Annotated in this window: 51 protein-coding genes and 4 pseudogenes (2 of these 55 cut by a window edge); 20 read left to right on the top strand and 35 right to left on the bottom strand. The window is 58.2% G+C overall.

What is annotated here, in order from left to right:
• The 6 genes from IB266_RS04940 to IB266_RS04915 all read right to left on the bottom strand — a co-directional run.
• Positions 1-467, bottom strand: the 5' portion of a protein-coding gene (locus tag IB266_RS04940) for a Gfo/Idh/MocA family protein (RefSeq protein ID WP_192260392.1). The gene continues 541 nt to the left of window position 1, outside the view; 467 of the gene's 1,008 nt are visible here — the first part of the coding sequence; the start codon lies at positions 465-467; the stop codon falls past the left edge of the window.
• A gap of 296 nt (positions 468-763) precedes the next feature.
• Positions 764-1,588 carry a shikimate dehydrogenase family protein gene (locus IB266_RS04935; RefSeq protein ID WP_192260391.1) on the bottom strand — a complete coding sequence of 275 codons (825 nt, stop codon included), beginning with the start codon at positions 1,586-1,588 and terminating at the stop codon, positions 764-766.
• A gap of 152 nt (positions 1,589-1,740) precedes the next feature.
• On the bottom strand, positions 1,741-3,183 hold the full coding sequence (locus IB266_RS04930; RefSeq protein WP_060742491.1) for an MFS transporter: 1,443 nt from the start codon (positions 3,181-3,183) through the stop codon (positions 1,741-1,743).
• 306 nt (positions 3,184-3,489) lie between these two features.
• Positions 3,490-5,070 carry an aldehyde dehydrogenase (NADP(+)) gene (locus tag IB266_RS04925; protein ID WP_192260390.1) on the bottom strand — a complete coding sequence of 527 codons (1,581 nt, stop codon included), beginning with the start codon at positions 5,068-5,070 and terminating at the stop codon, positions 3,490-3,492.
• A gap of 60 nt (positions 5,071-5,130) precedes the next feature.
• Positions 5,131-6,678, bottom strand: coding sequence for a UxaA family hydrolase (locus IB266_RS04920; RefSeq protein WP_192260389.1), 1,548 nt, complete (start codon positions 6,676-6,678; stop codon positions 5,131-5,133).
• A gap of 123 nt (positions 6,679-6,801) precedes the next feature.
• Positions 6,802-7,788: a LysR family transcriptional regulator gene (locus IB266_RS04915; RefSeq protein ID WP_192260388.1), complete on the bottom strand. Its 987-nt coding sequence runs from the start codon at positions 7,786-7,788 to the stop codon at positions 6,802-6,804.
• 120 nt (positions 7,789-7,908) lie between these two features.
• On the opposite strand from IB266_RS04915, the gene IB266_RS04910 reads away from it, so the two are divergent.
• From IB266_RS04910 to IB266_RS04885, 6 genes are all read left to right on the top strand, one after another.
• Complete coding sequence (locus tag IB266_RS04910) at positions 7,909-9,087, top strand: fumarylacetoacetate hydrolase family protein (protein WP_192260387.1); 1,179 nt, start codon at positions 7,909-7,911, stop codon at positions 9,085-9,087.
• A 288-nt stretch (positions 9,088-9,375) separates the two neighbouring features.
• Positions 9,376-10,182 carry an IclR family transcriptional regulator gene (locus IB266_RS04905; protein WP_192260386.1) on the top strand — a complete coding sequence of 269 codons (807 nt, stop codon included), beginning with the start codon at positions 9,376-9,378 and terminating at the stop codon, positions 10,180-10,182.
• Positions 10,179-10,979 (top strand): 2-keto-4-pentenoate hydratase, encoded by an 801-nt coding sequence (locus IB266_RS04900; protein WP_192260385.1) that lies wholly within the window; start codon positions 10,179-10,181, stop codon positions 10,977-10,979. The genes IB266_RS04905 and IB266_RS04900 overlap by 4 nt, the downstream gene beginning before the upstream one ends.
• 3 nt (positions 10,980-10,982) lie before the next feature.
• Positions 10,983-11,876 carry a fumarylacetoacetate hydrolase family protein gene (locus tag IB266_RS04895; RefSeq protein ID WP_192260384.1) on the top strand — a complete coding sequence of 298 codons (894 nt, stop codon included), beginning with the start codon at positions 10,983-10,985 and terminating at the stop codon, positions 11,874-11,876.
• 22 nt (positions 11,877-11,898) lie between these two features.
• On the top strand, positions 11,899-12,594 hold the full coding sequence (locus tag IB266_RS04890; protein ID WP_192260383.1) for a DUF4286 family protein: 696 nt from the start codon (positions 11,899-11,901) through the stop codon (positions 12,592-12,594).
• A 274-nt stretch (positions 12,595-12,868) separates the two neighbouring features.
• Positions 12,869-14,149 (top strand): OprD family porin, encoded by a 1,281-nt coding sequence (locus IB266_RS04885; protein ID WP_192260382.1) that lies wholly within the window; start codon positions 12,869-12,871, stop codon positions 14,147-14,149.
• 49 nt (positions 14,150-14,198) lie between these two features.
• Here IB266_RS04885 and IB266_RS04880 read toward each other — a convergent pair whose 3' ends face one another.
• Positions 14,199-14,591 (bottom strand): hypothetical protein, encoded by a 393-nt coding sequence (locus IB266_RS04880; protein WP_192260381.1) that lies wholly within the window; start codon positions 14,589-14,591, stop codon positions 14,199-14,201.
• Positions 14,592-14,748: 157 nt separating this feature from the next.
• Between IB266_RS04880 and IB266_RS04875 the strand changes: the two genes are divergently transcribed.
• Entirely contained in the window at positions 14,749-15,603 is an 855-nt protein-coding gene (locus tag IB266_RS04875) for an AraC family transcriptional regulator (RefSeq protein ID WP_192260380.1), read from the top strand.
• Between the two features lie 133 nt (positions 15,604-15,736).
• The gene (locus tag IB266_RS04870) at positions 15,737-18,133 is read left to right on the top strand and encodes a TonB-dependent siderophore receptor (RefSeq protein ID WP_225613411.1); all 2,397 of its coding nucleotides are present in this window, start codon (positions 15,737-15,739) and stop codon (positions 18,131-18,133) included.
• Positions 18,134-18,151: 18 nt separating this feature from the next.
• Here the strand turns inward: IB266_RS04870 and IB266_RS04865 are convergent, their stop codons facing one another.
• Entirely contained in the window at positions 18,152-18,535 is a 384-nt protein-coding gene (locus IB266_RS04865; RefSeq protein ID WP_060742479.1) for a winged helix-turn-helix transcriptional regulator, read from the bottom strand.
• 102 nt (positions 18,536-18,637) lie between these two features.
• On the opposite strand from IB266_RS04865, the gene IB266_RS04860 reads away from it, so the two are divergent.
• From IB266_RS04860 to IB266_RS04850, 3 genes are all read left to right on the top strand, one after another.
• Positions 18,638-19,756, top strand: coding sequence for an NADH:flavin oxidoreductase (locus tag IB266_RS04860; protein ID WP_192260379.1), 1,119 nt, complete (start codon positions 18,638-18,640; stop codon positions 19,754-19,756).
• 150 nt (positions 19,757-19,906) lie between these two features.
• On the top strand, positions 19,907-20,671 hold the full coding sequence (locus IB266_RS04855) for a response regulator transcription factor (RefSeq protein ID WP_192260378.1): 765 nt from the start codon (positions 19,907-19,909) through the stop codon (positions 20,669-20,671).
• A gap of 29 nt (positions 20,672-20,700) precedes the next feature.
• Complete coding sequence (locus IB266_RS04850; RefSeq protein WP_192260521.1) at positions 20,701-22,050, top strand: ATP-binding protein; 1,350 nt, start codon at positions 20,701-20,703, stop codon at positions 22,048-22,050.
• On the opposite strand, the gene IB266_RS04845 is transcribed toward IB266_RS04850, so the two are convergent.
• From IB266_RS04845 to IB266_RS04800, 11 genes and pseudogenes are all read right to left on the bottom strand, one after another.
• Positions 22,034-24,001 (bottom strand): TonB-dependent receptor domain-containing protein, encoded by a 1,968-nt coding sequence (locus IB266_RS04845; protein ID WP_192260377.1) that lies wholly within the window; start codon positions 23,999-24,001, stop codon positions 22,034-22,036. The genes IB266_RS04850 and IB266_RS04845 overlap by 17 nt on opposite strands.
• Positions 24,002-24,206: 205 nt before the next feature.
• Positions 24,207-24,416 (bottom strand): annotated as a pseudogene (locus IB266_RS31050) (methyl-accepting chemotaxis protein); the annotation flags it as partial.
• An 81-nt stretch (positions 24,417-24,497) separates the two neighbouring features.
• A pseudogene (locus tag IB266_RS04840) lies at positions 24,498-25,490 on the bottom strand (PAS domain-containing protein); the annotation flags it as partial.
• Positions 25,491-25,605: 115 nt separating this feature from the next.
• On the bottom strand, positions 25,606-26,283 hold the full coding sequence (locus tag IB266_RS04835; protein ID WP_060742474.1) for an energy-coupling factor ABC transporter permease: 678 nt from the start codon (positions 26,281-26,283) through the stop codon (positions 25,606-25,608).
• A gap of 60 nt (positions 26,284-26,343) precedes the next feature.
• On the bottom strand, positions 26,344-26,772 hold the full coding sequence (locus tag IB266_RS04830; protein ID WP_225613410.1) for a nitrile hydratase accessory protein: 429 nt from the start codon (positions 26,770-26,772) through the stop codon (positions 26,344-26,346).
• 8 nt (positions 26,773-26,780) lie between these two features.
• Positions 26,781-27,434 carry a nitrile hydratase subunit beta gene (gene nthB, locus IB266_RS04825; protein WP_192260374.1) on the bottom strand — a complete coding sequence of 218 codons (654 nt, stop codon included), beginning with the start codon at positions 27,432-27,434 and terminating at the stop codon, positions 26,781-26,783.
• Between the two features lie 19 nt (positions 27,435-27,453).
• Positions 27,454-28,098 (bottom strand): nitrile hydratase subunit alpha, encoded by a 645-nt coding sequence (nthA, locus tag IB266_RS04820; RefSeq protein WP_192260373.1) that lies wholly within the window; start codon positions 28,096-28,098, stop codon positions 27,454-27,456.
• Positions 28,099-28,174: 76 nt separating this feature from the next.
• Positions 28,175-29,689, bottom strand: coding sequence for an amidase (locus IB266_RS04815; RefSeq protein ID WP_192260372.1), 1,515 nt, complete (start codon positions 29,687-29,689; stop codon positions 28,175-28,177).
• 237 nt (positions 29,690-29,926) lie between these two features.
• Positions 29,927-30,451 (bottom strand): group I truncated hemoglobin, encoded by a 525-nt coding sequence (locus tag IB266_RS04810; RefSeq protein ID WP_192260371.1) that lies wholly within the window; start codon positions 30,449-30,451, stop codon positions 29,927-29,929.
• Between the two features lie 106 nt (positions 30,452-30,557).
• The gene (locus IB266_RS04805; RefSeq protein ID WP_192260370.1) at positions 30,558-31,424 is read right to left on the bottom strand and encodes a transporter; all 867 of its coding nucleotides are present in this window, start codon (positions 31,422-31,424) and stop codon (positions 30,558-30,560) included.
• A gap of 87 nt (positions 31,425-31,511) precedes the next feature.
• Entirely contained in the window at positions 31,512-32,567 is a 1,056-nt protein-coding gene (locus IB266_RS04800; protein ID WP_192260369.1) for a phenylacetaldoxime dehydratase family protein, read from the bottom strand.
• Between the two features lie 562 nt (positions 32,568-33,129).
• On the opposite strand from IB266_RS04800, the gene IB266_RS04795 reads away from it, so the two are divergent.
• Entirely contained in the window at positions 33,130-34,065 is a 936-nt protein-coding gene (locus IB266_RS04795) for a helix-turn-helix domain-containing protein (RefSeq protein ID WP_192260368.1), read from the top strand.
• 57 nt (positions 34,066-34,122) lie between these two features.
• On the opposite strand, the gene IB266_RS04790 is transcribed toward IB266_RS04795, so the two are convergent.
• From IB266_RS04790 to IB266_RS04775, 4 genes are all read right to left on the bottom strand, one after another.
• Positions 34,123-35,145, bottom strand: a complete 1,023-nt coding sequence (locus IB266_RS04790; protein WP_192260367.1) for a transketolase family protein — start codon at positions 35,143-35,145, stop codon at positions 34,123-34,125.
• On the bottom strand, positions 35,142-35,990 hold the full coding sequence (locus IB266_RS04785; protein WP_103308257.1) for a transketolase: 849 nt from the start codon (positions 35,988-35,990) through the stop codon (positions 35,142-35,144). The genes IB266_RS04790 and IB266_RS04785 overlap by 4 nt, the downstream gene beginning before the upstream one ends.
• 17 nt (positions 35,991-36,007) lie before the next feature.
• Complete coding sequence (locus tag IB266_RS04780) at positions 36,008-37,309, bottom strand: MFS transporter (protein WP_192260366.1); 1,302 nt, start codon at positions 37,307-37,309, stop codon at positions 36,008-36,010.
• A gap of 96 nt (positions 37,310-37,405) precedes the next feature.
• Entirely contained in the window at positions 37,406-38,155 is a 750-nt protein-coding gene (locus IB266_RS04775; protein WP_192260365.1) for an SDR family NAD(P)-dependent oxidoreductase, read from the bottom strand.
• 187 nt (positions 38,156-38,342) lie between these two features.
• Between IB266_RS04775 and IB266_RS04770 the strand changes: the two genes are divergently transcribed.
• Entirely contained in the window at positions 38,343-39,260 is a 918-nt protein-coding gene (locus IB266_RS04770; RefSeq protein ID WP_192260364.1) for a LysR substrate-binding domain-containing protein, read from the top strand.
• Between the two features lie 73 nt (positions 39,261-39,333).
• Here the strand turns inward: IB266_RS04770 and IB266_RS04765 are convergent, their stop codons facing one another.
• From IB266_RS04765 to IB266_RS04745, 5 genes are read right to left on the bottom strand one after another with little or no spacing between them, the layout of a single operon-like run.
• Entirely contained in the window at positions 39,334-41,352 is a 2,019-nt protein-coding gene (locus tag IB266_RS04765; RefSeq protein ID WP_192260363.1) for an LTA synthase family protein, read from the bottom strand.
• Positions 41,352-41,951: a hypothetical protein gene (locus IB266_RS04760; RefSeq protein ID WP_192260362.1), complete on the bottom strand. Its 600-nt coding sequence runs from the start codon at positions 41,949-41,951 to the stop codon at positions 41,352-41,354. The genes IB266_RS04765 and IB266_RS04760 overlap by 1 nt, the downstream gene beginning before the upstream one ends.
• Positions 41,951-43,219 (bottom strand): sialidase family protein, encoded by a 1,269-nt coding sequence (locus IB266_RS04755; RefSeq protein ID WP_192260361.1) that lies wholly within the window; start codon positions 43,217-43,219, stop codon positions 41,951-41,953. The genes IB266_RS04760 and IB266_RS04755 overlap by 1 nt, the downstream gene beginning before the upstream one ends.
• A 23-nt stretch (positions 43,220-43,242) precedes the next feature.
• Complete coding sequence (locus IB266_RS04750) at positions 43,243-43,788, bottom strand: cytochrome b/b6 domain-containing protein (protein WP_192260360.1); 546 nt, start codon at positions 43,786-43,788, stop codon at positions 43,243-43,245.
• Positions 43,788-44,054, bottom strand: a complete 267-nt coding sequence (locus IB266_RS04745) for a PepSY domain-containing protein (protein WP_060742456.1) — start codon at positions 44,052-44,054, stop codon at positions 43,788-43,790. The genes IB266_RS04750 and IB266_RS04745 overlap by 1 nt, the downstream gene beginning before the upstream one ends.
• 147 nt (positions 44,055-44,201) lie before the next feature.
• On the opposite strand from IB266_RS04745, the gene IB266_RS04740 reads away from it, so the two are divergent.
• Positions 44,202-44,864 (top strand): response regulator, encoded by a 663-nt coding sequence (locus IB266_RS04740; RefSeq protein ID WP_060742455.1) that lies wholly within the window; start codon positions 44,202-44,204, stop codon positions 44,862-44,864.
• Positions 44,861-46,285, top strand: coding sequence for a sensor histidine kinase (locus IB266_RS04735; protein WP_192260359.1), 1,425 nt, complete (start codon positions 44,861-44,863; stop codon positions 46,283-46,285). The genes IB266_RS04740 and IB266_RS04735 overlap by 4 nt, the downstream gene beginning before the upstream one ends.
• 145 nt (positions 46,286-46,430) lie before the next feature.
• Here the strand turns inward: IB266_RS04735 and IB266_RS04730 are convergent, their stop codons facing one another.
• The 3 genes from IB266_RS04730 to IB266_RS04720 form a co-directional block, all read right to left on the bottom strand.
• The gene (locus IB266_RS04730; RefSeq protein WP_192260358.1) at positions 46,431-47,849 is read right to left on the bottom strand and encodes a sugar porter family MFS transporter; all 1,419 of its coding nucleotides are present in this window, start codon (positions 47,847-47,849) and stop codon (positions 46,431-46,433) included.
• A 96-nt stretch (positions 47,850-47,945) separates the two neighbouring features.
• A complete protein-coding gene (locus tag IB266_RS04725; protein ID WP_192260357.1) occupies positions 47,946-48,905 on the bottom strand; it encodes a sugar phosphate isomerase/epimerase family protein in 960 nt (319 codons plus the stop codon).
• Positions 48,902-49,930 (bottom strand): Gfo/Idh/MocA family oxidoreductase, encoded by a 1,029-nt coding sequence (locus IB266_RS04720; RefSeq protein WP_192260356.1) that lies wholly within the window; start codon positions 49,928-49,930, stop codon positions 48,902-48,904. Before IB266_RS04720 ends, IB266_RS04725 begins: the two co-directional genes overlap by 4 nt.
• 340 nt (positions 49,931-50,270) lie before the next feature.
• Here IB266_RS04720 and IB266_RS04715 point away from each other — a divergent pair, with 340 nt between their 5' ends.
• The gene (locus tag IB266_RS04715) at positions 50,271-51,296 is read left to right on the top strand and encodes a LacI family DNA-binding transcriptional regulator (RefSeq protein ID WP_103308250.1); all 1,026 of its coding nucleotides are present in this window, start codon (positions 50,271-50,273) and stop codon (positions 51,294-51,296) included.
• A 45-nt stretch (positions 51,297-51,341) separates the two neighbouring features.
• On the opposite strand, the pseudogene IB266_RS30645 reads toward IB266_RS04715, so the two are convergent.
• Positions 51,342-51,446: pseudogene (locus IB266_RS30645) on the bottom strand (type II toxin-antitoxin system RelE/ParE family toxin); the annotation flags it as partial.
• Between the two features lie 127 nt (positions 51,447-51,573).
• Here IB266_RS30645 and IB266_RS04710 point away from each other — a divergent pair.
• A complete protein-coding gene (locus tag IB266_RS04710) occupies positions 51,574-52,128 on the top strand; it encodes a hypothetical protein (RefSeq protein ID WP_192260355.1) in 555 nt (184 codons plus the stop codon).
• Between the two features lie 15 nt (positions 52,129-52,143).
• Here the strand turns inward: IB266_RS04710 and IB266_RS04705 are convergent.
• Together IB266_RS04705 and IB266_RS04700 are read right to left on the bottom strand one after the other, a co-directional pair.
• Positions 52,144-52,310 (bottom strand): annotated as a pseudogene (locus IB266_RS04705) (Arm DNA-binding domain-containing protein); the annotation flags it as partial.
• Between the two features lie 106 nt (positions 52,311-52,416).
• The gene (locus IB266_RS04700; protein WP_007896162.1) at positions 52,417-53,019 is read right to left on the bottom strand and encodes a helix-turn-helix domain-containing protein; all 603 of its coding nucleotides are present in this window, start codon (positions 53,017-53,019) and stop codon (positions 52,417-52,419) included.
• 161 nt (positions 53,020-53,180) lie between these two features.
• Between IB266_RS04700 and IB266_RS04695 the strand changes: the two genes are divergently transcribed.
• Positions 53,181-53,900 carry a B3/4 domain-containing protein gene (locus IB266_RS04695; RefSeq protein ID WP_192260354.1) on the top strand — a complete coding sequence of 240 codons (720 nt, stop codon included), beginning with the start codon at positions 53,181-53,183 and terminating at the stop codon, positions 53,898-53,900.
• Positions 53,901-53,905: 5 nt separating this feature from the next.
• Positions 53,906-54,799, top strand: a complete 894-nt coding sequence (locus IB266_RS04690; RefSeq protein WP_192260353.1) for a dihydrodipicolinate synthase family protein — start codon at positions 53,906-53,908, stop codon at positions 54,797-54,799.
• Positions 54,800-54,885: 86 nt separating this feature from the next.
• Here the strand turns inward: IB266_RS04690 and IB266_RS04685 are convergent, their stop codons facing one another.
• Positions 54,886-55,338: a DinB family protein gene (locus tag IB266_RS04685; RefSeq protein WP_192260352.1), complete on the bottom strand. Its 453-nt coding sequence runs from the start codon at positions 55,336-55,338 to the stop codon at positions 54,886-54,888.
• Between the two features lie 239 nt (positions 55,339-55,577).
• On the opposite strand from IB266_RS04685, the gene thrC reads away from it, so the two are divergent.
• On the top strand, positions 55,578-56,975 hold the 5' portion of the coding sequence (thrC, locus tag IB266_RS04680; RefSeq protein ID WP_192260351.1) for a threonine synthase. It continues 6 nt past the right edge of the window; only the first 1,398 of its 1,404 coding nucleotides appear in the window; it begins with the start codon at positions 55,578-55,580; its stop codon lies beyond the right edge, outside the window.

Below are 56,975 nucleotides of genomic sequence, written 5' to 3'. Positions count from 1 at the left end.
CGTCCGGGCGGGCCGGCGTTGAATCGAAACGACTGGGTTCTCCATTTGGCACCACTCTGCAACGCCGCATGCTTGACGCGGTTCAGTAATTCACTGTGCCTCCAAACCAACGGCACCGCCGCGAACACGCCGGCGGCTTCGGCGCGTTGGTGCAGGTCCAGTACTTCATGCTGGGTAAGCCCGCAGGGCTTCTCCATCGCAAACGGAATGTTGCGCGCGACCAATGCCTTGCCCATGGCATGCAACTCGTCGTGCGGGCCAAAGGCGAAGGCAAAATCAGCCTCTTCGTTATCGAGCAGGGTTTTCCAGTGATCGTAGCGTCGCGCTCCGAAGCGCTGGGCGAGGGCGGGCCCCCGCGACCCCGTGGCGTCGGATACCGCCGTGACGGCCACATCGGGCAGACGCTCAAGGGCATCAAGGTAGAGCGGGGTGTGCCAGTGGCTTACTTCCAGAAGAACGACTTTCAAACATTCATTCCTTATAAACAAATATGTTTGACGAACTTGCCGGTGCCCTCGGGGTGCGGATCAAGCCCGAATGTAACAGCGCACGAGCCACGTTTCCGAGGGTGCGTAGTAGGCTAGCACGACGTGATTACGAACGGAAGTTGGTTTCGTTTTACTGAATGGCGACGTGTGGCGTCTGAGGTGAGGTGCAATTTCAACAGGCGCACGAAAATGTGCACATGCCGGGGCAGTGCACATCGTTAACCGTTTTGGTTCGGGTTATGAAGAGGGGAGGCAGGGTAGGTTGTACCGGACCCTTACAATTCAGTCGAGTAGCGACGCTCGATATCTTCGAAACCTAGAAAACTCAATGCCAGCAGGGCTTGGCCTACGTGCATAGGCTGGCCATCAAGGGTTTGACAGCCGCGCGATTGCGCCTCAAGCAGCAAGGCAGTCGGCTCGGACCTGGTGATGATATCGACCACCACCGTCGCTGGGTCCAGCCGCGTTGCGTCTATAGGCATTGGATCATCAGGGTTCATGCCGAGTGGAGTGGCATTGATCACGATGTCATGACCTGCTGGGTCAGCTGGGCCTGCATACACAGCACACGGACCCTCTTTGGCAACTCGGTGTACAAGGTCCGAGGCGCGGTGCGGATCCAGGTCTGAAATGACCAGTGATCGTGCGCCAGCAGCGGCAACGGCAAACGCGATTGCCCGTCCCGAGCCGCCAGCGCCTATAAGCAGAACAGATTTTCCCACCAGGGAAACTCCGTGGCGCTGCATGCCCGCTACGCAGCCCAGTCCGTCGAACACGGCGCCCACCCAGCGCCCGTCATTGTCACAACGAACGACGTTGATTGCGCCGATCTGGCGCGCAGTAGGGTGGAGCTCATCCACGATGTCCAGCATGCTCTGCTTGTGCGGCATGGTCACCAGAAGTCCAGCGAGGTTGCGCACGGCTCGCACGCCTTTGACAAACTCAACCAGGTCCCCCGTACCTATCTCCAATGGAATGCAGACGGCGTCAGCCTGTGCTTCGGCAAACAACTTATTCAACAGCATTGGAGACTTGGCGCTCCTGAGTGGATCACCGATCAATCCATATATACGCGTGGTGCCTGTGATGCGTGGATGCATGTCAACCTACTTGTCATTGGCTATTGCACGCCAGTTGCCGGTATGCAGATATCGGAATCCCCCCTGACAGAGCGTGCGTATCCACTGCCGTGCTGCTCGAAGCGCTGTGCAGAAAAACTGAGCAGCGTGGCGGTGGTGAAGGGGGGCGGTCGTCAGGAGCGCATCACCGGTGCTGATTTTTTGAATGCTTGATCGGAGGCATTGGCGTTTGACTTGGGATTGGATTTTTCCCGCACCTGTTCGTACTCCTCCTCTGACATCGGGACAGCATTGGGGTCACCGAGGTCTTTCAGACGAATCCGGAAGGTTTCCCGGGTGGTAATAGCGGCGATAGCGGAGATTAAACAGATGCCAAAAGTCAGTGCCCCGATTTTTAGAGGGATATTATCGCTACCGGGAGGCGCAACAGATACGAAAAGGGCCGGCAGAAACGCTGTGCATGCCACGCCGATGTTCTGTCCAATGGCCATGCCGGTAACACGTACCCGTGTACGGAACAGTTCCGGAAACAAACTCGGGAACACACCATTAAAGCCCTGGTAAGCCACACCCCACATGAGCAGCGATAGAACCAGCGAAAGCCACATATTGTGAATGCTGATCGCATAGAGGTAGCCAAATGACAATATGCCGCCGCACAGAACGCCAACAATCACCGGAGGCTTGCGGCCAATTCTATCGGAGAGCTTACCAACGAAGGGGATAAGGATAACTGCGCATATATTGCCTAGCACTGGTATCCACATGAATAAGCCAGAAGGAAATCCAATGCCGTAGGCGGGCTGCACTGCGTAGGTCGCACCGAATACAGAGGCGACGATTGCAAGTACCGCGGAGAGCGCCATGCAGATGACGCGTAGCAGATCGCCCCAACTCTGCGTGAGCACTTCGATCACAGGTAGTTTACGGGGCTCGGTCTGTGTCTGCGCCTCAGTGAAGATCGGAGCCTCATGAACCTGACGCCGAATGATCCATCCCATGACGAGCACCACTGCGCTGAGCAGGAATGGAATCCGCCAGCCCCACGAAGCAAACTGATCGGCTGGCATGAACTGGGCAAGAGGCAGGAAAACCGCAGCGGCTAGCAGTTGCCCGGCTTGGACGCCTTGAAGGGTAAAACTTGCGAAGTAACCGCGACGCCCATCAGGCGCATGTTCCAGGGTCATGGAACTGGCGCAAGACACTTCACCCGCGACCGCAAAACCTTGAATCAGACGCAGCAGTATCAATAGGGCAGGAGCCCAGATACCAATCTGTGCATAGGTAGGAAGCAGACCGATGCACATCGTCGACGCGCCCATCAGGAACATGCAGTAGACGAGCACCGTCTTGCGTCCGTGTCGGTCGCCCATGTGCCCTAAGACCACAGCGCCTATCGGTCGGGCAATATAACCAACGCCGAAGCTGGCCAGCGAAATGATGATCCCAACCGTGGGGTTGTCTGACGGAAAGAACAGCTGTGGGAAAAGTAGCGCTGCCGCGGTGGCATAGATAAAAAAGTCGTAGTACTCCAGCGCCGAGCCTATCCAGCCGCTCGCTGCGGCCTTTTTAGACTGACGCTTGGAGTGTGGATCGCCTTGAATGCTTTGGCTCATGACATGTCTCCGGATTCTCGATTGTTGTTATTGTAACGTCGTTCCATCAGTAATTCTGTTACCAGATTCGCCACCTTGTCAAGGGAGTTCCTTTGGCCGATCAAGGCATGGCGCTGGTTATCTGCGGGGTGCGTCGGCTCGCCGAGCGAGCACGCTGGAACCCGCTCATGCAATAGAGCGAATAGTTGTAAAGAGGATGAACAGGCTGCGAAGCGTCAAGCTCTCGGCACTATGGCTTCCTAGGGAGAGCGATGATGCCAACGACAGGTTTTACCGTCGTCGTACGCCGCCTTTCACATTTGCCAACTACAAGCGATCTCTCGAGAGACAGCCGTCGACGAGCCTCGAAATGTTCAACGGATTCGCGTTCTTGAGCGCATCGGGAAGCAACTCGTCCGGGTAGTTCTGGAAGCAGACTGGTCTCAGGAAGCGGTCGATGGCCAAGGTGCCGACTGAGGTGCCACGGCTATCGGAGGTGGCAGGGTAAGGGCCGCCGTGCACCATTGAATCGCAGACCTCGACACCCGTTGGATAGCCATTGATGAGGATGCGACCAACCTTCGTCTCCAACAAAGCAGTCAGCTCTGCGAATTGCGTAAGGTCCTCTGGCTCGCCAATCAAGGTGGCGGTCAATTGTCCGTGAAGGGCATTGATGGCAGCATTGAGTTGGGCCTGGTCAGCGACCTCGATGAAGATGGACGTGGGGCCGAAGATTTCTTCTTGAAGAACCTTGTCGCCGTCAAGCAGCAACGCTACGTCGGCCTTGAACAACTGTGGCTGGGCCTGGTGACCCTGTTGGTTGCTGCCAGCCAGGTGCGCGATGCCGGGGTGCGCATGCAGGTTCTGCAAGCCAGCCGCGTAGCTGCGCAGGGTGCCCGCATTGAGCATTGTCTGTGCCGGTTGGTCGTTCATCAACGCTGCCACTCTGTCCTGAAAAGCAGTGAAAGCATCCGAGCGAATACCCACTACCAGCCCGGGATTGGTGCAAAACTGCCCGCAACCTTGAACCACCGACGCGGCAAGATCGTGAGCGATACTGTCGGCTCGACGCGAGAGTGCCTCAGGCAGGATCACGACCGGGTTGATGCTCGACATCTCGGCGAAGACTGGAATGGGCTCGGGGCGAGCGGCGGCCATATCGCACAACGCTCGACCGCCTTTGAGCGAGCCGGTAAAACCAACGCCCTTGATGAGCGGGTGTTTTACCAAGGCTTCGCCTACGCCACTGCCATAAATCATGTTGAAAACGCCGGCGGGCATGCCGCTGCGCTCGGCCGCCCGGATGATCGCGTTGGCGACCTGTTCTGCGGTGGCCATATGGCCGCTGTGGGCTTTGAATACCACTGGACAACCCGCCGCAAGCGCGGAGGCGGTGTCGCCGCCCGCCGTGGAGAAAGCCAACGGGAAATTACTGGCACCAAACACAGCGACCGGACCGATTGCGGTGCGGTACTGGCGCAGGTCAGGACGTGGTAACGGCTTGCGAAGGGGTAGTGCCTGGTCGATGCGAGCCCCATAGAAGTCACCACGCCGCAGCACGTTTGCAAACAGACGCATTTGACCGCTGGTACGTGCGCGTTCGCCCTGGATGCGAGCGACAGGCAGTGCTGTTTCCCGGCAAACCAGCGCAATGAACTCATCGTCCAAAGCGTCTAGCTCTTGCGCAATGGCATCGAGAAATTCAGCCCGTTTGTTCGCGCTCAGGGTGCGGTAGCTGGAAAAAGCGTTGTAGGCTGCATGAGCCGCGTCCTCGACTTCTTGCGCAGTCGCCTGGTGGAAGGCATAGGGTAAGGTTTCCCCCGTGCTGGCATCCACGCTCTTGACGATGATGGTGCCGACGGCGCTGCGCTGACCGCCGATAAAGTTCTGGCCGGTGATGAGGGACATGGTTGTCTCCAGGTTGAAAGTGCATGTGATAGAGGGGCAAGGCGTCCCGAGGACTGAAAGTCAGGTGACGGCGCCGATCTGCCAAGGCACGAACTCGTTTTGTCCGTATCCGTGTTGTTCGCTCATGCTGCGTTCGCCCGAGGCAATGCGCAGCATGGTTTCAAAGATCGCTGCACCGCACGCCTCGATGGTCAACGTGTCTTCGGCTATTTCGCCGCAGTTGATGTCCATGTCTTCACGTTGACGCGCCCATAAGGCGCTATTGGTCGCCAGCTTGATTGACGGGGCAGGGGCACAGCCATAGGCCGATCCGCGCCCGGTGGTAAACGCAATCAGGTTCGCGCCACCGGCGACCTGACCGGTTGCCGAGACCGGGTCATAGCCTGGGGTGTCCATGAAAACCAGCCCGTTGGCCGTGACGGCCTGGGCGTATTCGTAGACATCCATCAGGTTGCTCGAGCCAGCCTTTGCCACCGCGCCCAGTGATTTTTCCAGGATGGTGGTCAAGCCACCGGCCTTGTTGCCGGCAGAGGGGTTATTGTTTAGTTCGGCCCCCATACGCTCGCAGTACTGTTCCCACCAATGAATTCGAGCGATGAGTTTTTCGCCGACTTCACGGCTGACAGCCCGCCGTGTCAGCAAGTGTTCGGCACCGTATATTTCCGGGGTTTCGGAAAGAATCGCGGTACCGCCACAGGCGACCAGGCGATCCACCGCGTTGCCCAGCGCTGGGTTGGCAGTAATGCCGGAGTAGCCATCCGAGCCACCGCACTGAAGCCCGACGGTCAGATGGCGAGCGCTGACCGGTTCACGCTGAATTTGGTTGGCCTCGCCAAGCAATTGTTTCACGTGGCCAATGCCACTGGCGATGGCCTTGGATGTACCGCCACTGTCCTGGATGTTGAATGTGCGTAGGGTATTGCTGCGGGTGAGTCCTTGGGTTGTGAGTAATGAGTCGATTTGGTTCGTCTCGCAGCCCAACCCGATCACCAGCACGGCCGCAAAGTTGGCGTGGGTCGCATAGCCGGCCAATGTCCGGCGCAACATGCTCAAACCGTCGCCCGCTGGATCAACGGCGCAGCCGGCGGAATGTGTCAGGGCGACAACACCGTCGACGTTTGGATACGCTTGCAGTGCAGCAGGATTGATGTCCCGACGAAAATGGTCGGCGATGGCCCGGGCGACTGTGGCAGAGCAATTCACTGATGTAAGAATGCCGATGTAGTTGCGCGTCGCGACGCGTCCATCCGGGCGTACGATACCCATGAACGACGGGGCTTCACTGGGCGTGACGTTGGGCTTCGCATCGACGCTGAAAGCATAATCTCGAGCGAATTCCCCCATGGCCAGATTGTGCACATGGACATGCTCGCCTGCTTCTATGTCGACAACAGCAAAACCAATGATTTGCCCATAGCGCCTTACCGGTTGACCGGCTTCGATACGTCGGGAAGCCACTTTATGGCCTGGCACGATCGCTTGCCGGATGGTCACGCCTTCCTGCTCAAGGATTTCGCCAACGAGTAGCGGTCGGCGTGCGATCAGCACATCGTCCAGCGGATTCAAACGCAGCACAGCTGCTGCGCCGGTTTTCATGATCAGTTCCATCGCATCCTCACGGGCTGCTGGGTGGTGGGCGGTCGCTAATAGCGCCGCACTTTTGTGCCGGCACTATAGGATTCATGGAAATGGCTGCCTAATGAGAGCTTTCGATTGCTCGATAACTTTGCCTCATCGACTTTTTCTGAACTGGCTGCGGTCTCTCTTCTCTGTAGCCGTTTGCCGCTGTTTGGCGAACGCCAGCAAGGTCGCAATAAACGTCCGTGTCGGCTCTGACAGGGGCTCATCCTTGCGAGTGATAACCCCGTAATCCTGGGATTCAACTTTGAAGGGCGTGTTGAGGATTTGAAGCTGCCCATTTTGCAGTTGTGACTGGACCATGGACTCGGGGAGCATGGCGAGCATTGGCCCGGACTGAAGCAACTGCAGGAAGGTCTGCATCGAAATGGTCTCCACCGTGTTGGTCGGCGGGGCGATCTTGAACGTCCTGAAAGCGCGCTCCATACGTTGTCGGATCGGCGTATTGAAGGGATACATGACCCATGGCCATTCACTGAGCGCTTCAGTGGGGACCTCCTCAAGCCCGCACAGAGGGTGTGTGCTGTTCACGACAAGACAAAAGGGTTCGGGTCCCAGCGACGTAAATTCGAACGGCTGACAATCTTCATCGGTGAAGCGCGCGATGATCAGATCGAGTTTCTTTTGTTCGAGCATTTCCAGCAGATGGTTGCTGGTTTGTTCGATCACCTCGATAGAAAGGAGGGGGCGCTCGCGTTTTATGCTGGCAATGGCTTCAGGCAGCACCACTGACGTCGCGGCGAAAATGGTGCCGACTTTTAAATGACCATGCCCGCCTTTTCGCAGTTTGTTGACTTGGTCGACGAACGACTCCGTGTCTTCCAAGGTAATACGCGCAAAACGGGCTACGAATTCCCCTAGTTCGGTAAGAACCAGGCTGCGCGTTTGACGCTCAAACAGCGGAAAACCGAGGAGAACTTCCAGATCGCGCAGCAATTTACTGATGGCCGGCTGCGTGACATTCATGTGTTCGGCGGTTGTGTGCATGTTGCGGGTCTTGGCCAAGCTATTGACCAGTACCAAATGTTTGATCTTCAGCCATCGGGAGACACTGGCAAAAGTAATTTGATCATTTTCCATCGGATAAGGCCTTGTCTGTCGATAACGAAACAGCATTGATGAGTGAGATTCTTTCATTGGGATTTACGGGGGCAGTCCATTAGTTTTACGGCTCTGATGGCCAACTGATCTGGAAGCTCCATGGCGAATTTGAAACTGACGCGCGAAAACACCCTGCCAGTGGATGGCCTGGCCGGAACGCTGATCGGCCGTGCCTGGATCCCGGGGGCGATTGCCGGCCCCTCGCCGGTGGTGCTGCGCGATGAAGGTGTGTTCGATCTTTCTGAAACCTTTTCGACAATCAGCGAACTGCTGGAACACACCTCGCCGTTGTTGGTTGTTCGTCAGGCGACAGGCAGGTACATCGGGACCGTCGAGCAATTGCTTGGGAACACCGGCAGCCATGCCGATCCCGGCAAGGCATCGCTGCTGCCTCCAGCAGATCTGCAAGTTATCAAGGCGGCCGGGGTGACGTTCGCGTCCAGCATGATCGAGCGGGTCATCGAGGAGCAGGCCCGAGGCGATGCCGCCAAAGCCGAAAGTGTCCGCCGTCTGGTGCAAGAAGCCATCGGCGATAACCTGCGGGCAATCAAGCCGGGTTCGCCAGAAGCGATGCGTCTTAAAGCTGTGCTGATCAAGCAGGGTATGTGGTCGCAATACCTGGAGGTCGGTATCGGCCCGGATGCGGAGATTTTCACGAAGGCACCGGTTCTGGCCGCGGTGGGCAGTGGCAGCGAAATCGGCATTCATCGCAAGTCTGAATGGAACAACCCGGAACCGGAAATTGTGCTGGCGGTGAACAGTCGAGGCCAAGTGCATGGCGTCACCTTGGGCAATGACGTCAATTTGCGTGATTTCGAAGGCCGCAGCGCACTGCTGTTGAGCAAGGCCAAGGACAACAATGCCTCCTGTGCGATCGGCCCGTTCATTCGTCTGTTCGATGAAGCGTTTACGCTCGATGACGTGCGCAACTGTGTCGTGGATTTGCAAGTCCGGGGCGACGACGGCTTTACGCTGGAAGGCAGCAGTTCCATGGCCCTGATCAGCCGTGACCCGTTGGATCTCGTGGCCCAGACGGTCGGCGGTGATCACCAGTACCCGGATGGCTTCATGCTTTTTCTCGGGACATTGTTTGCGCCTACCCAGGATCGCGAGGAGCCGGGAAGCGGCTTTACTCATAAGCAGGGTGACGAGGTCAGCATCGGGAGTCCGTTGCTGGGCACGCTGCGCAACACCGTCACCTACAGCCATGAGGCTGCGCCCTGGACTTTCGGCTTGCGGGCAATGATGCACAATCTTGCTGCCCGCGGACTTCTGTAGGTAAGGCAGGGTGGTGAGAGGCATTGGGCGTTCTTCCGCAAAGATTGAACATGCGCAGGCGCTTGTCTATGGATAAAGAGCCGGACGCCGAAGCGTTCGGTTTTTATCTCTGTCAGGCGTCCCACGTCCCGGAGACCCGGCTGCGTGGCCCGCTCTGTCTCGATCAGGCCAATCCGGTGCAAGCGGGTTTGACTTATCCGGGGACGCCTGCATATTATTGGAACACGGTTCCAGTACGAACAATGTTGCTCGAATCCACCTCATTGTCAAAGATAAGTCGAGAAAAATATGAGAGTCGTTAAAGGTGCTGTTGACCGTTGCCTGGAGGCGATTGAACTGCTGGCCCGCGAGGCTCGCTGGATGCGGATGTCCGATATCGCAGCCGAGCTGGGCTTGGAGAAGGGGCCCGCCCATCGAGTGCTTGCTCAATTAGTCGAGCAAGGGTGGGCGGAGCAGGATGAAGCCACCTCGCAGTACCGCTTGACACTGAAGCTGGCACTGTTGGGGCAGCGTTATTTACATGGCATTGGCTTGCCTGAATTGGTCCAGCCGATCATCGAGCAAGTGGCTGTTCAATGTCATGAGTTGGTGCGGCTGACGGTGGTCAACGAGGGCACCTTGTCCTGGTTGTCTTCGGCCCAAGGCGCCGCGCCAGGGCTTATGTATTCGCCGGCCATGGATAAACCGATCAATCTCTATGCAACCGCCAATGGCAAAGCCTGGCTGGCAACAATGTCCGATGAGCTGGCCATTGAGCATGCGTTGCGTAGCGGGCTGGGGAAAGCTGACGCGGGGATGGGGCACGGGCCGAAGGCGATCAACAGCATCGAAGGCTTGTTGGCCGAGTTGGCAGTGACCCGAAAGCGCGGGTATGGCTTGGTCATTGAAGAAGCCGAGGCGGGTGTCTGGGCGATTGCCGTACCGGTCAAGCTGGTTCCATCCGGCACTGTGGTCGGCACGATGAGTATCGCGGGTCCGGTGTTGCGTATGCAGCCCGAGCGTTATGACGAATTGCATGCCCTGCTGGAAGAGGCCGCCAACAAGCTGGGTACGGTTTGGCCGCGCCAGAACAACGTGCATTCGGAGAGCGTATGAGCCAACTCGCACCTGCAGGGGGCAAGGCGGGGGCAGGGCTGGAAGTCGCCGCTGCCGCTCTGGTCCGTGCACGGCTGGAGGGGGGACGGCTGGCATCCTTGCCTGACCAGAACCTGCCAGGCAGCCTCGCAGAAGGTTTTGCCATCCAGCAACGCGTGGGCCCATTGGCGGGAAAAACCGTCGGGGGCTGGAAGTGTGCGTTACCGCCGGCTGGCAAGTGGATCGTAGCCCCGATCTACAGCGACAGCATTGTAGAAGGCGAACGTTACCGGCTGGCCGCTGACGCCGATAAGGCGCGCATCGAGCCCGAACTGGCCTGCGTCCTGGCCCATGATTTGCCGGCACGTGTCGAGCCTTATACCGCTGAACAGATCGCTGCTGCGATCAGCGACGTGCGCTTGGCATTGGAAGTGATCGACTGCCGTTACACCGATCCCCACACACTGCCGTTCGAGCAATTGCTCGCGGATGGTCTATTCAATCATGGTCTGGTACTTGGGGCGCCAATCACGCTGCAGAACCCTGCCAGCATGCCCTCTGAACTGGCTATCACCCTGAGCGATACAACGTCGGAGCCCCTGAAAATCAAGGGCCGCCATCCGGACGGGGATCCGTTGTTGCCGATCGTCTGGCTGGCCAATTTTCTGTCTACACAAGGGATAGGGCTGCAAGCAGGGCAGGTGATTATCACCGGGTCCTATGCAGGTGTTCTCGATGTGCCCGTTAACCAGCCACTGCATGTTCAGTTCGGCGAAGCAGGCTCATTGTCTGTCCATTTCTCAACGCTGGAGGAGTAACAAATGCGCTTAGTTCGTTTTGGTTTACCGGGGCAGGAACAACCGGGAATCTTGGATTCGCAAGGGATCGTTCGGGACCTATCGGGCATTGTCGATGACATCGATGCGGCGGCCCTGAGCCCGTCAGTGCTTGAAAAGCTGCGCGCGGTTGACGTTGAAAAGCTGCCCGTGGTGGCGCCAGGCACACGTCTTGGTCCATGCGTAGGCAGCGTACCGAACCTGATTTGCATCGGTCTGAACTACTCCGATCACGCGGCTGAAACGAATACACCAATCCCGAGCCAACCGGTGGTCTTCAACAAACACACCGCGTCCATCAGCGGCCCCAATGACCCGGTCATCTTGCCGACGGGCGCTCAGAAGCTGGATTGGGAAGTCGAACTGGCCATCGTCATCGGTACGCCTGCCTGGCAGATCGATGAGTCGCGGGCATTGGATCACGTTGCCGGTTATTGCCTGGCCAATGATGTTTCCGAGCGGGCTTATCAGCTTGAGTACGAAGGTCAGTGGACCAAGGGCAAAAGCGGTTTTTCTTTCGCACCTCTGGGACCTTGGCTGGTCACCCGTGACGAGATTGCCGATCCGCAGGCACTTGACCTCTGGCTCGACGTGAATGGCAAACGTCTCCAGACCGGCAATACCCGTACGATGATCTTCAGCGTTGCCCATATCGTCGCGTACCTCAGTCGCTTCATGCCACTACTGCCGGGTGACGTCATTATTACCGGTACGCCGCCAGGTGTGGGGCTCGGGCAGAAACCACCGGTATTCCTCAAGGCGGGTGACACCATGCGTGTCGGTGGCCAAGGGCTGGGTGAACAATTTCAGACCGTGGTTCCTTACGTTGCTGAAATGGGGGCTGCATGGGTCGCCGGGCGCCATCCCAATGTTGACTGACTATCGCTAAAGGAAAAACGCTATGAGCTTTGCAGGAACAGGTGTAGTCGCGATCTGGCATGATCTTTTGCCCGAAGCGCGGGACGAGTTCTATGAGTGGCATAACCGTGAGCACATGCCTGAGCGGGCTGGAATTCCGGGCTTTTTGCGGGGACGCCGATACATCGCCTTGGATGCGGGACCGACTTATTTCAACCTTTATGAGGCTGATTCTGTGCAGGTGTTGGGTGGACAGGATTACTTATCGCGCCTCAACAGTCCGACGGCATGGACCCAGCAGTCGGTGAAGTCTTATCGCAATGTCGCGCGATCCATTTGCGCAGTCACTTACTCCAGCGGTGTGGGGCAGGGCGCGTATCTGTTAACGGTCCGTTTCGATGTTGTCGAAGGGCTGCATAAATCGGTGTCAGACGCATTACGCCAACGCGTGCTGCCCCCCCTGGCGGATAAACAGGGTATTACGGGCGTGCATTTGTGTGTGGCTGATGAGGCCGTTAGCAAAGTTGAAACCGCAGAGAAAAAGGCCCGTGCCGAAGGCACCCAGATACCGGCCTGGATCGTCATGATCGAAGGTTGCGCACCTGACTACGTTCGCGTCGCCGGCGAGTCTTTTGTGGCCGAGCTGCAACGGCTGCTGGAGGGGCAATCGACGGGACCGGAAACCACGCTCTATCAATTGGAATACACACGTTGCAAAACGCCGGGGAGTGCGGGTTGATCGCCGAGCGTTCGAGTACGTTTTAACTTTCACTTGTTGTTCTCACGCAATTCCCCACGAGCGTGCCCATACAGGCATTGAGTTTAGCTCGCGTCTGCGCACGCTCGGGTTTTGCTTAAGGCGATATTAAACAATTATCAAGTTGCTCAATAACGAGCTAGGTAAGGAATTCCTTCGGTCGCTTGGAAGTTAGCTCTTCGGGCTACCTGTGCATGCGTTGTCATAAGTTAAAAATCCCAACAAAAACAATAATAACTCATTGTGAGGAAACATCATGCGCTACCCGGTTACTGTCCGCAGCGTGCCTGCACATCAATCCCTTATCAGCCTGACTCTTGCGTTCTGCGCAGGTTCGTCAGCTGTTGTTCAAGCCGATCAAAATAGCGGTTTTGTCGATGGCGCTACGGCCACTCTCAATTTGCGCAACGCTTACATCAATCGTAACTTCACCAACCCGAACAACGCCCAGGGCAAGGCCGAGGAATGGACCCAGAACTTCATCCTCGACGCCAAGTCCGGCTTCACCCAGGGCACGGTCGGTTTCGGCGTGGACGTGCTGGGCCTGTACTCGGTCAAGCTCGACGGCGGCCGTGGCACCGCGGGTACGCAACTGCTGCCGGTGCATGACGACGGTCGCCCGGCCGACGATTTCGGCCGTTTGGGCGTGGCCCTGAAGGCCAAGGTGTCGAAGACCGAGCTGAAGGTCGGCGAGTGGATGCCAGTGCTGCCGATCCTGCGCTCCGACGACGGCCGGTCCCTGCCGCAAACCTTCCGTGGCGGCCAAGTGACCTCTACCGAAATCAACGGCCTGAGCCTCTACGGCGGCCAGTTCCGTGGCAACAGCCCGCGCAACGACGCGAGCATGGAAGACATGTCCATGAACGGCCGCGGCGCGTTCACGTCCGACCGTTTCAACTTCGGTGGCGGTGAATACGCCTTCAACGAAAAACGCACCCAGGTCGGCGTGTGGTACGCGGAACTGTCCGATATCTACCAGCAGCAATATTTCAACCTGACCCACAGCCAGCCCATCGGCGACTGGACCCTGGGCGCCAACCTTGGCTACTTCATCGGCAAGGAAGACGGCAGCGCCCTGGCCGGCGACCTGGACAACAAAACTGCGTTCGCCATGCTCTCGGCCAAATACGGCGGCAACACCTTCTACGTCGGCCTGCAGAAAGTCGGCGGCGATGATGCCTGGATGCGCGTCAACGGCACCAGCGGCGGCACCCTGGCCAACGACAGCTACAACTCCAGCTATGACAACGCCAAGGAAAAATCCTGGCAACTGCGCCACGACTTCAACTTCGCCGCGGTCGGCGTGCCGGGCCTGACCCTGATGAACCGCTACATCAGCGGTGACAACGTGCACACCGCCACGGTCGATGACGGCAAGGAATGGGGCCGCGAAACCGAACTGGCCTATACCGTGCAGAGCGGCGCGCTGAAAAACCTCAACGTGAAATGGCGCAATGCGTCGATTCGTCGGGACTTCAGCACTAATGAGTTTGATGAAAACCGGATTTTCATCAATTACCCCATCTCGCTGCTATAAAACATCACGGGTTCTCCCCCTTGATGAATAGCGGCGTTCAGGGACGCCGCTATTTTTCCTTTGCTTGCAATAAGTTCCGCGCCAGCGCCAAGGCTTCATCTTCAGTGGTTGCGATGAGCATGGGATAACCCCAAAATTTTTCATACACGAGTGCGAACGCTTTGCCTGCCAGTCGTTTGGCGAGACTTGATTCGATATGAATCGAGGCTTTGACATAACGCTTGAGTTCGCTTTTGTGGCGCTTCATCCATAGGGTTATTTGTTTCAGTTGCTCTGGCGAGTGTTCCGGTTGCTCCTTGTCCAGACCTTCATTGCTGATCAATACGAAGGGTTCATTGCGAGCAAGCACGGCTTCGAACTCGGCAAGTGACTCTTCCTGGCTATGGCCCGGTATGGTTTTTTGCAGCCAAACGAACGGAAATTGTGTGGCGTCTATACGCATTTCTATAGTCCTTCGACACGTTGCCAAACCTCTGTGATGTCCTGCGGTTTCAGGATACTCTGCAAGCGATCCGGCTTAATTGCACAGGCTGGCCACAATATTGTTCAAAACAGCCATTTTCATTTTTTGAGGGTTTAGCGTGGGGCGCACATCTGCTATGGCGAACACTGCTAAAAAAGACAGGGTTGCCGTATGGGACGTCGATAGCATTTCGCGGCCCGTCGTTGCCCTCAGCGCTTCGATGGTGAGCAAGGATTGGGAGCAAGCCAGCCATCAACATCGTAAGGCGCAACTGCTTTATTCCGTGCGCGGCATCCTCAATTGTGAAATAGAAGAGGGCGTCTGGATCGTTCCACCACAATGTGCCGTATGGATACCCGGTGGTTTGTCACATGCGACACGTGGTTCAGGAGAGACAGAATGTTATTGCCTGTTTGTTGAACCTGATGCCGCCCCGGATCTTCCGCAAAGCTGCTGCACGATTGGCGTATCACCGCTGTTGCGTGAGTTGCTGCTGAAGGCGGCGGGGTTCTCGGGAGACACTGTCAATGTCGCGCGCGAAGACCGCCTGATCGCAACGTTATTGGACGAATTGTCGGCAGCCCCCGTGGAGGACCTGCATTTGCCGATGCCTCGCGACACGCGTCTGCGCAGGCTCGCTGAAATGCTCTTGGCCGACCCCGCGCTTAAGGTTTCGGTGCGCGAGTGGGCTACTCGCATTGGCATGAGTGAGCGCAGCATGAGTCGGCTTTTGCTGCAGGAAATAGGGATGAGTTTTGGACGTTGGCGAAGGCAATTGCATGTAATTGTGTCGCTGCAACGCATGACCAAGGGCGAAAGCGTCCAATCGGTTGCATTGGAGCTGGGTTATGAGGGCCCCAGTGGCTTCATCACGATGTTCCGCAAAACCGTAGGCAAACCGCCGGTGCAATATCTCTCCGCCCGCTCAGCCAGCGCTCTTATCGCAGGTGCATTGCCCGTGCCGTCGATCCTGTTTCCTGACGACCTGTAAGGGCTCGAAGGCGATCTATCCGAAACTGACCAATCCTCATGGCGGATGGAAAACGGCCAATCGCTGACATTGGCTGAACTGGAAAATAATCTGGCCATCCTTCGATATCTGGCAACGACGGCTTGTTGCTAGATTGCGCGACAACGAATGCAAATCAGTTTCACTTGAGATTGATTTGTCACTTCTGTTCTCCGGCCTGGTGCCGGTTGAGTTGTCGGCCCTTTCTCAAACCCGTCTCTCGACGGTCGGCCGCTGTCTGTTTTTTCTTGATAAGGAATGGCTGATGTGGAGTTCGTTGACTTACTGCGGTGAGCGGCGCCCTTGCGTGCCTGAGCGTTTGCTGACAAACCCGGTGACTGCAGCGCTGTTGGTGTTTTTAGGTAGTTCGAGTTGTGTAATGGCGCAGGACCCTGTCGAAGCCGATGAGAGCACTCAGTCTCAAGGCGTGATGATTCTCCCATCGGTAACAATAAGCGGGACGAGGACAGCCGATACCACCACGACGGAAGGGACGGGGCTTTACACCACCGGCCAGACCACGGCCGCGACTCGCTTGCCGCTGACGTTGCGGGAGACGCCGCAATCAGTTTCCGTGGTAACGCGTCAGCGCATGGACGACCAAAAGCTGGATTCAGTTCAGGGGGTACTGGAGAGCACGACTGGCGTCTCGTCTTACCAATCAGATAGCCAACGCACGAGTTTCTATTCCCGAGGCTTTCTGATCGACAACATTCAGTATGACGGCATACCCGCCGTCATCGGTGATGTCATAAACGGCAGCGGCATCAGCGACCTGGAAACGGCATTTTACGACCGTGTCGAAATTGTGCGCGGGGCGAACGGGCTGCTTACCGGCACGGGCAATCCGTCGGCTGCGGTCAACCTGGTGCGCAAAAGACCAACGCCAGAGTTCTCGGTTTCCACCTCTATCAGTGCGGGGTCCTGGGACAGTTTCCGAGAGATGGGGGATGTTTCCGTACCGTTGACAACCGACGGGCGTATCCGTGCACGTATGGTAGGGGTCAATAACGATGGTCACTCCTACATCGATGGTTACCAAACACAAAAGCAAGCGTTCTATGGGGTCATTGAGGCAGATCTCACCGAAGACACCACTTTGGATATTGGGTATGACTATCAGAACAGTTCCCCTGAGCGACCGACATGGGGCGGTGTTCCTCTCTGGTTCAGCAACGGCTCAGAGGCAGAATGGTCGCGCTCCAAATCCCTGGCCGCGGACTGGAATCGCTGGGACAGTACCCGGCAGACTGCTTTTGCCGAACTTGAACACCGGTTCGATAACGGTTGGAAAGTCCGCGGTGTGGTGAACCAGTACCGCACTAAGTACGACTCCCAGTTATTGGGCGGGTTTGGTACGCCCGACCAAGAGACTGGATTAGGCATTTTCCCTAATGGTGCTTATCCGGTTGCGCTGGCCGGCAAAGGGAAAAGCCGTCAAAACACCTTTGATGTGATGGCGAGCGGTCCCTTCGATTTAATGGGGCGCCAACATGACCTGGTAGTGGGCGCTATGAGTTCTCGGTATACCTCGAATAGAGACGATATCAGTCCCTTTTTTGTAGGGTTCACACCCGGCAATATCTACAATTGGAATAACCATTTCCCCAAGCCAGACTTTGATGCAATGGCGTCTATGCCGACCGATACCGAGGTTAAACAGCGCGGCTTCTATAGTACAGCGAGATTCTCATTGGCCGACCCATTGAAATTGATTGTCGGAGGGCGGTTCAGTCGCTACGAGATCGACGAGACTGCAGGTGGGACGCCGTTCAATTATAAAAAGAGTAATGAGTTCACGCCCTATGCAGGTCTGATATACGACATTGATAGTACGTACTCCGTCTATATCAGTTATACCGGTGTATTTAATCCGCAAACATCGTTCCGAGACAGCAATGGCAATGTCCTCACGCCGACTGAAGGCAAGACGAAAGAGATTGGCCTCAAGGCTGAATACCTGGAGGGGCGATTGAATGCGTCTGTCGCATTGTTTGACACTGAACTGGACAACGCTGCACAACCGGATGGCAGTCTTCTTACGCCAGGCGGTGCGCAAGCTTACAAAGGTGTTGATGGTACTAAATCCCGCGGGGTCGAGTTTGACCTGCAGGGCGAAGTGGCTCCCAATTGGAACATCTACGCTGGCATCGCCGCTTTCACAGCCAAGGATGGCAATGACGCCAGGCTGAACGCACAGGTACCGCGCACAACCGCTCAGATGTTCACTACGTACAAATTACCCGGCATGTTGGAAAAATTGACTTTGGGCGCAGGCGTCAGATGGCAAAGCCGCTTCTTGAGCAGCAGTACGAGCACGAGGGTAGCGGAACAAGACCCCTATGCGCTGACGTCACTGATGGCGCGTTATGAGTTGTCAAGGAACATGGACCTATCAATCAATGTCAACAATGTGTTTGATAAAAAATATGCAACCCAGAAAGGCGATTTCGATACTGTCAGTTATGGAGCGCCGCGTAATGCACTGATGACATTGAACTATAAACTGTAGTTTGCGCGGCTAACCGAATCACTCCGCCAGCTTAACCTCCGCGGCCTCGTCAAACTTCGACCGGGCCGCTTCAACTTCGGGCAGTTTGTCGAGCGTCCATTTATGCAATTCGCGAAATGGCTGCTGCAATGTTCGACCCAGCGGGGTGATCTCATACTGCACTGCCACGGGCGAGAACGAAATGATCTGGCGCGAGACGAGACCATTGCGTTCCAACCGCCGCAGGCACTGGGTAAGTGCCTTCTGGGTGACGCCCTCCAGGCGACGTCTGATGGCGTTAAAACGATGCGGCCCGTCATCGAGTACCGCCAGAACCATCATCGACCACTTATCAGCGATTTGGTCGAACAGCGCCCGGCTTGGGCACTCCGACGAAAAACATTGCGGCTTTAATTCCAGCATTGAAGTTTCCTCACGTATACCTAGGCGACTCTAGGTGCCTAATTGACATTTGGTTTACAAAATATACTTATATGGCTTCCGAAAGCAAATGGAGTCCATCCGATGGCAAACCCCGATACCAGCATTTTATTTCGTCCTTTTTCCATCCGGTCGCTTGAACTGAAAAACCGGATTGTCATGGCGCCGATGACGCGTCTGTTCTCACCCGAAGGTATCCCGGGTGAAGCGAGCACTGCCTATTACCGGCGCCGGGCGGAGGGAGGTGTTGGCCTGATTCTGTCGGAAGGCACCGTGATTGATCGCCCAGCATCGCGCAATGATGCCGGCATTCCTTTTTTTCATGGCGAAGCGGCGCTGGCTGGATGGAAGAACGTGATCGATGCTGTCCACACGGCTGGCGGGCGCATGGCACCGCAGATCTGGCACACCGGCTCCACGCGCTACATCAACGACTGGGAGCCGGATGCTCCCGTTGAAAGCCCGTCGGGCCTTGTTTCGCCAGGTGACCTGCGTGGTGTGGCGATGAGTGAAGAGGACATTGCCGACACGGTGGCAGCGTTCGCCAAGGCCGCAGCGGATGCCAAGCGACTGGGCTTCGATACCGTCGAGATCCATGGAGCCCATGGTTATTTGATCGATCAGTTTTTCTGGTCTGGTAGCAATCTGCGCACCGACCGCTACGGCGGCCCGACAATCAAGGAACGCTCGCGTTTTGCCAGTGAGGTCGTCTCTGCCGTTCGCCAGGCTGTTGGCCCGCAATTCCCGATCATCATGCGCGTCAGCCAGTGGAAGCAACAGGACTACGGGGTGCGCGTTGCTGAAACGCCAGCGGTGATGGAGGACTGGTTGTTGCCACTGGTCGAGGCCGGTGTCGACGTCCTGCACTGCTCGCAGCGCCGCTTCTGGGAACCTGAGTTCCCCGAAATTGACGGTGAGAACGGGTTGAACTGCGCGGGCTGGGCGAAGAAAGTCACTGGAGCCACAACCATTAGCGTCGGTTCGGTTGGGCTGGATAATGATGTCACTAACGCCTTCGCCGGCAAGGGATCAGCCCCTGCGGGTCTGGATCGGCTCATCGAGCGCATGGAGCGCGAGGAGTTTGATCTGATCGCTGTAGGGCGTGTTCTGCTGAGTGACACGGATTGGGCCACCAAAGTGGAAAAAGGCGAATACGCAAGCCTGAAGGGCTTCAATCCGGCATCTTTAGCTGAATTGGTTTGAATTGCAGTGTGGCCCGGGCATTTACGCGCAGGCCACACTTTCAATGTAATGCCATTCGCTACCCCCCATAAGCGCTGGCCCAAACAATACAACTGAGAAGCGTTCGTAGTATCATCGCTGCCTGTTTCCCCTTGGTAGTCTTGAGCCGCGATGCCCCCAATTCCTTCCAGCAAAGCCCCTAGCGTGCTCATCGTCGATGACAGCCGCAAGATCCGCGATCCGCTGGCGACGTTTCTGCGTCGCCACACGTTCGAGGTGCGCACGGCGGCGGATGCGGCGGGCATGTGGCAGTTGCTCAAGCAGCACAGCTTTGAGGTGATCATCCTCGACGTGTCGCTGCCCGATGGCGATGGTTTCGAGTTGTGCAGTCGTCTTTATCGGCGAAGCGATACGCCGGTGATTCTGTTGACGGCGCGCGACACCTGCGCCGATCGGGTTCGCGGTCTTGATCTGGGCGCGGACGACTACGTCACCAAACCGTTCGAGCCCCGGGAATTGGTGGCGCGGATCAACAGCGTACTGCGTCGACGCCGCCCGACCGGCGCGAAACAGGCCATATCGGCGTCCGACCCTGTCGCCGTGAAAATGAGCCCCTGCTACCTGTTTGCCGACTGGCGTTACGATGCCCGTCACGCCACGCTGGCACGTGATCAAGAGCCGCCGATTCTGCTCAGCACCGTCGAAAGCAAGCTGCTGCAAGTGTTTCTCAACCATCCCAACACGCTGCTGCCCCGCGAGCGCTTGATTGATTTGACCACCGCAACCGACAGAGACGTGACAGACCGCGCCATCGACCGTCAGGTCAGTCGTCTGCGGCGCAAGTTGGCCCATAAACCGGGGGAACCGGAATTGCTGCGTACCATCTGGGGTGGCGGCTATCTGCTGGCGTCCGATGTCGTGCTGCAGGCGCCATGAGTCGCCTGCGTGCCTTGTGGCCGCGCAAGATGGTTCATCAACTCAGTGTGCTGCTGTTGCTTGCGTTGCTCGCTTCCAATGCAATTGCCATGCTGGTTCTGCAGCGCACTGGGGCGTTGATCCATCCGCTGTCGCGGACCATGAGCCTGGAACGTCTGGTCACCGCGCACCATGCGGCTCTCGAAGCACCCAACCAGGTCGGCGCCCGGCTACTGGCGTCGATGATCACCCCGGATGCACATTTCTGGATTGATCGGCGCGCCGACGTCGAGCCCTTCGACATGCGCGCCGAAGAACAACGCCTGGCCAATGTGCTGCGCGAGCGCCTGCAACTGGCGCCAGACCTTGCCGTGGTCATGCAACTGGAGCGGGTCACCGGCGGTCATGCCCGGGACCAGGTGTTCAGCCCAGCTGGCTGGGCTCCGTTGCGTTTGCGCAGCAGCATCGAACTGCCCGACGGCCGCTACCTCAACGCGTTGCAGCACCCGGTCGGGGCTTACGAGTGGCGCAAAGTCCTGACGTACAGCCTGCCGGTGACGATCATTCCGGTGCTGTTGATCGTCATGTTCTGCATCAGTCGCGTGGTGCAGCCTGTGAAAACCCTCGTGCAGGCGTCCGAGCGCGTCAGTCGCGGCGAGTGGATTGCCCCGCTGCCGCTGACGGGGCCGCAGGAGGCACGGGACCTGACGGCAGCGTTCAACCACATGCAGGCCAGCATCGCCCGCCATGTCGAGGGCCGCACACGCATGCTCGCCGCGATCAGCCATGACCTCAATACGCCAATCACCGAACTGCGCCTGCAAGTGGAACTGCTGGAGGAGGGCGATGCTCGCGAGGACATGCTGGAAAGTCTCGAAGAGTTGAGTCTGATGGTGCGCGAAACCCTCAACTTCGTCCGCGAAGACGCTGTGCAGGAGCCGACGCTGACCATTTCGTTGAACGGGTTGCTGGATGACCTGGCCAAACGTTACCAACTGCTGAACCAGCCTGTGACCTGGCACGGAGCGCCGCCGATCATGCTGACGTGCCGGCCCCTGGCGCTGAAACGGGCGCTGACCAACCTGATCGACAACGCCCTGCGTCATGCCGGGGACGCCACGCTGAGCCTGTCTCGCGAAGACGCCGGCACCGTCCGCCTGGACATCCTCGACCACGGTGCAGGGCTTCCCGATGCCTGGTTGAGCAGGGTATTCGAGCCGTTCGTGCAGTTCGCCGGTGGAGCGGCCGATGGGCACAAGGGCGGTGTCGGCCTGGGCCTGGCCATCGCCCGCGCCTGCGTGCAGGCACACGGTGGCGAACTGCTGCTGGAAAACCGCCCGTCCGCCGGATTGTGCGCCGTGGTCAGGCTGCCGGCCGCGCTGCTCAGAAGTTCAACGTAGCGCCCATCCACAACGTGCGACCGTAGTTCACCGTGCCGTAGGTTTCATCGTCCAGGCGCTTGTCGGTGATGTTGTTCAGCGAACTGTTCAACGTGATCGAATCGGTGAGCTCATAAGAGCCGCCCAGATCGGCCGTGGTGTAGCCTGGTGCACTTTCATCGGTAATGGTGTTGCCGGTTTCTTCTCCGTAGTAGCTGACCGACGCCCACGCTTGCGCGCGATCATTGATCACCCATTCGCCGCGCAGGTTGGCTTTTTGCTTGGGCGTCAGCGCCAGTGGTGCGCCGGCATTGGCGCCGCTTTTCTGTTCCGAGTCGGTGTAGGTGTAATTGGCCTTGAGCAACACACTGGCGTTGATATCCCATTGCCCGGTCAGCTCCACACCCTGGATCACGGCCTTATCGATGTTGACCCGATCCATGACGATGTAACCGTTCCAGCGCTCGTCGGTGGTGACCGTCGATAACTTGTCCTGGAAGTCGTTGTAGAACACCGTCGCGCCCGCCGACAGATCATCGCGGTTGGACCACAGCGCCGAGAACTCGTAGTTGGTGCTGGTTTCCGGTTTCAGGTCGGGGTTGCCGAGCATCACGAAACGGTTGCGTCGCAGGTAGGCGTAATCCTTGACCACCGCGCGCAATTCGGGCGCCTTGAAACCGCGGGCGATACCGCCCTTGAGCGTCCAGTTATCGGTGGCGCGCCACACCCCGTAGATCCGCGGACTGGCGTGGGTGCCATATTGTTCGTGGTCGTCCAGGCGCAGGCCGGTGGTCAGCGCGAAGCTGTCGGTCACCGACCATTCGTTTTCGGCGAACACGGCTTTTTGCAGCACCGAAAACTCGTAATCGACGCGATCGCCCAGGCCCTGGTTCCAGTCGGTCAATTCGCTTTCATTCCATTGCATGCCCACGGTACTGACATTGTGCGTGGTGGGCACCACCAGTTTGGCGTCGAACACGGTGTTCTTGACCTCCGGTTTGCGCCCGTAAATATCGGTTTGCGCCGGCGTGGCCTTGCCTTCGCGGCTGGAGGTTTCCTGGGACAAGGCGATATCCGACGTGGCCCAACCCCAACGGCCCTGGTGCGACAGCGACCAGTGATCGCGATTGTTCTCCTGCTCGCGGGTGGCCCAATTGGCACTGATGCCGTCGCCGTTCTTCAAGCGCGTGGCGCCAGCCTCCAGCAGGATGTCGTGGTCGACGGTCGGGGTGAAGGCCAGGCGTGCGGTCAGGTCGCGGTGATCGGCCTGGCTGAAACCGTTGGTTTGCTCGATGTCGTCATCGGCCTGACGATCCAGGTAACGGCCCCAGACCTGCAAGCCGAGAAAATCTTCGTGCAACGGACCATTGAGGTAGAACTGCGTCTGGCGGGCGTTGCCTTGGTCACTGTGCTGGCGCGCCGAATAATCGTAGGACACCGAGCCGCCCCACTGCGGCGAAACCTTGCGGGTAATCACGTTGATCACCCCGCCAATGGCGTCCGAACCGTACAGCGACGACATCGGCCCACGCACCACTTCGATACGCTCGATGGCCGCCGCCGGCGGCACGAAACTCTGCTCGTAACCGCTGTTACCGTTGACCCGCGATTCCCGGGCACTCTGGCGCTTGCCATCGACCAGAATCAGCGTGTAATCGGCTGGCATGCCGCGAATGGAAATGTCCGTCTCATTGGCCCCGCCGTTGACCGTTACCCCCTCGACATCCCGCACCGCGTCACCCAGATCGCGATACGACTTGCGGCGCAGCGTCTCCCCATCAATCACCGTGACAGAGGCCGGGGCATCCTCGACGCGTTGCTCGTAGCCGGAAGCGGTCACGACCACATCATCAAGGGTCAAGGCCTGCGGTTCAGCAGCCTGGGCGGACGTGCACAGCGCGCCGGCTGCACCGGCGGCCAGGGCGAAACGCGTCCACGGGGACAATGTTGGAAAACGGAGAGGGGAGTGCATGGGGTGTCCTTTACAATTCAACTTAAAAGAGAATCGTAATCATCTGCACTGGTGAAGATTGGACAAAGTGTGACAGGGCGAATCCCACGGCGCCCCAAACCCACTGTAGGTGCGAGTTCACTCGAGAAAACCCAGGAGCGTCACTGCCTGGGTTTTGTACGAGAAGTCGGGGCGAATAGCATGGAGGCCCAGCTTGAACTCAGTACCTCTCGATCATGTCGGCCGCCTGTTGGGTGGCCTGGCTGGTCCGGGTGGCCAGCTTGCGGACCTCGTCGGCGACCACTGCGAAACCCCTTCCGGCCTCACCGGCTCTGGCCGCCTCTATGGCCGCATTCAGGGCCAGTAGATTGGTCTGTTTGGCGATGCTTTGGATGGCGGCGACTATCTGCGTCAGCTTGGCGAGGTTTTCCTGCATGGCTTGATGCTGACGTTCCTGAGTCTGGCGCAACTGGCTTTCCTCGCGATGGGAGTGCACGTCGGTGATCGCCCCCACTGTACGTAAGGGCGTGCCGTCGTTGCTTCGCTGGGTCTGACCTCTGCCTCTGAACCAACGGTACTCGTCGTTGCGGTGCTTGAGGCGGTAAGTCACATCGAAGGGTGTTTGGCCGGAGCGGTCGGCGACATGTTCGACAAAGGCTTGCACCGCACGCTGGCTGTCTTCGGGATGCAGGCGGGACAGCCAGCTTTCGAACACATTGGGAAACTCTTCGATGGTTTCGTAGCCAAGCATGCGACGCATCTGTGACGAGAACCAGATGACGTTATGGGGATTGGCTGGATCGCCTGCGATGATATTGATATCCCAGAGTGCGTCCTGGATGCATTCGCGGGAAATATCGAAGCGGGCCGAGAGCATCGCGAATTCTTCGTCTCGCAAGCGCTGTTTGTGGATGTCGCGCAGCATACCGACGCTGATCTGTGGCAGCCCCCGTTCGTCACGGAGCGTTTCACCGCAGATCTGGACCCAGCGGTATTCTCCCGAGTGGCTCGCGAGGCGCACCTCCACCTGGTAGGGCGCATGCCCGCTGCGATCGGCAAGGTGATGAGCCAGGGCATCCAGGTTGGCCTGGCGGTCGTCAGGGTGAAGGCAATCGTTCCAGGAGCCTAGATAGACCGGGAGATCCGTTTGGGTGGGCAGGTTGCCGAACCATTGCAGTACTGCATCACGCGCGGGCTGTTGGCTGCCATCGAGCTGCAATTTCCAGAGCAGATCTTCCGACCCGCTTGCCGCCAATTGCCAAAGTTGTTCTTGATCATGCAACCGCGTTTCGTATTCACCCAACTGAAGCCTGAGGCGTTGCAGTTCAGCATTAAGGTCGACCACGCTGGCCCGGAGCGCCGTGCGATCGGCGAGCAGGCGTTCGATGCCCGCCAGTACCCGTCGCAGTGACGAATCCTTCACCGCTATCGATACTCCCTCGCCGTCGGGCTGTTCCAGCCGGTCGCCGAGCAGCTTCAATTCCTTGCGGGTGCTATTTCTGAAAAACATCAAACACCTCTGGTTCGCTCACGAGGTTTCGGGACGGTTCTCGCTCTTGATGCCCCCGAGCATTACGGTCTTCGAATGCCCGGGGACAGTCTGGCCTGGACTGGAGTCTGTCGACTCAGGCGGCCTGGTACAGACGGCGCTCGAGCAGCGTGCTACCACGCAGGCGATGTGTTGCCTTGGCACCGGCCAGCACGGCCAGGTCCAACAGCGGTTCGAGGATGACGACGCTCATGTAGGCGCTGCCGAAGGTCAGAATTGACAGGGCATTTTCTGCTGTGAAGCCTTGTCCGTAGAAGGCCCAGAAGGCAACCCAGGCGACAATGCCCCCCTGGAAGGCTGTCGACAGCCCCAGCGCTTGTCTGTAGCTCAGCTCCACATACGGCGTGTTTGGCGCGATGATGCGTTTCGCCAGGGCGGTAACTGCGAACAGCGGTACCAGAAGGGTGGTGACGTTCATGCCGTATTGCGGCAGGTCGAATGGCGCGAAGAACAGACCCTGGATCAGCAGCCCCAGGGCCAGACCCACTGCCGCAGGTGCGGCGCCGAGCAGCAGAAACAGCGTTGACCCGAGGATGAGATGGACCTCGGAGACGCCGACTGGATGGTGCGGTAGTAGCTCGAAGAAGCTGAATACCAGGGCCGTGGCAGTGACAGTGCGAGCCAGCAGCGAGAAGACACCACGCTCGCCCATGGCTTGGGCCGCGAGTTTGAGGGTGTAGGCGCCGGCACCTGCGGCAGTGACATAGCTCAGCCAGAGTTTTCCAGCTTCCACCAGGTTAGGTTCGATATGCATGACGATTGCCCCTTGGCCGCTACGCGACCTCGAAAGTAAAAAAACAGGACGACTCCGGCCTCAGCGAGTGGCTCGGCTGATCGCCACCGGCTCGTGCCGCGCCAGGTGTTCGTGGCCGTTTCCATGGGCCGGTGGGCAACTCGCATTGAGCAGCGTCACCGGCTGTCCGTGGGGGGTATTCAAGTAAGCCTGCTGCCATTCCTCGGTGCGCCGGCTGATGTCTTCCATCCCCGTTAAACCGAGTGTGGTGACCATTCTTTCCAACGCTGTGATCCACTGCCGGTAGTAAGTGTCGTTGACGCTTTCTCCGGGTTGTGCCGGGGCAGCCTTGATCTCGTCGCTGAATACCTGCACCCAGTCCTCCCAGGGGAATAGACCGATCTGGTGCAGGTGTACCAGCAGGGAAAAAGCCTGGGCCTGCCAAGGTTTGTCGAATACCGGGCCTTCATCGTCGAGAGACAGGCCGGCTATTGGGGGGATGTGACGCATGCTGGCGCTCATACGGCCTCCAGATAGTTGTCCCACAGATCAATGCAAACACTGTCCGGGCGCGCCACTCCCCACAGTTCTGTCGCACTGAAGCGAACGGCATAGACCTGTTGGGGCTGTTCGCCTAGACCGTGGGCCATCGTGTCCGGGGTGGCAAACGCGCCGTGTGCAATCTCGATGGTCCCGACCTTGCCGCGCGCGTAGCGGGGCAGTCGGGTGTGGGTGGTTGGGTTGAGGTTCTTCGTCCGCACCCGGTCACCGACCCGGAAGCGGCCGGAGACGGGCTCCTTTGCCCGGGAAGAGGCGCCGCCGAGCACTACGGCCTCGACGATGTCCGGTGTTAAAACCGTGACGGGTTGTGTCGGTGGGGTTGGTTTGGCCGTACCCTGCAGTTCGCCAGTGCTGATCACGCCTTTTTCCAGCAGCAGGTTCTCGAAGGCATGCAGCCAATGCTCGTAGTAACTGGACTGCAAGTATTCAGCCGGTTCCATGCGTTCAATGGAATGTCGGAATTCGTCGACATTGAAGTGTCCGCCGACGAAGAGCGAGGCGAACAGCGGAAAGACCCTGCGCTCCCAGTCGTGATGGAAGATGGGTTCATTTTCTTCGGTGAGCACCGGGCCGAAACCGTGCATACCGCCTAAGTCGTGTACACCGTTCATGGTTTTCTCCTTCTCGGGTTCAGGCTTCGTCGCCCGGCGTCTTCGGCAGGCCAGTGCCGATCATGGCGTCACGCGTCACCAACTCGATCAGTCGTTCCTCGCTCCAGCCGTCAGTACCGGCCGGACGTTCCGGCAGTACCAGGTAGCGCAACTCAGCACTGCTGTCCCAGACGCGGACTTCCTTGTCATCGGGAATGATCAAGCCGAATTCGGCCAGCACGCTGCGCGGATCGATGACGATCCGTGACCGATAGGGCGCGGATTTGTACCAGACGGGTGGCAGACCCAGGGTCGGCCAGGGGTAGCAGGAGCACAATGTGCAGACCGTCACGTTGTGCACGGTCGCGGTGTTCTCCACCACCACCATGTCTTCGCCCTGCACGCCGGAAAAACCCAGTTCGGCAATGGCCGCGGTGGCATCTTCCAGCAGCCGACGTTTGTAATCGGGATCGAACCAGGCCTTGGCGACCACCTGAGCGCCGTTGCGCGGGCCGACCTTGTGCTGGTAAGTATCCACCAGAGCATCCATGGCAGTTGGGTCGACCAAGCCCTTTTCGATCAACAGGGATTCGAGCGCCTTGACACGCAAGGCGATGGCCTCGGGGGGCTCGGTGTGGTCGTGATCGTGATCGTGATCGTGATGATGTTCGTGGGTATGGCTCATGTCTTGGCTCCTCTGAAGTTGATACTCACTTTCAGTGCTACTTGCCGGTGTTCGTTCGCCAATGCGATGCGCAGGTCTACAACGTCCGCCAATCGACAGAGGCCTCGAATGCGGCTGCAGCCTGATAGAGGGTGCCTTCGGCATAATGTTTTCCGACTAACATCAGCCCCACGGGCAGTCCGTCCACCAGGCCGCAAGGGATCGACATGGCGGGGTGCCCCGTAATGTCTTGAGCGGCCGTATTGCCAAGCATCTCCAACGCACGCGTGACGGTCTCGGTGATTGAAGAGCCCGGTTCCGGGAGCGGCTGAGCGGTGATTGGCACCGTCGGCATGACGAGCAGGTCATAGTTGTCCAGTGCCTTGTCATAGGCCGCTCGGGCAAAGCGCGCTATGTTCTGGGCCTTGGCGTAGTAGCGACCGTTGTAGCGCTCCAGACCGAACTGGCCGACGAACATGCAAAGCTTGAGGGACGGCGACAATGCGTTTGCCTGATCGCGCCAACCGACCTGTTTGTCCAACAGGCCCACGTCGTAAAGCCCCTTCCAGTTAAAACCCGCTCCATTGCCGTGCATCATTTGCATGGTCAGGCCTTCACAGCCGATAGGGCTCCATAACGATCCCGCCAGGTTGTGTTCGGGAACCGATACCTCCTCGACCCGCGCGCCCAAAGCTTCGAGCCGGGCGATAGCGCTGCGGACCTTTTCTGCGATACGTGGATCCTGGTTAGCGAGTTGAAAGCCTTCCTGGAGGATCCCGATCCGGAGTCCGGTCACGCCTCGTTCCAGATAATCGCAATAGGCATCGACCTTGGGGGCGGCCTGGCGAGGGTCGAGCCCGTCGGCGCCGGCCATCACTTCGAGCATGAGCGCGTTATCGCGTACGTTGTTCGTCATGGGGCCGACATGGTCGAAGGTGGACTCGATCGCCATGACCCCGGTGTAAGGCACTAGACCCCAGGTCGGTTTCATTCCATAAATGCCGCACCATGCGGCAGGAATGCGGATGGAACCGCCTTGGTCGCCACCGATAGCCAGGTCGACCGCGCCCGTCGCCACAAGCGCCGCGCTGCCAGAAGACGAACCGCCTGTTGTGAAACCATGGCGAAAAGGGTTGTGCACAGGCGCGGGGTCCGAGGTATGGCTACCACCGGAGAGGCAGTAATGTTCGCAGGTGGCTTTGCCGAGGATGGTTGCTCCCGCATCGAGCAGACGCGTCACCACGGTGGCATCAAACGACGGTACGAAACCCTCCAGTGGTGCGGCGCCGTTCATCATCGGGACACCGGCCAGGGAGATATTGTCTTTGAGCGCGACCGTCTTGCCAGCGAGCTTGCCCGAACTGGCGCCCATCACCTCAGTTCTGTAGTACCAGGCGTTCAGCGGGTTTTCCGTGCTTGAAGGGCGATAACCGGAACTGCGCTCGTAGCGCACTGAAGGGATGAAATCAGGCAACTCATCGACTAGGTCGTAGGCATCGAAACTGGATTGCATGAGCGCCAGGTATTCGCTGGCTTGCTCGGGTGTCAGCTGTATGTGCAGGCGGCTGGCGAGATCCTGCACTTGTTCGAGAGTCGGGCGGATGATGGCCATGGGGTGTCCTGTGTCCTGTGCCAACCCGCAGGGGCTGGCAATGTCTGTTCAAACGTCATCTCGGGGATGCCCGGGCACGGTGCGCACGATTGGCGAGCCGTGGCCGGGGCTGGTATCAAGCTATCTCCACAGATTGAGCAGCGCTTGGCTGAGGAGGACAGTCGCTTGGTTGAGCGGGACTCGCTTGCCCCTCCACGGTCGCCCTCCATTGCTGTGGCTCAGGCTTATGCCGGGGTATCAGTCTTCGGATTCAGGCGTGGTCTGTTTCCGAGATGACTTCCCTGGTTTTGGCCAGACAACCCCAACGCTTCTCATGCCTTTGGCGGGGTCCATTTCCGGGTGCGCGAGTACGACGTCTCGATAGGAGGGGCTCCCGATCACCGCCGGTTTGAACTTGATGAGGAAGTCATTGACCTCTTTGCGCAGATCCGGGGCCAGACTGTAGTCGTCGTAGCACGCCTCGAGACAATCAAGCACGGCTTGCCAGTGCACCTCGGTCAGCCCCATTCCGCGATGCGCGGTGACCATGTCTCTCCCCCTGTATTTGGCGCTTCCACCCCAGTGCTCGGAAAGGAAATCGACAAAATTGATGTGTTCCTTTTGGAACGTCGATTCCGACATATGGGCCCAGATGTGCCCGATGGCCGGGTGTCCCATTGTCTTTCTCAACACTGCGCCTGCGAACTGATAGATCACGTCATAGCCGCCAAGACGGGTATAGAGGGAGGGTTGTTGTTCCGTGGTGGGTTGCTGGTCGGTCATTGTCTGGTTACTCCGTTTCGGGTGAGAGGCATCTCATTAGCCAACTGTCGCGTTGTTGGGCACACGCTTGGTTGATAAGGACAACGGGGGGTAGAGACGGGCGGGCCTAAAAGACCCTGACGTAGCGCAGGTTCATGCGAAAGTCCTCTTTGGGGCCGTTCTCCACCGCAAGGTCGCGTCCAAGTTGCACTTGGAGTTGGTCCTTGGCGGTGAAAAACTTTCTGGCCGTGACGCGGAAGTTGGTGGTTTCCATCCTGTCGTCCTGGTTGACACCATCGATCTGGTTTTCCCCACCCCAACTGTGGCCGAAGCCGATAGCCAGCGCAGTGGTCTCGTCGGGCATGTAGCGCCCCATTAACTGAGCGCCGTAGGAAACGTCCTGTTCCCGGCGGGCGGAGCTGGCGCCGAAGTCGTTGTTGTCTCCGTACCAGATGGCGTCACCGACGAGGTCGATGGCCCACTTCTCCGTGAAGTGCTTGACGTAAGCGGCCTGGAGATCAACCTTCCAACGGTTCTCGCCAATGTTGAGCGCGTCGTCTTTGTCATAGTCGCCAGTCGGCACGTACAAGTAGGCGGTCGCACCGAGGGTGTCGTTGGCGTCGTTGAGACGGTACTTGAGCGGCGCGGTGAGAATGAGGTCGCCGATGCCGCTGGCGTCGCCTAGAACAGAAGCGTCACCACCGCCCGAGACATGACCGAAGGGCAACAGGAATTGAGGCTCGATGGTCAGCCGCTCGCTCAACTGATAGACGTGCAGCAGACGCAGAATGCCGATATCGGAAGTCAGGTTGAAATCGGAGCTGGTCTTGTGCCCCTGGGCATAGGCACTGTCCGTGGTGGCGTGCTGGTAGTAGACCACGCCGATGGTCGCTCCCACGGGGAGCGGCTCGTAATCGCCAGGATCCACCTCGAGGGCATGGGAGGAAAGGCTGGGGAGGAGGGCGGCAAGCGACAGGTAGCGGAACTGTTTCATGATCGACGATCCTTTTTTCGGGCAAAAAGAGCCCCGCTAGCGCCCATCAGGCGACGCGCAGGGCTAAAAGTGGAGTCAGCGATGGAGTCAGGTGGGCGACACTTGCGCGTCGCGCATCATCCCGGTCTGCGGATGGCAGTTGATGTACTCGAACAGTTGCTGGCTACCGTCCGCTACCGAGACCTCGTGATACAGCCGCAGCTTCGAAAGGCCTCCGATCACTCGGAAGAACGTGGTGAAAATACGCAAGTGAGTGGGGTGGGATTCTGCCCAGCGTTCCAGTTTGTCGAGGGATCGCCAGTGACCGATGTCATAGGCGATGTCGAGGAGATTGCCATCAAGGTCGACATTGCGTACGAAGCGGTTGCTGTAGCAGCCCAGCGCCTGCCCCTCGTCACGCAGGAAGTTCATGCCGTCTTGCAGTGGCGGTAGCATCTCGTTGAAATAGAGCGCGCGCTCTTCGTCGCCGGCTTCGACCCAGTCTTGTCCGGAGCGGATCAGCGTCAGGTTGTCGTGGCCGCGTACCACGACCCTGCCGCCCTTGGCGGGGTCGCCTGAAATGACTTGCAGTTCGCTGGTCGGCTGCATCCAGTCGGTCTGCGAGATAGCAAAGCGATCCCGCGCCGAGCCCCAGTAGCCGTGCTCCTCGATCTCGCCGCTGATGCCGTCCATGATCGCACCGACACCTGGCAAATCCTCCTGGAATGCATACAGCGTCTCGAACTGCTCGGCACGTGGTGCGATGACTTCGCGGAAATACCCCAACCCCTCGTTCAGGCGCGCATCGTCGCCCCACCAATCGGCCACGGGCGCTGAACGTAACCATCGGTGATAGGCGGCGGGATCACGCCAGTAGCCCACGGCGATGAAGTTTCCGTAACCCTGATTGTCGAGGTGGTAGGTCAGGTCGTGATTCCCTGGGCCATCGGCGAGGGCAAAGCTTGCGTCAATGTAGCGCATGGCTTGCAAGGCGGCGGCGCGTTGCTCGTCGCGAAATTGCACACCGAGGTAAGCCATTACAACTTGCTTCACGTTTTCGTCAGCCCGCCCCACAAACATCGGGAAGGGTGGCTGGTAATCGTCGTGGACACGACGGGACAAAGTCCGCGGACATTTGAGATGTTTATCGATTGCAGATTCCATGGGGGGCTCCTTTATTTCCGTCTCAAACGGACGGTTCGCTGTTCTACATCCCAGTGGATGTTGTTGTTTTGCGGTGGGTACCACTCCATCGGCGTTGCAGCACCAAGGTCCCGAGCTGCACCAGGTAAGTGGCGAACTCTTCGGGTGCCATGTCCCATCGCTGTAAAAACCAGGATGAATCGGACAGTCGCTGCTGTTCTCGTGGATGCATGGGACACCTCCTCATTCGTGCTTGTAGGGACACGGCGTGGAGTGAAAATTATCCAGGGGGGATGCAACGTGCTTGGCTCGAATGGACAACCGTTTGGTTAAAAAGGACAGGTAAAAAAGGCCGGCATGTCAGCGCGCGGCAATGGTGCGGGGCGTGTGAAACAAGGGGGCGATGTGCCCCGAGAAGTGGCATGGGGAGTGTTGGAGGGATCGGCCTCTGTAACGTGCAGGCGGCTATCTTCCAAGGTGTCTGACAGCGGGAATGATGCGATGGAGATGGCCTGCTAATTGCTTGGCTCGCAAAAACGTTACCCCGCTTTTTTTGTTGAAACGCCGCCGCGAGGTGAATGCAATGAGCCAGACCTGTCAGTATTCAACGCTTGCCGTTACGGCCCCCCTCCGATTCGATTACTGGAAAGAGGTGGTTTGTCACCACTGCCTGGACGCAGACAGCAAACGACTGGCGCAGAGCGATTTTGACGGGGCGCTGGAGGTGCATGCCATGGGCTCATTGGACATCTGCACGTTGTCCGCACCCTTGCACTATTGGGAGCGTTCCGCCCAGCACCTGCGCAGTGATCCTAATGACGATTTGTGGTTGGGCTTCACCAGGAGCGGTTATGGCGAACTGGAGCAGGCTGACCGACGGACGAAACTGGCGGCGGACGATCTGTTTCTTTATGACGCATCCCAGCCGTTCAGATTCAGCTTCGGTGGTACTGATAACCACCTTGTCCGCATTCCGCGACAACTGCTCAGTCAGCGCTTGCCCTTCATAGCGGACTGCACCGCTGTGGTTCTGGATGATCGTCGCCCAGGGGTGATTCCGTTACGCGAGATGTTACGTCAAGCCGCGAGTATGCCTTCAGTCTTCCATAACACAGGAGTCTCCAGTCGTTACTCCAGCACGTTGCTCGACCTTCTGGTGGTCAGCCTGGAACTCCAGGATCTAAAGCAGACTCATGACGAGTTGGATCTGCATGGCCGGATCATGAAGTACATCCACCAGTATTTGACCGAGGCGGACCTGTCGCTCGAACGCATCGCGCAAGCCCACCATGTCTCCACACGCACGGTGACGCGCGCTTTCGCCCGTCATCAGAAATCGCCGGTCGCAGAAATCTGGAAGGCGCGATTGCTCGCCAGCCGCGAGGCTATTGAGCGCGGTCAAGTCCGCAGTATTTCTCAGGCGGCGCTGGATTTCGGTTTCTCCGACTTCTCTCATTTCAGCCACGCTTTTCGCAAGGCCTTTGGCGTTGCTCCCCATACGCTCCTGCGACGAGAGTAAAAAGGGGGGCTTTCCCCACGGCGTTCAGGGGGGATTCCCCCCCTGCAGTTTTAAACCCTATAACCAACCCTTGATCTGCGCGCACACAGCCTGGGTGGAAATACCGTAGCGATCGTGCAACGTCGGAAGTGCACCCGCATCGAGAAACGCGTCCGGCAGCGCTATTTGCCTGAACGTCGGCGTGACCCCATTGCGCAACAGCACGGCGGCCACCGCTTCGCCCAATCCGCCGATGATGGAGTGGTTTTCGGCCGTCACGACCAGTCGTCCCGGCTTTCTAGCCTCAGCCAGGATGGTCTGCTCATCCAAAGGCTTGATCGTGGGAACGTGAAGCACCGCGACATCCACACCGTCAGCCTGAAGTTCCTTGGCTGCTTCCAGGGCGCGCATTGTCATCAAACCGGTGGAAATGATTAAAACCTCATTGCCCGTACGCAGGGTCTTGGCTTTGCCGATCTCGAATTCATAGCCATATTCATCGAGCACCAGCGGTACGTTGCCGCGCAGTAACCGCATGTAGACGGGCCCTTGGTGCGCGGCAATGGCGGGCACGGCTTGTTCGATTTCCAGGGCATCGCAGGGGTCGACGATCATCAGGTTCGGCATGGCGCGCATGATCGCCAGATCATCCGTTGCCTGGTGGCTGGGGCCGTACCCGGTGGTCAGGCCCGGTAGACCGCAGACAATTTTAACGTTGAGGTTTTCCTCGGCAATCGCCATACAGATGAAGTCATAGGCCCGGCGCGAAGCAAACACCGCGTAAGTGGTGGCGAAGGGCACGAACCCCTCCCGAGCCATGCCGGCCGCCGCGCTCATCAACAGTTGCTCAGCCATGCCCATCTGGTAGAAGCGCTCTGGGTGCGCCTTCGCAAAAATGTGCAGGTCGGTGTACTTGGACAAGTCAGCCGATAAACCCACGATGTCCTGGCGCTGGTCCGCGAGTGCGGCCAGTGCGTGGCCGAATGGCGCTGGCTTGGTGGCCTGGCCTTCAGCGGCAATCGAAGCAATCATTGCCGAGGTCGTCAGCTTTTTCTTCGCCGCTGCGGGCACCTGAACGTTGGTCTTTTGTGCGTTGTTCATGCTGTTTTGCCTTCTTCCAGGTTGTTCAGGGCCACATCCCATTCATGCTCATCTACGCGGATGAAGTGAGTCTTTTCGCGGGTTTCCAGGAACGGCACGCCTTTGCCCATCTTGGTATCGCAGATGATGACGCGCGGCTGTGCGGCGGGATGGCTGCGGGCTGCGTCGAACGCTTTGACCAAGGCGTCCAGGTCGTTACCGTCCACCCGCTGAGTAAACCAGCCAAAGGCTTGCCATCGGTCAACGATGGGTTCAAATGCCAGCACCTCGCTGGAGTGGCCGTCGGCTTGCTGGTTGTTGACGTCGACGATGGCGATCAGGTTGTCGAGTTTCCAGTGCGAAGCTGACATTACCGCTTCCCAGGTAGAGCCCTCATTCAACTCGCCATCCGATAGCAGGTTGTAAACGAAAGAGCTGGACTGTTTGCGCTTCAGACCCAGGCAGGCGCCTACCGCGATGCCCAGTCCCTGGCCCAGCGAGCCGCCGGTGATTTCCATGCCGGGGGTGTATGCGGCCATACCGGACATGGGCAAGCGGCTGTCATCCGAACCGTAGGTTTCAAGCTCATCCAGTGGAATGATTTCAGCCTCGATCAGCGCGGCATACAGCGCGATCGCGTAGTGACCGATGGAAAGGTAAAAGCGATCACGCTGTTCCCACTCGGGGTTTTCGGGCCTGTAGTTCAAGGCATGAAAGTACGACACGGCCAGCAAGTCTGCCGCGCCCAGTGCCTGACCGACATAACCCTGGCCCTGGACTTGCCCCATGCGCAAGGCATGGCGGCGAATGTTATGGGCACGCTGCACCAACGTGGTGGATGCCGCGCGAGATAAAGTGGCAGTCATGGAAATTCTCCGTTAACTCAACGATTGACCGAAGCGGCAGGAATGCGCAGTACCAAACAGGCACCGATGCACAGCACACCGGTAATCAGGTACATGCCGATGGCGCTCGAACCGGTCGTGGTGGTGATCCAACCAATCAGGTACGGCGAGCAGAAACCCGCCAGATTGGCAAAGCTGTTGATTCCGGCGATCCCCGCAGCGGCGGAGACACCACCGAGCAAGGTGGTAGGCAGCATCCAGAACAGTGAAGACGCCGACAGCACGCCTGCTGCTGCAAGGCACAGGCACAACACCGACAACGTCAGGTTGGCACCGAACACCGCCGCCAACGTGAGGCCCAGCGCGCCGGCAAGCATTGGCCCGACCAGATGCCAGCGCCGCTCCTGGTGTTTGTCGCCGCTGCGCCCCATGAGCACCATCGCAATGATGGCGCACAGGTAGGGGAGACTGGTGAGCAATCCGATGTGCATCGGATCGGCAACACCTGCATTACGGATAAGCGTTGGCAGCCAAAAGGTGATCGCGTACTGGCCCATGACCACGCAAAAGTAGATAGCGGCGAGAATCCACAGGCGGCGGTCCCGCAGGAATGCCCCGACCGAGGCGTGGGTGACTTTGCGGCTGTTGTCCTCGGCCAGTTCTTTGGCGACCAGCGCTTTTTCTTCATCGGTGAGCCAGGTCGCCTGGTGCACGCCGTCCTTGAGGTAGGCCAGCACCATCAGGCCAACGATGACGGTCGGAGCGGCTTCAATCACGAACATCCACTGCCAGCCCGCCCAGCCATGAACGCCTGCGAACTGCGTCATGATCCAACCTGAGAGCGGTCCGCCGATCATCCCCGAGAGCGGGATGGCGATGAACCACAGCACCGTCATTTTGGCGCGACGGTAGGAGGGGAACCAGTAAGTGAGGTAGAGCAGCAAGCCCGGCGCAAGACCCGCTTCGGCGATCCCGAGCAGAAAGCGCAGCGTATAGAATTGCCAGGCCGTTTCTACGAAGGCGAAGAGGGCGGAGATGATGCCCCACGAGATCATGATGCGTGCGATCCAGCGCCGGGCACCGACCTTGTGGAGGATGAGGTTGCTGGGCACTTCGCAAAGGAAATAACCAAGAAAGAACATGCCGGCGCCAAGCCCGTATACGGTCTCGCTCAGGGCCAGGTCATTCATCATCTGAAGCTTTGCAAACCCGACATTCACCCGGTCCAGGTAAGCGCACAGGTAGCACAACATCAGGAAAGGCATCAATCGCCAGGCAGTCTTGCGATACGCGCTTGAGCGCACTGTGGACACAGTGTCGAGCGTCATGGTGGTCATCATGATGGTCTGATCTCTTGTTTTTATAGAACGCCGGGCTCAGGCCCGACGTATCTTCGATCCAGAACTGAAAGGGCAATGGGTGGCTTCAGTTGATCGTCAGTGGATCAACATGCCGCCGTTTACATCGAGCGTGATACCGGTGAGGTAAGAGGACAAGTCGCTGGCGAGGAACAGTGCCGCATTGGCGACATCCTGCGCGGCACCGAGCCGGCCCAGCGGGATGCTTTCGATGATGGCGTGACGACGATCGTCCTGCATCAGGCCGCCGGTGATGTCGGTATGGATCAAACCTGGCGTGATGGAGTTGACGCGAATGTTGTCCGCGCCAAACTCCCGCGCCATGGCTTTGCCAAGTCCGAGTACACCGGCTTTCGCTGCGCTGTAGTGGGGGCCGCCGAAGATACCGCCGCCGCGCTGGGCCGACACGGATGACATGCAAACGATGCTGCCCGAGGCCTGGGTACGCATGACCGGAATGACTGCCTGCGACATCAACAGCGTGCCGCGCAGGCTCACATTCAGGACTTTGTCGTAATCGCCCGGGCGTATGTCCAGGGTCTTGATTGGCTGCGTGATGCCGGCATTGTTGATGAGTATGTCGATACGGCCGTAGCGCTCGACAACCTTGGCGACGGCGGCTTTGACTTGCGTTTCGTCGGCGACATTGGCAGCCAGGCCCAGATGGCCTTCGCCGAGGGTGGCCGCGGCGTCACGGGCGGCGGATTCGTCGAGATCCAGGATCACCACGCGGGCACCGTGTCTGGCGAAGGTAACAGCCGTTGCTCGGCCGATACCACGTTCGGATGCAGCGCCAGTAATAATCGCGACTTTGCCTTGAAGAAGCATGAGGGGTACCTCTGATTGTTTTTATGGTTCGATTCAGCGATCGATGACCCAGAGTGGTCCCCGTCAACAGGTCGAGCAATAACGCAAACGTCACTGCTACATGAATAAAATTCAGCACTCGTCAATGCAGATCGCAAATGCTTGAATGGCACTCCCTGCTCGTGCCACAAAAACAGGCTGAATACTGATGCGCCAGGACGATATCCCTTCATCCCATCTGCCACCGCTGAGAGCCATTCAAGCCTTCGAGCAAACCGCTCGTTTTGGCAACCTGGCAAGAGCCGCCGAAGTGCTCGACCTCACGCCGTCAGCGATCAGCCATCAACTGGCCAAGCTGGAGGTCATGATTGGTCGACAGCTGTTTGTGCGGGCTGCGCGTGGGGTGACGCTGACACCGGTAGGTGAGCAGTACTTGAAGGACATTTCCGGTTTGTTGCAGAGCCTTGAAGTCGCCACCCAGCGGGCCGCGAGTGACGTGAGCCTGGATTGCCTGCGGCTGCATTCCTCCCCCAGCTTTGGCTTGCTATGGCTGATGCCCAGGTTGGAGTCATTTCGCTTGACCAACCCGGACATCCAAATCAATTTGTCTTGCTCCTATGAATCGCTGCATTTCAGCCATGACAAGATCGATGTCGATATTCGCCACGGCCGGCCCAATTGGCCCAGCTATGAAGTGCGTACCGTGCGTAACGAGAACTTCGCTGTGCTGGCCTCGCCCAAGCTGATCGCGCGTTGCACGGTAAAAAGCGCCGCTGATCTTCTGGCTGAAGACCTGATCCTTTCCGAAGCGACCTTGCTCAGATGGCCTGAGTGGTTCGCCCAACATGGCCTGGCCCGCCCCGAAAAACCCTATGCCTTGAGTTTTGACCGCTCCTACATGAGCCTGGAAGCGGCGAGCCACGGTTTGGGATTCGCCCTCGAAAGCACGCTGCTGGCACAAAAATACCTCGCCAGTGGCTCACTGGTTGAGGTCGCCCCCGAAGCGTTGAGCTCTCCGGTCGCCGCCCACCATCTGGTGTTCCCAAGGGCTCACTCCAGCTTTCCCAGAGTCAGGCGGTTTTTGGGGTGGATGGAAGGGGAGTTAGGGCATAGTTTCGTGTTCTGAAGTGGTGGTCGCCCGAACGGCCACCACTGTGCCTACAGATACAAATCAGTCATTGAGCGTGAGGAGCGCAGCGTCATGGAATATTGCGATAAAGCATCATCCGAGCCGTTTCGTGCAGCCCCCGTGTCAGCCCATTCAAGCGCCGAAACTCCTCGGGATGCTGCGCGGCCACATCGTCACGCGGTGTGGGTGATGCCAGGTCGTGCAGGGTCGGCGAACTGCCGTCGTGCTGCATCTGCAGCAGGAAGTCCTTGGTAACACCGCCAATGATCGGGAATGTACCCTCGCGCAGTACCAGCGGCACCACGCGCTCGCCCTCGGGAGCCGGCTGCTGGATATCCCGGCCCAGCGCGCCATTTCTGAACGGTATGCCCGCCATGCCCGCCACCGTCGGCAACAGGTCCACGAGACCGACGGCCTCTTCGATCACCCGGGGTTGCAGGCCGGGGGCATGGATCAGCAGTGGCACGTTGTTGCTTTCCAGGCCCAGTTGCTCGAACGCCGGGGCCATATGCGGGATCTGGCTGATACGCGTGTTGTGGTCGCCGAAGAACACAAAAATACTGTTGTCGTAGTAGCCGCCGGCCTTGGCGATTTCCATCAGGCGGCCGATGTTGTAGTCCAGCAGGCGCACGGCGTTATATTGTTCGACGCTACGCGAACCTGCGGCCTGGACTTGCTCCAGTGTCACGTCCTTGACCTGGAAGCCGTCGTTTTGCTTGGGGATGGTGAACGGCCGATGGTTGCCGGAGGTTTGCAGGTAAGCAAAGAATGGCTGGTCCTTGGGCACGGCACGCAGCAGTTGGTCGCTTTCCTTGAACAGGTCCAGATCGGAAATGCCCCACACGTCCACGCGGGGCGAGCGCCAGTGGCTTTCCTCGAACAGTTGCGCGCCGTCGATGCTCTGGCGGATCAGCGCATTGATATTCGCCCAGCCGGCGTTGCCGCCGATCATGTAGTACTTCTGGTACCCCTCGAACGCGTTGATCAACGTGCGTTGGCGCGTGATCAGCGGGTTGCGGGTGGCGGTCTCCTGGCGGGTCACATCCGGCACGCCGGTAATACTGGCCCATACGGTCTTGGCGGTACCGGTGACGGGCACATAGAAGTGCTTGAAGAACCAGCTTTGCGTGGCCAGTCTGTCCAGGTTCGGCGTAGGGTCGAGCGGATTGCCATAGGCACCGACGGCGCTGGTGCCGAGGGATTCGAGCATGACGAAAATCACATTCGGCGGGCGCTCACCGGCCAGTCGATAAGGCTGCACGCCTTGTTCGCGGACGAAATCAAGTCGCTGGGCGTCGGGTTGATCGACGCCCAGGTACTGCGCGATCTGCGGGTAGTGCTCGCGCACCTGGGCTTCATCAAATTGCGCTTGACCGACCTTGAGCGTGTCATACAGAAACAGCACCGGGTTCAGGCCCACCGCCGCCACTTGGTTGTTGCCGGAGAAGAACGCATCGCTCCAGCGCAGCGGTACCGGGTTTTCCAGGTTGAGGTTGGCAACGCGGCCAAGCAGGGCCAACAGCACGGCTACGACGCCCATCACGGAAACCGGCGCCAGTGCCCACTTGCTGATAATTTTGCGCTCCTGATCCAGGGTCAATCGTTCAAGGCGTATCAGCGCCCAAACCCAAAGCGCCACTGCCGTCAGCCAGCACGAGGCGATCCACACCACCGGGTAGGTTTCCCACACCATCTGTTGTGAAATCTGTGCGTCTTGCAGGTAGCGCAGCACCGTCGCATTGATGCGCACGCCAAGGTAGGCGTAGTGGCCGAAGTCGATGATGTACACCAGGCCAACCACCGCTAGCGCGATGAGCAGATAGCCCCGTGCCAGCCAACGCAAGATCGGCAGGGTGGTCAGGTTCCAGCGCGGCAGCCACGCCAGCACGGCCAGCGGCAGCAAAATCAGCACCGTCAGGCGCAGGTCGAAACGCAGGCCGATGCCCAGTGTTTCCAGGAGCGCCGGGGTGTTTAAAGCCAGGCCGGAAAAACCCAGCACAAATACCAGCCGCAACGCCGCCAGCAACGCAAATACCAAGGCGATCGAGCCTGCGCCGTAACGCAGGCGGCGCGATTGCAACACACCCATCATTGACCTCTGTGCCATTTCAAAAGGGGACGCCAGGCGGCGCCGATCAGCAGGCCGAACCCGGCCACCAGGCAGTAGCCGGTCAGCAGCGGGTCGACCAGATAGTCCCAATAGTTTTCCGAAGCCTTGAGCCGCAGCGCGAAGGCCAGGGTGCCGATCGCCAGCATCCACACGGCCAGGGAATTGCGCAGCCACAGCATCAGCAGTGCCAAAGCACCTACCAGCACAATCATGGGCCGCGGGTTGAACCCCCAACGGTACGGGTCGTAATAGGTCAGGCCCAAGGTGGCGGGGTACAGCAACAGGCTCAATACGCCGAACAGCGCCAGCAATTGCACTTGGTGCTGACGCACAAGCGGCGGCACTACGCCCAACCTGCTGAGTGCGACCCACCCCAACAGCACCACGGTGCTGAGCGCCAGGTCATCGGTAAAACTGCGCACATACGCCGCCAGCGGCAGCTCATTGACCGGGATAAAACTCACCGCAGCCAATATCGGCAACCACCACGGGCGCCAGGGCGCGCTGAATCGAAACGTGCTCAACAGCACAAACCCCAACAGCACAAAACTCAAGTGGGCCTGCCATAGAGGAACCATCACAGCCGCTCCGCCAGCCAGGCTTCGTTGAAGCTGACATGTTTGATAAACGTGTTATTCCATGAGTACACCACGTGGTACATGCCGTCCGAGCCGCGGCTGAAGTACGGGTACTCGTATTCGAAATCGCAGCCCTGGGGTTTGCACACGCGGTAGTCGAGGTTACTGAGGAAGCGTTGTTCCAGCGGCAGGCGCCGGGCGCCGCTGGAGGCACGGAAGCCTTCGCCGATGATTTCCTTGTAGACGTCGGGCGAGAAGGGTTGGCCGAGCGGATCGGGTGACTGGTCCAGTTCCACCACCGTCCGCCATTGGCTGAGCTGGGCGTCGGTGCCGTAGAGACTGAGCCTGAAGCGGCCGTCCTGCAGGTCATTGAGGGCTACCAGCAAACCGTCGTCCACCGTGCCCACTGCTGCCAGCGACGAATTGGGGTTGGCTGGTTCCAGCGGATACGGTTCGCTCCAGGTTTGCCCGGCGTCTTCGGTACGGCTCGCCAGGACGCGGTGATGGGTATCGCCGGCATAGCGCAACATCGCCACGGCGCGGTTGCCGTCCAGGGGCACAATGGTAGGTTGCAGGGAGTTTTTGCCGCGGCTGATGCGGAATTTATCGATCACCGCGCCGTCGGCGCTCAAGTACAGGTACTCGGCAAACTTGCCCATGAATTCGTGGTAGACCGGCAGGCCGATAGAACCATCGGCATGGAACACCGGTGCGGCGCGTACCAGCGTGCTGATATTGAAGAATGGTGAGGTCACCAGTTGCCGAGGTGTCGACCAGTTCGCGCCGAGGTCATCGGACACCATCACATTGATTGCACTGGTGGCCCAGCCACCCACCGATACCGAGACATAAAACATCCACAAACGTTTGTCCGGCGCCAGGGCGATGACCGGATTGCCCAGTTTGCGGATGTAACGCTGGGTGCCGTCACGGGTGCTTTCCCGCGTGGCAAGCACGTGCTCGGTGCCCCATTCGCCGCTACGGGCATCAAAGCGTGCGGTGCGCACCTGTACATCGGCAGCACCTTCGCGCGAGCCGGCAAACCACACGGCCATCAAGTCGCCACCGGGCAGGGCGGTGACCGATGAGGCGTGCACAAAGTCATTGAGCTGCGAAGACACAAAACGACTGGTGTATTGCGGCGTCGCGGCGGCCTTCGCGGTGTTCGAGCTTATAGAGGCAAACGGCGCCAATACATGGGGGGGATGGCTGAACCAGGCGGCGCAGAATACCCCTAGCAGGCTGCAGATCAGGAAGGCGGAGCGCATAGGGAAACCAATTCGGAAAAAGATTACGGTGCACGCTCATCCGGCAGGCGCTTCCTGCGACCGGTGAGCATGGATAACGGCAGGTTGTCCCGCAGCTGGAAACTCTCGAACACCGCTGCCAGCACATGGATGCACACCAGTCCCAGCAACACATTGGCCGCGGTTTCGTGGACTTGCAGGGGCCAATCGGCGCCCCATAAAGCATCGACTTCCTGCATCAGGAAGCCGCTGATACCGAGGGTCAACAGCGCCGACAGCATCGCCACCATCACCAGGGCGCCGAGCGGCGAATGACCCAGGCGATGTTGCGGGCGCCACCTGAGCAGCGAGCGCAGGTGGGCCGCAAGCCGCTTCGGTGTCGGCCAAAAGTCTGACCAGCGCGCGCTGCGCGGCCCGACGAACCCCCACACCGCTCGTACCAGCAGCCAGCCCATGGCGTAGTAGCCCAGCCAGACATGCCAGTCGTCGCCCGCTTCATTGAAGAAGTAATTGGCAACAAAGACCCCGGCGATAGACAGGTGAAACAGCCTCACCAGCGGGTCCCAAAGGCGCAGGGATTCGCCTTGCATCAGCCTTTTATCTCAGTCTTCACGGCCTTGCCGGTAACCGGGTCGTGGTAGATCTCGACTTTGCGCTTGTCCTTGTCGAAACCGTAGATCTCATAGCAATTGCCGTCGGTGACCTTGAACTTGCTGATTTGGTAGCCTTCGGCCTTGAGCTTGTCCTGGAAGGCTTTTTCGTCTTGCCATTGCGAGCGTTCGGCGGTGGTGCATTGCGGGCCGGCGACGGCCAGAGGGCTGGCGATAATCAGGGACAGCAGGAGAATTTTGCGCATGGAAAAGCTCTCAGCGTTTGTGGGAGCTTGCACAGTGCAAAATCAACCTTAGCGAAACCTTAGTTGGTAATGAGCTGTAACATCTTTGCCGGAATAGCCCCCGACAGAACCCGGCATGATGCCGCCGATTCCTAGAGATATTTTGCGATGCGCCTACTCCTCGTCGAAGATGATCGTGCCCTCGGCCAGGGGATTCGCGTGGCATTGGGCGCCGAAGGCTACACCCTTGACTGGCTGCAGGATGGCCTGGGCGCATTGCATGCCTTGCGCAGCGAAAGCTTCGACCTGCTGCTGCTCGACCTCGGCCTGCCGCGCCTGGATGGCCTTGATCTGTTGCAGCAATTGCGTGCCGAGCAGCACGACCTGCCAGTGCTTATCCTCACCGCACGCGATGGCACCGCCGAGCGTATCGCCGGATTGGATGCGGGCGCTGACGATTACCTGATCAAACCGTTCGACGTGGAGGAGCTCAAGGCCCGCGTGCGTGCGTTACTGCGCCGCAGCCAGGGCCGCGCACAACCGCTGTTGGAGCATGCTGGCGTCAGCCTCGACCCAGCCACCCAGCAGGTTCGCTATCAGGACGAGGAGATCATCGTCACACTGATGGAATACCAATTGCTGCACCAGTTGATGGTGCGCCCCGGCAAAGTGGTGACACGCGAGCGGCTATCGCGGGCGTTGTACGGCTGGCAGGACCGCGTCGAGAGCAATACCCTCGAAGTGCTGATCCATAACCTGCGCAAAAAAATTTCCACCGAACTGATCCGTACCGTGCGTGGTGTCGGCTACGTACTGGCGCTCAAACCATGATTTCCGTCCGCGCGCGCATTCTCGTCCCGGTGCTGGTGCTGATCCTGCTGGGTGACGCCCTGATCAGCTGGCTGGTCCTGCGCGACAGCCACCACGAAATCGAAGAGGTCTACGACGCGCAACTCGCTCAAAGTGCCCGCCTGCTTCAAGGCGTGCTGCACCAACGCGCCCCCGGCGAGGCCGACTGGGACCGTCTCTACCAAGCCTTCGACCAGGCCATGAGCCGTGTCGGCGCAGACGGTGTAGCCCATCCCTACGAAACCCGCCTGACCTTTCAAGTCTGGCGCACCGATGGCCAACTGCTGGTGCGCTCCGCCGAAGCACCGATCCTCGATGCGCCGCCCGTCACCCTTGGCTCCCACGACCTGATGGACAACGGCAACGACTGGTGCGCCTTCCTCCTGGCTGACCCGCAACAGGGCCTGTTGATATGGGTGGGCGAGCGCGACGACATTCGCCAGGACCTTATCCAGCGCATCGTTCGCCACACGCTGTGGCCCACACTGATCGGTGTGCCGCTGCTGGCATTATTGATCTGGCTGGTCATTGGCTGGGGCCTCAACCCCCTGCGCGCCATGGCCCGTTCTATTCGCGGGCGCACCACCGATTCTTTGCAGCCGTTGCACCTCAAGCCGCTGCCGAGCGACCTGGAGCCCATGCAAACCGCGCTCAACCGCCTGTTGGATCAGGTGGATGATCTATTGGAGCGCGAGCGCCGCTTCATCGCCGACGCCGCCCACGAACTGCGTACACCCTTGGCAATCCTGCGCATCCACGCCCAGAACGCGCAAAGCGCCGTCACCGAAGAACAGCGGCGTGAGGCGTTGGATTTCCTGGTCAATGGCGTCGACCGCGCCACCCGTATAGGCAGCCAACTGCTCACCATGGCCCGCATCGAACCGCAACTGAACAACCCCCTGTATCAACGCGTGCAACTCACCGAACTGGTCCGCGAAGAACTGGCCGAACTCACGCCACTGGCCATGGAAAAGGGCGTGGAGTTGGTGCTGGAGTGTGATGAAGAGTGTTGGGTAGAAACCGAGCCGATAGCGTTAGCCATTGCCATGCAGAATCTGGTGACCAATGCCCTCAACTTTTCTTCCCCAGGCAGCGAGGTGACTGTCGTGGTGCGCAAGGACGAGGCGGGCATGGCCAGCTTGAGGGTGGAGGACGCCGGGCCGGGAATAGCAGAAGGGGAGCTTGGCAGATTGTTCGAGCGATTTTACAGCCGAGGCAATGCCAATGGCGCGGGCTTGGGATTGGCCATCGTACAGATGATTACTCGTAAAATTGGTTGCACCCTGCACATTTACAATCGAACAAGCGGGGGCGTATGTGCAGAACTCGGCCTGAACCAGGCCAGCCGCCCCTACAACGTTCTCGCAAATTCGAATAACGCACCTGTCACCCTGACAACGTAGGTGAACTCCGAACGAAAACCACTTCCCGCTATAAAGCAGCCTGAACTCGGGCACAGCCATCAGCAGAGGAGGGCCGCTTCCCAAAAAACATGGAGCGAAATAGGGAAGCGGTGGAACGGCAGTTAAGGGGAAACTTCATCCTCGCCTAACCATACAACCGCTGTTCAATCTCTTCGAGGGTGCTGCCTCGTGTCTCCGGTACCCATACCGCGACGAAGGTCAGAGATAGAAGTCCTGCTCCCACGAACACAAAGAAGGTTTGGCCGATCCCGATCGTCGCAACCAAAGATGGAAAAAACATGCCGATCATCACGTTGGTCAACCAGAACGCTGCGATCGCCATGCCCATGCATCCGCCGCGGATGCGCATTGGGAAGATTTCCGCCAAAAGCACCCAAAAAGCAGGCCCGATCAGCCCTTGCATGGAGGCAAGGAACATCGCCATGGCGCCGAGAATGAGCATGGCGCGGGTAACGGAGGGATCGACAAAAACTGAAACCAGGCCAATCAACAGTAAAGACAATGTGGTACCAGTGAAACCGAGCAGCATCATTGGGCGACGGCCCACGCGGTCCAGCAGCGCAATGCCCACGAACGTTGCGCCAATCGAGATAACGCCGTTTACGACATTGGCGATCAGTGCACTACGTTGCTCCAGGCCTGCTTCTGTGAGGATCTGGGTGCCGAAGTACATGATTGAATTGACTCCGGTCAGCTGCGACGTAACAGCGATACCGATGCCAATCAAAAAGATTCGTCGCGCGCCCTTTTGAGACAGATCGCGCCAGCCGCCTTTTTTGATGAATCGCTCGTTGCTGATCTGCTGGGTGATGGCCTCCATCTCAGCCTTGGCGTAGTACTCCTCCCGTATCAGTTTCAGTACCTCCAGGCCCTCTCTGAAGCGCCCTTTGGTGGCTAGCCAGCGCGGGCTTTCCGGCATGTAGAGCATTCCCAACCAGAGTGCCACTGCTGGCAGGGTTGCCAAGGCAAGCATCCATCTCCAAACACCGTCGAGATCGCTAAACAAATTGCCCAGTGTGGCGTTGGTGGTGAAGGCCAGGAACTGCCCAGTGACGATCATCAACTCGTTGCGAGTGATGATGCGACCGCGGATGCTGGATGGGGCCATCTCCGCCAGATACGCCGGCACGACGACCGATGCGCCGCCCACCGCTAACCCCAGCGTGAAGCGGGCGGCCACCATGACGTTGAGGGTGGGCGCCAGCGCACAAGCCAACGCGCCAAGAAAAAACACTACGGCGAGGAAAAGAATGATACGACGGCGACCCTTGAGGTCCGATAGGCGACCGCTGAACAGCGCCCCCATCATTGCGCCGATCAATAGGGCGCTGGCGACCAAACCTTCCGTGAAGGGTGTCAGGCCCAGGTCATCTTTCATGTAGAGCAAGGCGCCATTGATGACGCCGGTATCGAAGCCGAATAGCAGGCCGCCAAACGTGGCAATCCAAGTGATTTTCTGCAGGTAGCGCTGTGCCTGGTGTTTTTCAGGACTTACAAAAGTGGCTGAAGTGTCTGCCGTATTTCCGTAGGAATTAATTGTCATTGTGATATTCCTGACTGAAACTCATGGGTGATGCTCACTCGCCGTCGCGGTGAGCGTTTCAACATGCAATTACATTGGTTTTTCTCGTGGTGCGATTCAGATGGGTTGGGGTTTGAAATCGCTGGTGGCTACCGGCATGACGCTCTGTAGCAGTCTTACGGACTTTTCCAAACCCTCGCGGCTGTTGAGTAAAACGTCCTCATGCTCGATCGATAGCCAGCCATCGTAGCCAGCCATCTTCAAGCGGTAGCAGAACTGCCGCCACCATTGCTCACCGTGGCCGAATCCAAGCGTGATGTAGGACCAGCTTCGGGATGAGATATCCATCAACGAGCTATTTTCCAGCAGTGAATCCACGGCCTGGACTGGCGCGTTAAGCAAAGTATCTTTGGCGTGCACATGGTAAATGGCGTCGCCCAGTGCCTCGGCGGCGACCAGCGGGTCAGCGCCCATCCAGAACAGATGCGAGGGATCAAGGTTGGCGCCAATCACCGGTCCGATTGCATTGCGTAGCTTCAGCAGCGAGCGGACGTTGTAGACGCACTGGTTACCGTGCAACTCCAAAGCGATGCGCTCCACGCCGTTCTCCTTGGCCAGATCAGCTATTTCGCTCCAGAAGGGCAGCAGGCGTTCTTCCCATTGATAGCGCAGCATTGCCTGGGTTTCGGGAGGCCATGAGGCAACCACCCAGTTCGGCATCCTGTCGCCGGCCCGCCCTTCAGGTAAGCCAGACATGGTGCAGACGGTCTTGACTCCCAGTTCACCGGCTACGCGTATCGTGTCCCTGAGGCATTGACCTTGTTCGGGCTGCGTGGGATGCAAAGGGTTGCCGTTGGCGTTCAAGGAAATGATTTCCAGACGGTGTTCCTGGAAGCTACGTTTGAGGGCCTTGCGGTCATCGGCGCTGGCAAGCATCTGCGCCAAGTCAAAGTGCGGCGCGGTCGACCATCCGCCGGTGTTGATCTCCAGGCCCGACACTCCCAGCCGTTCAGCCTGCTTGAGCATCTCCCGCAGGGGCAGGTTGCCGAGGCTATCGGTGACGAATCCCAGCTTCATGACGTAGCTCCTTCTCGCGGTCGGTAGAGGGGCGGTGCTTCCAGCGTTGGCAAAACTACCCGGCGACGCTGATGGAGTGCCTCGATGCCGGCTTGAGCGACAATGGCTGCGCAGTAGCCGTCCCAGGCACTCGCGGCATGGACAGGGAAACTACCTGTGGTGATGAACTCCACGAATGCTTTGTTCTGCAGGCGGTAGGCGTCGGCGAAACGCGGCCGCCAATCGGCAGCGTACCTTTCAAAACCCTGAAGATGGGTGTTGAAGCGAGCATGTACGGGGGTGGCCAGTTGCACGGAACCCAACTCGCCCACCAGCTCGCCACGGACGTCGTACCCGTAATGGGCGTTGTTGTTGATTTCGATGTTCACCAGATGGCCTTCCCGGGTTTCCAGCACCATGAATACCGGGGCGCCGACGCCGTCCTTAGACGTGTGGGTGGGTTGGAACACCGAAATGGCAACGTATTCAGTATCGAGCACGTGACGTGCCACATCGAACTCATGCGGCGCGGAGTTACTGATCGCCATTTGCCCGCTGAAGTTGGCGGGGGCTTCTACGTTGCGGTGGAAGTTGTGCATCATCACAGCCCGACCTATCACGCCGTCGCCCAAGGCACTTTTCATTTCCCTGTACGAAGGGTCAAACCGGCGCATGAAGCCCAGTTGCACGAATTGGCGCCCCCGGGAGGCCTCTTTGTCGATGACCGCCAGGCACTGGTCCGGGCTTTGAGACAACGGCTTTTCACACAGTGCGGGTTTCCCTGCATCAATGGCAGCCATGGTCAGGACCGCATGGGTTTCGTCCGGGCTGGCGATGATGATTGCATCGACATCGGACCTTGAAAGCGTGAACAGTGGGTCAGTGGAAACGTCAGCGGCTCCATAACGGTCAGCTATCAGCTTCGCTCGCTCTGGCGACGCATCACACACCACATGCAAAGTGGCTCCCGGAAGGTCCTGGGCAATGATGCGGGCGTGATCCTCCCCCATAATTCCCGCGCCGATAACGGCGATTCGTATGCTCATATTCAACTACCTATCAATGGGCGAAAGTCATCTACGCAGCGTCGAACGCGCGAGCACGTTGACTGAGAAGGGAGGTGCAAGGTGGGCCACGAGCGGCTTGGCCGTGGCGGTCGAAACCAACCGATGAGGCGAGTTATTCATGGGGCTGTCCTGGCGGTTTGTTGTGTTTGTTATGCCTCGATTATTAGCGCCGAAAAAGCAAGCATCAAGGAGCACCATAGGCGGTTTATGATGTGAAAAACCTCAAATTTAAGAGTGCAGTACCATTTTTCATTGCTCTTGAAGCCGACCACCGGGAATGTTTATATGGTGTAAATGACATCAAAAGAGGGCGTGCCATATGACCACGCAAACATCAGCGCGCTTATGGAAGGGCCCCACCGTTCAACAGGTCGCCAAGGTGGCGAGGGTCGGGCCTGCGACCGTCGATCGTGTGCTCAACAACCGTCCCGGCGTTCGGGAAAACACCCGTCTGAAAGTCCTGGCTGCGCTGGATAAGCTAAGGAAAGACTTGGCTGACGGCATGGCAACGTTGCAGATCAAGCTCTTTTGCGATTCGGGCGAAACCTTCAATGCAACGTTGGCCGACGCCGAGGCATTGGTGAACGCTTCGACACCAGGCGTCGTCGTGCATGGCTACTATGAACCGACTAACCAGGTCGATCCCGCCACTTTTGCTGATCAGGTTCAGGCACAGGGCGCCTCGGCGGATGGTGTGATCGTGGTATCGCGCGAGCATCCGGCGATCAATCGAGCGATTCGCAAACTGTGCAGCCTAGGTATACCAGTCGTTTGCCTGACCACCGACCTGCCTAATTCCGGGCGAAGCGCTTATGTAGGCAACGATCAATATGCGGCGGGCAGTGTCGCTGGGTTACTGATAGGCAATGCGTTACCCAAGGAACCGGCAAAAATTCTGTTAGTGACCAGTGTGCCGTTTCGCTGTCAGCAAGAGCGGGAGATGGGGTTTCGCAGGGTGCTCCGTTCCGAGTTTCCGTATCTGAAAATCGACGAACGAGTGATGTCCGACGATCGCCCTCAGACTACGACTGAACAATTGACGCGTTATTTTTCCAAGCACGACTACCCGGCAGCCATCTACAACGTGGCCGGTGCCAATCGAGGCGTTGCTCAAGCGATAGATACCATTGCGGCTGAGGATCGGCCTATTTTCGTCGGCCATGAGCTTACAGTTCATACGCGGGCGATGCTTGAGTCCGGCGTCATGGATTATGTTATCTCTCATGATTTCGTTGGCGAGACTGCCGCAGCGGTGCGCTGGATACGAGGAGCGGTTGAGGGAGCAGCGACAACGCCACCTTCAACACAGATCTTGATTCACACTCGATACAACTGCGGTGCGTAAGGCCACGTTGCGTTCTACCCAGCCGTGTCCCTCGGCAAAACCAAGGATGGCGTCATGAAGGAGTCTGACGACCTCGATCACGTCGTCGCTTGCCACACGATAGAACACGATATAGCGTGGGCTTTTGACCGTTCCATGGGTTTGTTTGGCCTACTGGCAATATAAGCGACACGCTGCGGGTGTGAACAACATCCGGGCAAGTGAGCAGGCAAGTAAGCTAGGCTGTTCGCACGACAGGCCGTTGGTATTCGACGGCCTGAAAACAAAGGCGCTATCAATGTCGAAGCATTTGCTGTTGGGCTGGACCCGTTCCTTGTGCGTGCTTGCTGCCTTGAGCGGCGCGGCCACCATGGCAGTTGCTGCCCCGGCTGAAGAAAACGCTACGGCGGAATCGGACATCCAATCGGTGTCCCTGGCAGGCGGCAAGCTGAAGTTCATGCTGAAAGGCGTCGAGGCCCGTACCTTGAACAGCGAGAACGGCGGCACGATGTACTTCGATCCGAAAAGCGAGCGGGCCATCATCGTTACCGAAGGTCCGGCGCCGACTACGGGCACCACCCCGGACGCTGCGTTTCCCCTTGCCGTGGATACCTTGAAGGAAAAGCAGCAAGCCGCGTCACCCAACTTTCGCATGACTAGCGAGAAGACCATTCAGGTGAACGGCTTGAAGATGTACCGCCTGGACGGCACCGACGATTTCAACGGCCTGAAACTACTGATGGCCTCGTTGATGACGATGAACGATCAGAAGATCACCATCATCGAAGTGATGTCCAGCGAAAACGACCCGGCCGGCCATACCGCTGCGTTGAAGAACATTCTGGGCAAGTAAACCGCAGGTTTCCGGATAGTTAGCCACATCGCGGCGCGCGCCGCGGGCGATGTCGCGCGTTTCCTTCAGACCGATGTCGGGTAAGCACCGATGGAGAAGCGGTTTTCCTTGCCATGCAGCCGATACTTCAAGCGCCAGAACTTGGAAGGGGATTGGCCGGGTTCGGTCAGCGGGCGGATCAAGGCATCATCCTGCGTGGGACTTGATGGCTTTCGGTGGCACCGCTTTTTTGAAATTGGATGGTTCGCCCGCCTTGCAGATGTTCACTGGCTGCCGTCCACCGGATATCTATTGATGCATCTCCGTCACGGACATGGTGAACACCAACTTGGATCTGCCTGCATTGGAATAGGAGTGAGGTACATCGGTTTTGGCCACTGCCGAACTCCCCGCAGGGATGACCAGCTCTGTTTCCCCTACCACGCATTTCAGCGTGCCTTTCTCCACATGAAACAGCTCAAGCGTGCCCTGAGGATGCCCCTGTGAAGCGAAAGATTCGCCTGGGTGCATTTCCCAACGCCACAGCTCGATCATATTAGGACCGGACGTTCCCGCCAGAAGCCGTGCCGTTCCTCCCAGGTCCCCGGTCCAGAGCGTGGGGATGTCTTGGCTGTCGATGATATGGGCGGATGGGGCTTCGGTCACATTGACGATGTCTGCAACGGACAGGCCCAGCGCGGCGGCGATTTTGCAAAGGATGCCGATACTGGGGTTCGCCGTACATTTCTCTATTTCGACGACCATTCCTTTGCTCACCCCTGAGCGGCGAGAAAGCTCATCCAACGTGATCTTCTGTGCTTTGCGCGCCTGTTTGAGCGTGCGCGCGACGGCCAGGCTGACAGCTTGAGCGTCAGCACCAGGGGTAGTCGACAGGCTGGTATTCGTGGTCATTGATGAGGGTCATGAGAAAAAATGTGTGGGGATTCTCGGCCTTTACCAATCACCCCGTCAATCTGCACACGCGTTATAGTAGATGATATTAGTCATTATATTGACTTTATTGGTCGCCACTGACTAGCATGAAATGACATTTGGATTCCTGGAGGTTTTTGATGCTGTCCGTACTGCCGTTGATCGATCAAGCCGTTGCAGAATTGGCTCCGGAGTTCAGAGCCCTGAGCATTGTGGTGGGAGCTGCGCCACTGGCCAATCCTGAGGTGGCTCAGGCCGCGCTGGACCGTGCTTGCAAGGCTGTTCAGGAAGGTGGGCCAAGCTGGGGTGAAGCTCATCTGGCCGAATGGGCGGAGACATTCCGAAAGTTTGGGGCCAAGCCGCAACGCACGCCTTGTTCAGCTGAGGCGCTGCGTAAACGGGTTTTACGTGACGGCGGCTTGCCTAGCCTGGATCCCATCGTCGATCTCTACAACGCAATCAGCATTGAGTACGCCATTCCGGTTGGAGGGGAAAATATTGAAGCCTATGCGGGCTCTCCGCGGCTGGTAGTCGCAGATGGCACCGAGCCTTTTGACACCATGAAAGAAGGGGCTCCTGCTTTCGAGTATCCAGACGCCGGCGAGGTCGTCTGGCGCGATGACAAAGGCGTGACCTGCCGTCGTTGGAATTGGCGGCAAGGTGTGAGGACCCGTCTCGGTGCTGACGCGAAGTGCATGTGGTTCATTCTGGAAAGTTTGCCGGCGATGCCCCTTGAAGCCTTGACGGAAGCAGGGGACAAACTGATCGAAGGTTTGCAGCAAATGATGCCCGGCGCCCAGATCGAAAGCTCACTGATTGGTCCCGGGGCCAAATGGTCGACAGACCACTGCAAGGAGTGATGACCATGTTTACCGGCCTTAGTGCATTTCCTCTGACGCCTATGGATGAGCAGGGTGTGGACGAAATTGCTTTTGCCCGTCTTGTGCAGCAACTGGTGGCGGCGAAAGTAGATTCCATCGGGGCACTCGGATCCACCGGAAGTTATGCCTATCTCTCTCGCGCCGAACGTTTTCGAGTTGCACAGTTGGCAGTAGAGGCCGCAGAAGATGTGCCGGTGATGGTTAGCATCGGTGCGCTGCGTACACGCGACGTTTTGCTGTTGGCTGAGGATGCGCAAGCCGTGGGCGTCCAAGCCTTGTTGCTGCCGCCCGTGTCGTATCAAAAACTGACTCAGGACGATGTTTTTTCGATGTACGAAATGGTTTCGGCCAACATCTCAGTCCCACTGTGTGTCTATGACAATCCTGGCACCACCCATTTTGAATTTAGCGATGAGTTACACAGGCGTATTGCAGAGCTACCCAATGTCAGGTCAATCAAAATCCCCGGTGTCCCCGAGGCGCCGCACCTGGCCAAGGAGCGCGTGGAGCGCCTGCGAAAATTGATTCCGAGTCACGTGACTATCGGAATAAGCGGCGATGCGTCTGCTGCTGTTGGAATGAATGCCGGTTGCGATGCCTGGTATTCGGTCATGGGCGGATTGTTCCCCAATACAGCGCTCGCCATCACGCGAGCAGCATTGTCAGGTGACGCCTTAGAAGCCACGCGGCTATCCGAATCCTTGAAGCCGCTCTGGGCTTTATTCAGCCAATTTGGCGGTAGTTTTCGCGTGATAGCAACAGCGGCGGAGCTTCGCGGCTTTACTCACTCTGCGAGTGTGCCCCTGCCGCTCAGAACCATTGATGGGGAAGGGCGTGAGCAAATTGCTGCGGTGATTGAAACGCTTGAATTGAGCTGAATATCGGCAAGGATATTCTGCCTCACCCGTGGCGGATGAGGCAGATGTTGCGATATCTACAGCTTCAAAAACGTTGTGAAATGATCCTAGTGCCCCTCCAGAATCTCCCTTGGCAGGATCGTGCCAACAGCCCCCCGATGTTGCAGGCCATGAGAAAGGACATGAGCGAGGATTTGCTCCCTGGTCATGTTGCCGGGTTTGCCGTCCTTGAAGATAAACGCTACCGGGTCAGACAGCTCCGTTGCAGTGACTGATTTCGTATAGTCAACAAACCATTGATTTGCCTTTGTAAATGCCTCTTCCAGCTGGCAAATGTCTTGCCGTTGCTCAGTGACGACGTCGTCAAACTCCTCCGGTTTTCCTTGCAGTCTGGCGATGAACAACTGGTCCACGATATTGATGTGCCTGAGCCAGTAGCAGGCTTCCTCCATTTCCATCGGAAAGGACTTTGCTATGGGCGCTTTCAAGCAACTGAAAAGCGCCTCCTCAGACCATGCCTTGTACTGATAAAGCGAGTGCAGCAGGTTCTTGGCACACATGATTTTCTCCCATTTTCTATGCGTCGGCGGCCCTTGGGCGCACCACAAGAGCAAGGACAAAGGCGTTGTCGTGCAACGGAACGGAATACCGTTGAAGAGATACGATAGTCACTATATTGACTTTAATGGTCAATGGAGTGAAGCTTGATCGAAGGCGATTAAAAACTGCCGCATTGAATTCCACAGAGCATCACCTTGAGGGTGAGCCGCTCGAAAATGGCTTGAGGGTGTCTTGGACCATGAAGTACGTCAGCACACGGACGCCTGGTAGAACATTTGAATTCAGCGAGGTCCTGATGGGGTCGTATGCGCCTGACGGTGGCTTGTACGTGCCGCGCAAGGTGCCCCGTTTCAAAAAGGAGGAGCTCTCAAAACTTGAGTGGCTGCCCTTTCACGAATTGGCTCGCCATGTCATCGAGCCATTTTTGGGGGGATGGGTCGAGCAGGATCAGCTATCTCGGATGCTTGAGGAGACCTTTGATTGTTTTACAAACAACGCAGTGGCACCGCTTTACCAGACGGCAAGTAACGAGTGGCTACTCGAGTTGTTTCATGGGCCTTCAGGCGCCTATCAAGACTTTGGTCTTCAATTAATGTCTCGTTTTATCAATCACGATTTACTGAAGTCTGGGAAGAAGGCTCTGATTGTAGGTTGCACAGGCGGAGATACTGGAGCAGCTGCAATAAAAGCATTTTCGGGAATGACGGGCGTTACTTTGTTGGTGTTGCATCCTTCCAGGGAACTAACGGCGGAGGATCGCCGGCGCTTACTGAGTGTGGAAGAAGGTAATGTAGTCAATATTGAGATCGCCGGAGATTATTCTGATTGCCATCGTTTGTGTGAGCAGTTCTTAAAACAAAATAATGATGCGCAGCAGCATCTTGTTTCGTTCAACTCAGTGCATTGGGTTCGTGTACTTGCGCACCTGTCCTTCTATTTCTATTCTGCCCTTCAGCTCGGCGCGCCTAAAAGACAAGTTGCTTTCAGTGTGCCGACCGGGAATTTTGGCGCCCTGTACGCTGGTTATATTGCCAAACAAATGGGGCTGCCCATTCGACAGCTAATCGTTGCCACGAATGCCAACGCCGGCCTGCATCACTTTCTCCAATCGAATCTGTACAGTCGAAATGAGATTCGCACTACAAAAACTCCCACTATGAATGTTTCATTGGCCTCTAATTTTGAGCGCTTGCAGTGGAGTATTTTAAATCGATGTGGAGAAAAAGTAACTCGTAATATGCAGCTGTTAGAAGGAGAGGGCACCATCCACTTAGAGCAGGATGAATGGTTGGAGGCGCGTAAATTGTTTGACTCACTGGCTGTGGACGATGCGGATGCATTCAGTTGTATTCATGAGGTCTTTGCACAGAGTGGGTATCTCGTCAGCCCCAATACCGCTATCGGCTTGCGCGCTGCGCGCGTGAGCAGGCGCAGCTTGCTGATCCCCATGATTAGCCTGGCGACGACGCATCCCTCGAAAATTGGCGCTGCAACCGATAAGTCGGAGATTTTCGGCCACCTGAATACAGGCGGCGCTCCTGCATCCACCGAACAAGACTGTACTTCAATTCCTAACGACATCGGGGCGCTGACCTCGCTGGTCAGGGCCTTATCCAAAGACACGGAGTCTCACTCG

Origin of the sequence: Pseudomonas sp. Pdm06 (assembly GCF_014851795.1) — a bacterium.
Taxonomy (GTDB): domain Bacteria; phylum Pseudomonadota; class Gammaproteobacteria; order Pseudomonadales; family Pseudomonadaceae; genus Aquipseudomonas; species Aquipseudomonas fluorescens_AA.
Note: the sequence above shows the minus strand (reverse complement) of the source record. Positions and strands in the feature narration are given on the sequence as shown.

Excerpts from the sequence above, each read along its gene's own strand:
- IB266_RS04920 (WP_192260389.1), bottom strand. The coding sequence starts at position 6,678 with ATGGAACTGATCATGAAAACCGGCGCAGCAGCTGTGCTGCGTTTGAAT.
- IB266_RS04910 (WP_192260387.1), top strand. The coding sequence starts at position 7,909 with ATGGCGAATTTGAAACTGACGCGCGAAAACACCCTGCCAGTGGATGGC.
- IB266_RS04875 (WP_192260380.1), top strand. The coding sequence starts at position 14,749 with ATGGCGAACACTGCTAAAAAAGACAGGGTTGCCGTATGGGACGTCGAT.
- IB266_RS04885 (WP_192260382.1), top strand. The coding sequence starts at position 12,869 with ATGCGCTACCCGGTTACTGTCCGCAGCGTGCCTGCACATCAATCCCTT.
- IB266_RS04850 (WP_192260521.1), top strand. The coding sequence starts at position 20,701 with ATGGTTCATCAACTCAGTGTGCTGCTGTTGCTTGCGTTGCTCGCTTCC.
- IB266_RS04745 (WP_060742456.1), bottom strand. The coding sequence starts at position 44,054 with ATGCGCAAAATTCTCCTGCTGTCCCTGATTATCGCCAGCCCTCTGGCC.
- IB266_RS04895 (WP_192260384.1), top strand. The coding sequence starts at position 10,983 with ATGCGCTTAGTTCGTTTTGGTTTACCGGGGCAGGAACAACCGGGAATC.
- IB266_RS04890 (WP_192260383.1), top strand. The coding sequence starts at position 11,899 with ATGAGCTTTGCAGGAACAGGTGTAGTCGCGATCTGGCATGATCTTTTG.
- IB266_RS04915 (WP_192260388.1), bottom strand. The coding sequence starts at position 7,788 with ATGGAAAATGATCAAATTACTTTTGCCAGTGTCTCCCGATGGCTGAAG.
- IB266_RS04735 (WP_192260359.1), top strand. The coding sequence starts at position 44,861 with ATGATTTCCGTCCGCGCGCGCATTCTCGTCCCGGTGCTGGTGCTGATC.
- nthA (WP_192260373.1), bottom strand. The coding sequence starts at position 28,098 with ATGAGCCATACCCACGAACATCATCACGATCACGATCACGATCACGAC.
- IB266_RS04815 (WP_192260372.1), bottom strand. The coding sequence starts at position 29,689 with ATGGCCATCATCCGCCCGACTCTCGAACAAGTGCAGGATCTCGCCAGC.
- IB266_RS04760 (WP_192260362.1), bottom strand. The coding sequence starts at position 41,951 with ATGGTTCCTCTATGGCAGGCCCACTTGAGTTTTGTGCTGTTGGGGTTT.
- IB266_RS04790 (WP_192260367.1), bottom strand. The coding sequence starts at position 35,145 with ATGAACAACGCACAAAAGACCAACGTTCAGGTGCCCGCAGCGGCGAAG.
- IB266_RS04785 (WP_103308257.1), bottom strand. The coding sequence starts at position 35,990 with ATGACTGCCACTTTATCTCGCGCGGCATCCACCACGTTGGTGCAGCGT.
- IB266_RS04750 (WP_192260360.1), bottom strand. The coding sequence starts at position 43,788 with ATGCAAGGCGAATCCCTGCGCCTTTGGGACCCGCTGGTGAGGCTGTTT.
- IB266_RS04690 (WP_192260353.1), top strand. The coding sequence starts at position 53,906 with ATGTTTACCGGCCTTAGTGCATTTCCTCTGACGCCTATGGATGAGCAG.
- IB266_RS04865 (WP_060742479.1), bottom strand. The coding sequence starts at position 18,535 with ATGCTGGAATTAAAGCCGCAATGTTTTTCGTCGGAGTGCCCAAGCCGG.
- IB266_RS04775 (WP_192260365.1), bottom strand. The coding sequence starts at position 38,155 with ATGCTTCTTCAAGGCAAAGTCGCGATTATTACTGGCGCTGCATCCGAA.
- nthB (WP_192260374.1), bottom strand. The coding sequence starts at position 27,434 with ATGAACGGTGTACACGACTTAGGCGGTATGCACGGTTTCGGCCCGGTG.
- IB266_RS04845 (WP_192260377.1), bottom strand. The coding sequence starts at position 24,001 with ATGCACTCCCCTCTCCGTTTTCCAACATTGTCCCCGTGGACGCGTTTC.
- IB266_RS04770 (WP_192260364.1), top strand. The coding sequence starts at position 38,343 with ATGCGCCAGGACGATATCCCTTCATCCCATCTGCCACCGCTGAGAGCC.
- IB266_RS04900 (WP_192260385.1), top strand. The coding sequence starts at position 10,179 with ATGAGCCAACTCGCACCTGCAGGGGGCAAGGCGGGGGCAGGGCTGGAA.
- IB266_RS04935 (WP_192260391.1), bottom strand. The coding sequence starts at position 1,588 with ATGCATCCACGCATCACAGGCACCACGCGTATATATGGATTGATCGGT.
- IB266_RS04925 (WP_192260390.1), bottom strand. The coding sequence starts at position 5,070 with ATGTCCCTCATCACCGGCCAGAACTTTATCGGCGGTCAGCGCAGCGCC.
- IB266_RS04810 (WP_192260371.1), bottom strand. The coding sequence starts at position 30,451 with ATGACCGACCAGCAACCCACCACGGAACAACAACCCTCCCTCTATACC.
- IB266_RS04765 (WP_192260363.1), bottom strand. The coding sequence starts at position 41,352 with ATGGGTGTGTTGCAATCGCGCCGCCTGCGTTACGGCGCAGGCTCGATC.
- IB266_RS04700 (WP_007896162.1), bottom strand. The coding sequence starts at position 53,019 with ATGACCACGAATACCAGCCTGTCGACTACCCCTGGTGCTGACGCTCAA.
- IB266_RS04835 (WP_060742474.1), bottom strand. The coding sequence starts at position 26,283 with ATGCATATCGAACCTAACCTGGTGGAAGCTGGAAAACTCTGGCTGAGC.
- IB266_RS04755 (WP_192260361.1), bottom strand. The coding sequence starts at position 43,219 with ATGCGCTCCGCCTTCCTGATCTGCAGCCTGCTAGGGGTATTCTGCGCC.
- IB266_RS04805 (WP_192260370.1), bottom strand. The coding sequence starts at position 31,424 with ATGAAACAGTTCCGCTACCTGTCGCTTGCCGCCCTCCTCCCCAGCCTT.
- IB266_RS04730 (WP_192260358.1), bottom strand. The coding sequence starts at position 47,849 with ATGACAATTAATTCCTACGGAAATACGGCAGACACTTCAGCCACTTTT.
- IB266_RS04800 (WP_192260369.1), bottom strand. The coding sequence starts at position 32,567 with ATGGAATCTGCAATCGATAAACATCTCAAATGTCCGCGGACTTTGTCC.
- IB266_RS04795 (WP_192260368.1), top strand. The coding sequence starts at position 33,130 with ATGAGCCAGACCTGTCAGTATTCAACGCTTGCCGTTACGGCCCCCCTC.
- IB266_RS04725 (WP_192260357.1), bottom strand. The coding sequence starts at position 48,905 with ATGAAGCTGGGATTCGTCACCGATAGCCTCGGCAACCTGCCCCTGCGG.
- IB266_RS04710 (WP_192260355.1), top strand. The coding sequence starts at position 51,574 with ATGTCGAAGCATTTGCTGTTGGGCTGGACCCGTTCCTTGTGCGTGCTT.
- IB266_RS04740 (WP_060742455.1), top strand. The coding sequence starts at position 44,202 with ATGCGCCTACTCCTCGTCGAAGATGATCGTGCCCTCGGCCAGGGGATT.
- IB266_RS04715 (WP_103308250.1), top strand. The coding sequence starts at position 50,271 with ATGACCACGCAAACATCAGCGCGCTTATGGAAGGGCCCCACCGTTCAA.
- IB266_RS04830 (WP_225613410.1), bottom strand. The coding sequence starts at position 26,772 with ATGCGTCACATCCCCCCAATAGCCGGCCTGTCTCTCGACGATGAAGGC.
- IB266_RS04855 (WP_192260378.1), top strand. The coding sequence starts at position 19,907 with ATGCCCCCAATTCCTTCCAGCAAAGCCCCTAGCGTGCTCATCGTCGAT.
- IB266_RS04860 (WP_192260379.1), top strand. The coding sequence starts at position 18,638 with ATGGCAAACCCCGATACCAGCATTTTATTTCGTCCTTTTTCCATCCGG.
- IB266_RS04780 (WP_192260366.1), bottom strand. The coding sequence starts at position 37,309 with ATGATGACCACCATGACGCTCGACACTGTGTCCACAGTGCGCTCAAGC.
- IB266_RS04905 (WP_192260386.1), top strand. The coding sequence starts at position 9,376 with ATGAGAGTCGTTAAAGGTGCTGTTGACCGTTGCCTGGAGGCGATTGAA.
- IB266_RS04685 (WP_192260352.1), bottom strand. The coding sequence starts at position 55,338 with ATGTGTGCCAAGAACCTGCTGCACTCGCTTTATCAGTACAAGGCATGG.
- IB266_RS04880 (WP_192260381.1), bottom strand. The coding sequence starts at position 14,591 with ATGCGTATAGACGCCACACAATTTCCGTTCGTTTGGCTGCAAAAAACC.
- IB266_RS04720 (WP_192260356.1), bottom strand. The coding sequence starts at position 49,930 with ATGAGCATACGAATCGCCGTTATCGGCGCGGGAATTATGGGGGAGGAT.
- IB266_RS04930 (WP_060742491.1), bottom strand. The coding sequence starts at position 3,183 with ATGAGCCAAAGCATTCAAGGCGATCCACACTCCAAGCGTCAGTCTAAA.
- IB266_RS04695 (WP_192260354.1), top strand. The coding sequence starts at position 53,181 with ATGCTGTCCGTACTGCCGTTGATCGATCAAGCCGTTGCAGAATTGGCT.